General features: G+C 63.2%; 55 protein-coding genes, 1 tRNA gene and 1 pseudogene (1 of these 57 cut by a window edge). 36 read left to right on the top strand and 21 right to left on the bottom strand.

Annotated features, from left to right (window positions below):
* Positions 1-558, top strand: the end of a protein-coding gene (locus FFS45_RS30780) for a penicillin-binding protein 1A (RefSeq protein ID WP_137958415.1). 1,926 nt of this gene lie to the left of the window's left edge; 558 of the gene's 2,484 nt are visible here — the last part of the coding sequence; the start codon falls outside the window, past its left edge; the stop codon is at positions 556-558.
* Between the two features lie 56 nt (positions 559-614).
* Here the strand turns inward: FFS45_RS30780 and FFS45_RS30775 are convergent, their stop codons facing one another.
* The 3 genes from FFS45_RS30775 to FFS45_RS30765 are packed head-to-tail and all read right to left on the bottom strand — an operon-like array spanning position 615 to position 6,369.
* On the bottom strand, positions 615-2,099 hold the full coding sequence (locus FFS45_RS30775; protein WP_249363000.1) for an efflux transporter outer membrane subunit: 1,485 nt from the start codon (positions 2,097-2,099) through the stop codon (positions 615-617).
* A gap of 47 nt (positions 2,100-2,146) precedes the next feature.
* Positions 2,147-5,278 (bottom strand): efflux RND transporter permease subunit, encoded by a 3,132-nt coding sequence (locus FFS45_RS30770; RefSeq protein WP_137958413.1) that lies wholly within the window; start codon positions 5,276-5,278, stop codon positions 2,147-2,149.
* Positions 5,275-6,369 carry an efflux RND transporter periplasmic adaptor subunit gene (locus FFS45_RS30765; RefSeq protein ID WP_137958412.1) on the bottom strand — a complete coding sequence of 365 codons (1,095 nt, stop codon included), beginning with the start codon at positions 6,367-6,369 and terminating at the stop codon, positions 5,275-5,277. The genes FFS45_RS30770 and FFS45_RS30765 overlap by 4 nt, the downstream gene beginning before the upstream one ends.
* A 261-nt stretch (positions 6,370-6,630) precedes the next feature.
* On the opposite strand from FFS45_RS30765, the gene FFS45_RS30760 reads away from it, so the two are divergent.
* A complete protein-coding gene (locus FFS45_RS30760) occupies positions 6,631-7,254 on the top strand; it encodes a TetR/AcrR family transcriptional regulator (protein WP_137958411.1) in 624 nt (207 codons plus the stop codon).
* A gap of 118 nt (positions 7,255-7,372) precedes the next feature.
* Here FFS45_RS30760 and FFS45_RS30755 read toward each other — a convergent pair whose 3' ends face one another.
* Entirely contained in the window at positions 7,373-7,585 is a 213-nt protein-coding gene (locus FFS45_RS30755; RefSeq protein WP_137958410.1) for a hypothetical protein, read from the bottom strand.
* Positions 7,586-7,858: 273 nt separating this feature from the next.
* On the opposite strand from FFS45_RS30755, the gene FFS45_RS30750 reads away from it, so the two are divergent.
* Positions 7,859-8,956 (top strand): LysR family transcriptional regulator, encoded by a 1,098-nt coding sequence (locus FFS45_RS30750; protein WP_137958409.1) that lies wholly within the window; start codon positions 7,859-7,861, stop codon positions 8,954-8,956.
* A 111-nt stretch (positions 8,957-9,067) separates the two neighbouring features.
* On the opposite strand, the gene FFS45_RS30745 is transcribed toward FFS45_RS30750, so the two are convergent.
* Positions 9,068-9,574: a hypothetical protein gene (locus FFS45_RS30745; RefSeq protein ID WP_137958408.1), complete on the bottom strand. Its 507-nt coding sequence runs from the start codon at positions 9,572-9,574 to the stop codon at positions 9,068-9,070.
* A gap of 219 nt (positions 9,575-9,793) precedes the next feature.
* On the bottom strand, positions 9,794-10,021 hold the full coding sequence (locus FFS45_RS30740; RefSeq protein WP_137958407.1) for a hypothetical protein: 228 nt from the start codon (positions 10,019-10,021) through the stop codon (positions 9,794-9,796).
* A gap of 725 nt (positions 10,022-10,746) precedes the next feature.
* Between FFS45_RS30740 and FFS45_RS30735 the strand changes: the two genes are divergently transcribed.
* The 4 genes from FFS45_RS30735 to FFS45_RS30720 all read left to right on the top strand — a co-directional run bounded on the left by FFS45_RS30735 (position 10,747) and on the right by FFS45_RS30720 (position 14,029).
* A complete protein-coding gene (locus FFS45_RS30735) occupies positions 10,747-11,442 on the top strand; it encodes a sigma factor-like helix-turn-helix DNA-binding protein (protein ID WP_137958406.1) in 696 nt (231 codons plus the stop codon).
* Entirely contained in the window at positions 11,415-12,728 is a 1,314-nt protein-coding gene (locus FFS45_RS30730) for an MFS transporter (protein WP_249362999.1), read from the top strand. The genes FFS45_RS30735 and FFS45_RS30730 overlap by 28 nt, the downstream gene beginning before the upstream one ends.
* Positions 12,729-12,782: 54 nt before the next feature.
* Positions 12,783-13,382: a thiamine phosphate synthase gene (locus FFS45_RS30725; protein ID WP_137958405.1), complete on the top strand. Its 600-nt coding sequence runs from the start codon at positions 12,783-12,785 to the stop codon at positions 13,380-13,382.
* A 191-nt stretch (positions 13,383-13,573) separates the two neighbouring features.
* Complete coding sequence (locus tag FFS45_RS30720) at positions 13,574-14,029, top strand: GNAT family N-acetyltransferase (protein WP_137958404.1); 456 nt, start codon at positions 13,574-13,576, stop codon at positions 14,027-14,029.
* Positions 14,030-14,086: 57 nt separating this feature from the next.
* On the opposite strand, the gene FFS45_RS30715 is transcribed toward FFS45_RS30720, so the two are convergent.
* The 7 genes from FFS45_RS30715 to FFS45_RS30685 form a co-directional block, all read right to left on the bottom strand.
* Complete coding sequence (locus tag FFS45_RS30715; RefSeq protein ID WP_137958403.1) at positions 14,087-14,485, bottom strand: cupin domain-containing protein; 399 nt, start codon at positions 14,483-14,485, stop codon at positions 14,087-14,089.
* A gap of 203 nt (positions 14,486-14,688) precedes the next feature.
* Positions 14,689-15,573, bottom strand: a complete 885-nt coding sequence (locus FFS45_RS30710) for an AraC family transcriptional regulator (RefSeq protein ID WP_137958402.1) — start codon at positions 15,571-15,573, stop codon at positions 14,689-14,691.
* 16 nt (positions 15,574-15,589) lie between these two features.
* On the bottom strand, positions 15,590-15,838 hold the full coding sequence (locus FFS45_RS30705; RefSeq protein ID WP_137958401.1) for a DUF2795 domain-containing protein: 249 nt from the start codon (positions 15,836-15,838) through the stop codon (positions 15,590-15,592).
* Positions 15,839-15,955: 117 nt separating this feature from the next.
* Entirely contained in the window at positions 15,956-16,207 is a 252-nt protein-coding gene (locus FFS45_RS30700) for a hypothetical protein (protein ID WP_137958400.1), read from the bottom strand.
* 312 nt (positions 16,208-16,519) lie between these two features.
* Complete coding sequence (locus FFS45_RS30695; RefSeq protein ID WP_137958399.1) at positions 16,520-18,253, bottom strand: ClcB-like voltage-gated chloride channel protein; 1,734 nt, start codon at positions 18,251-18,253, stop codon at positions 16,520-16,522.
* Between the two features lie 163 nt (positions 18,254-18,416).
* Complete coding sequence (locus FFS45_RS30690; RefSeq protein ID WP_137958398.1) at positions 18,417-19,154, bottom strand: glutathione S-transferase; 738 nt, start codon at positions 19,152-19,154, stop codon at positions 18,417-18,419.
* A 163-nt stretch (positions 19,155-19,317) separates the two neighbouring features.
* Positions 19,318-20,403: a YeiH family protein gene (locus tag FFS45_RS30685; protein ID WP_137958397.1), complete on the bottom strand. Its 1,086-nt coding sequence runs from the start codon at positions 20,401-20,403 to the stop codon at positions 19,318-19,320.
* A gap of 116 nt (positions 20,404-20,519) precedes the next feature.
* Between FFS45_RS30685 and FFS45_RS30680 the strand changes: the two genes are divergently transcribed.
* The 8 genes from FFS45_RS30680 (at position 20,520) to FFS45_RS30645 (ending at position 28,726) form a co-directional block, all read left to right on the top strand.
* A complete protein-coding gene (locus FFS45_RS30680) occupies positions 20,520-21,476 on the top strand; it encodes a LysR family transcriptional regulator (RefSeq protein ID WP_137958396.1) in 957 nt (318 codons plus the stop codon).
* A 231-nt stretch (positions 21,477-21,707) separates the two neighbouring features.
* The gene (locus tag FFS45_RS42160; RefSeq protein WP_137958395.1) at positions 21,708-22,640 is read left to right on the top strand and encodes a TIM barrel protein; all 933 of its coding nucleotides are present in this window, start codon (positions 21,708-21,710) and stop codon (positions 22,638-22,640) included.
* A 48-nt stretch (positions 22,641-22,688) separates the two neighbouring features.
* Positions 22,689-23,690, top strand: a complete 1,002-nt coding sequence (locus tag FFS45_RS30670; RefSeq protein WP_137958394.1) for a sugar kinase — start codon at positions 22,689-22,691, stop codon at positions 23,688-23,690.
* A 159-nt stretch (positions 23,691-23,849) separates the two neighbouring features.
* Positions 23,850-25,133, top strand: coding sequence for an MFS transporter (locus FFS45_RS30665; protein WP_137958393.1), 1,284 nt, complete (start codon positions 23,850-23,852; stop codon positions 25,131-25,133).
* Between the two features lie 4 nt (positions 25,134-25,137).
* Positions 25,138-26,103 carry a D-glycerate dehydrogenase gene (locus FFS45_RS30660; protein ID WP_137958392.1) on the top strand — a complete coding sequence of 322 codons (966 nt, stop codon included), beginning with the start codon at positions 25,138-25,140 and terminating at the stop codon, positions 26,101-26,103.
* Between the two features lie 7 nt (positions 26,104-26,110).
* Positions 26,111-27,319, top strand: coding sequence for a LacI family DNA-binding transcriptional regulator (locus FFS45_RS30655; RefSeq protein WP_137958391.1), 1,209 nt, complete (start codon positions 26,111-26,113; stop codon positions 27,317-27,319).
* A 60-nt stretch (positions 27,320-27,379) separates the two neighbouring features.
* Positions 27,380-28,312, top strand: a complete 933-nt coding sequence (locus FFS45_RS30650) for a YhfC family intramembrane metalloprotease (RefSeq protein ID WP_137958390.1) — start codon at positions 27,380-27,382, stop codon at positions 28,310-28,312.
* A 48-nt stretch (positions 28,313-28,360) separates the two neighbouring features.
* Positions 28,361-28,726: a DUF3022 domain-containing protein gene (locus FFS45_RS30645; RefSeq protein ID WP_137958389.1), complete on the top strand. Its 366-nt coding sequence runs from the start codon at positions 28,361-28,363 to the stop codon at positions 28,724-28,726.
* A 15-nt stretch (positions 28,727-28,741) separates the two neighbouring features.
* Here the strand turns inward: FFS45_RS30645 and FFS45_RS30640 are convergent, their stop codons facing one another.
* A complete protein-coding gene (locus tag FFS45_RS30640; protein WP_137958388.1) occupies positions 28,742-29,179 on the bottom strand; it encodes a PGDYG domain-containing protein in 438 nt (145 codons plus the stop codon).
* A 152-nt stretch (positions 29,180-29,331) separates the two neighbouring features.
* On the bottom strand, positions 29,332-29,790 hold the full coding sequence (locus FFS45_RS30635; protein ID WP_137958387.1) for a Spy/CpxP family protein refolding chaperone: 459 nt from the start codon (positions 29,788-29,790) through the stop codon (positions 29,332-29,334).
* A 189-nt stretch (positions 29,791-29,979) separates the two neighbouring features.
* On the opposite strand from FFS45_RS30635, the gene FFS45_RS30630 reads away from it, so the two are divergent.
* Together FFS45_RS30630 and FFS45_RS30625 are read left to right on the top strand one after the other, a co-directional pair.
* The gene (locus FFS45_RS30630; protein ID WP_137958386.1) at positions 29,980-30,864 is read left to right on the top strand and encodes a LysR substrate-binding domain-containing protein; all 885 of its coding nucleotides are present in this window, start codon (positions 29,980-29,982) and stop codon (positions 30,862-30,864) included.
* Position 30,865: 1 nt separating this feature from the next.
* Positions 30,866-30,932: transfer RNA gene (locus FFS45_RS30625), tRNA-His, on the top strand.
* Positions 30,933-31,132: 200 nt separating this feature from the next.
* Here FFS45_RS30625 and FFS45_RS30620 read toward each other — a convergent pair.
* Together FFS45_RS30620 and FFS45_RS30615 are read right to left on the bottom strand one after the other, a co-directional pair.
* Entirely contained in the window at positions 31,133-31,402 is a 270-nt protein-coding gene (locus tag FFS45_RS30620) for a hypothetical protein (RefSeq protein WP_137958385.1), read from the bottom strand.
* Entirely contained in the window at positions 31,392-32,165 is a 774-nt protein-coding gene (locus FFS45_RS30615) for a hypothetical protein (protein WP_137958384.1), read from the bottom strand. Before FFS45_RS30615 ends, FFS45_RS30620 begins: the two co-directional genes overlap by 11 nt.
* A 242-nt stretch (positions 32,166-32,407) precedes the next feature.
* Here FFS45_RS30615 and FFS45_RS30610 point away from each other — a divergent pair, with 242 nt between their 5' ends.
* From FFS45_RS30610 to FFS45_RS30595, 4 genes are all read left to right on the top strand, one after another.
* Positions 32,408-32,872, top strand: a complete 465-nt coding sequence (locus tag FFS45_RS30610; protein WP_137958383.1) for an Lrp/AsnC family transcriptional regulator — start codon at positions 32,408-32,410, stop codon at positions 32,870-32,872.
* 89 nt (positions 32,873-32,961) lie between these two features.
* Positions 32,962-33,159, top strand: coding sequence for a type II toxin-antitoxin system VapB family antitoxin (locus tag FFS45_RS30605; RefSeq protein ID WP_137958382.1), 198 nt, complete (start codon positions 32,962-32,964; stop codon positions 33,157-33,159).
* Positions 33,156-33,527 (top strand): type II toxin-antitoxin system VapC family toxin, encoded by a 372-nt coding sequence (locus FFS45_RS30600; RefSeq protein ID WP_137958381.1) that lies wholly within the window; start codon positions 33,156-33,158, stop codon positions 33,525-33,527. Before FFS45_RS30605 ends, FFS45_RS30600 begins: the two co-directional genes overlap by 4 nt.
* Before the next feature lie 239 nt (positions 33,528-33,766).
* Positions 33,767-34,864 carry a saccharopine dehydrogenase C-terminal domain-containing protein gene (locus tag FFS45_RS30595; RefSeq protein ID WP_137958380.1) on the top strand — a complete coding sequence of 366 codons (1,098 nt, stop codon included), beginning with the start codon at positions 33,767-33,769 and terminating at the stop codon, positions 34,862-34,864.
* A 228-nt stretch (positions 34,865-35,092) separates the two neighbouring features.
* Here the strand turns inward: FFS45_RS30595 and FFS45_RS30590 are convergent.
* Positions 35,093-35,670: pseudogene (locus FFS45_RS30590) on the bottom strand (ATP-binding protein).
* A gap of 5 nt (positions 35,671-35,675) precedes the next feature.
* The gene (cydX, locus tag FFS45_RS30585; protein ID WP_137958379.1) at positions 35,676-35,843 is read right to left on the bottom strand and encodes a cytochrome bd-I oxidase subunit CydX; all 168 of its coding nucleotides are present in this window, start codon (positions 35,841-35,843) and stop codon (positions 35,676-35,678) included.
* Positions 35,844-36,089: 246 nt separating this feature from the next.
* On the opposite strand from cydX, the gene FFS45_RS30580 reads away from it, so the two are divergent.
* The 15 genes from FFS45_RS30580 (at position 36,090) to FFS45_RS30510 (ending at position 55,452) form a co-directional block, all read left to right on the top strand.
* Entirely contained in the window at positions 36,090-36,326 is a 237-nt protein-coding gene (locus FFS45_RS30580) for a DNA-binding protein (protein ID WP_137958378.1), read from the top strand.
* A complete protein-coding gene (locus FFS45_RS30575; protein WP_137958377.1) occupies positions 36,313-36,729 on the top strand; it encodes a type II toxin-antitoxin system VapC family toxin in 417 nt (138 codons plus the stop codon). The genes FFS45_RS30580 and FFS45_RS30575 overlap by 14 nt, the downstream gene beginning before the upstream one ends.
* 66 nt (positions 36,730-36,795) lie before the next feature.
* On the top strand, positions 36,796-37,236 hold the full coding sequence (locus FFS45_RS30570) for a hypothetical protein (RefSeq protein WP_137958376.1): 441 nt from the start codon (positions 36,796-36,798) through the stop codon (positions 37,234-37,236).
* 244 nt (positions 37,237-37,480) lie between these two features.
* Positions 37,481-38,458, top strand: a complete 978-nt coding sequence (gene corA / locus FFS45_RS30565) for a magnesium/cobalt transporter CorA (protein WP_137958375.1) — start codon at positions 37,481-37,483, stop codon at positions 38,456-38,458.
* A gap of 334 nt (positions 38,459-38,792) precedes the next feature.
* Entirely contained in the window at positions 38,793-39,749 is a 957-nt protein-coding gene (locus FFS45_RS30560; protein WP_137958374.1) for a sugar ABC transporter substrate-binding protein, read from the top strand.
* A gap of 293 nt (positions 39,750-40,042) precedes the next feature.
* Positions 40,043-41,638 (top strand): sugar ABC transporter ATP-binding protein, encoded by a 1,596-nt coding sequence (locus tag FFS45_RS30555; protein WP_137958373.1) that lies wholly within the window; start codon positions 40,043-40,045, stop codon positions 41,636-41,638.
* Complete coding sequence (locus tag FFS45_RS30550; RefSeq protein ID WP_137958372.1) at positions 41,635-42,666, top strand: ABC transporter permease; 1,032 nt, start codon at positions 41,635-41,637, stop codon at positions 42,664-42,666. The genes FFS45_RS30555 and FFS45_RS30550 overlap by 4 nt, the downstream gene beginning before the upstream one ends.
* A 158-nt stretch (positions 42,667-42,824) precedes the next feature.
* Positions 42,825-43,877: a LacI family DNA-binding transcriptional regulator gene (locus FFS45_RS30545; protein ID WP_137958371.1), complete on the top strand. Its 1,053-nt coding sequence runs from the start codon at positions 42,825-42,827 to the stop codon at positions 43,875-43,877.
* 70 nt (positions 43,878-43,947) lie between these two features.
* Positions 43,948-44,874, top strand: coding sequence for a ribokinase (gene rbsK, locus FFS45_RS30540; RefSeq protein ID WP_137958370.1), 927 nt, complete (start codon positions 43,948-43,950; stop codon positions 44,872-44,874).
* A gap of 417 nt (positions 44,875-45,291) precedes the next feature.
* Complete coding sequence (locus FFS45_RS30535) at positions 45,292-47,100, top strand: methyl-accepting chemotaxis protein (RefSeq protein WP_137958369.1); 1,809 nt, start codon at positions 45,292-45,294, stop codon at positions 47,098-47,100.
* A gap of 309 nt (positions 47,101-47,409) precedes the next feature.
* Positions 47,410-48,171 carry a hydratase gene (locus tag FFS45_RS30530; protein WP_137958368.1) on the top strand — a complete coding sequence of 254 codons (762 nt, stop codon included), beginning with the start codon at positions 47,410-47,412 and terminating at the stop codon, positions 48,169-48,171.
* A gap of 632 nt (positions 48,172-48,803) precedes the next feature.
* Positions 48,804-50,726, top strand: coding sequence for a PrkA family serine protein kinase (locus FFS45_RS30525; RefSeq protein ID WP_137958367.1), 1,923 nt, complete (start codon positions 48,804-48,806; stop codon positions 50,724-50,726).
* Positions 50,727-50,939: 213 nt separating this feature from the next.
* Positions 50,940-52,211, top strand: coding sequence for a YeaH/YhbH family protein (locus tag FFS45_RS30520; protein WP_137958366.1), 1,272 nt, complete (start codon positions 50,940-50,942; stop codon positions 52,209-52,211).
* Positions 52,208-53,929 (top strand): SpoVR family protein, encoded by a 1,722-nt coding sequence (locus tag FFS45_RS30515; RefSeq protein WP_137958365.1) that lies wholly within the window; start codon positions 52,208-52,210, stop codon positions 53,927-53,929. The genes FFS45_RS30520 and FFS45_RS30515 overlap by 4 nt, the downstream gene beginning before the upstream one ends.
* 218 nt (positions 53,930-54,147) lie before the next feature.
* Positions 54,148-55,452: an MFS family transporter gene (locus tag FFS45_RS30510; RefSeq protein WP_137958364.1), complete on the top strand. Its 1,305-nt coding sequence runs from the start codon at positions 54,148-54,150 to the stop codon at positions 55,450-55,452.
* Between the two features lie 214 nt (positions 55,453-55,666).
* On the opposite strand, the gene FFS45_RS30505 is transcribed toward FFS45_RS30510, so the two are convergent.
* Both FFS45_RS30505 and FFS45_RS30500 read right to left on the bottom strand, forming a co-directional pair.
* A complete protein-coding gene (locus FFS45_RS30505; protein WP_137958363.1) occupies positions 55,667-55,996 on the bottom strand; it encodes a DUF4148 domain-containing protein in 330 nt (109 codons plus the stop codon).
* 70 nt (positions 55,997-56,066) lie between these two features.
* Positions 56,067-56,336 (bottom strand): hypothetical protein, encoded by a 270-nt coding sequence (locus FFS45_RS30500; protein ID WP_137958362.1) that lies wholly within the window; start codon positions 56,334-56,336, stop codon positions 56,067-56,069.
* Positions 56,337-56,557: the final 221 nt, after the last annotated feature.

Here is a 56,557-nt window from a genome sequence, read left to right as displayed (position 1 = left end):
GCGCAGCCGCTCACCGCGGGGCGCGACGCGCCGCGTTCGATCGATCCGCGTAATGCCTACATCATGAACAGCTTGCTGCATTCGGTGGCCACGGCCGGCACCGGCGCGGGCACCAACGTGCTGAAGCGTTCGGACCTGCAGGGCAAGACCGGGACGACGAACGACGCCAAGGACGGCTGGTTTGCCGGCTATCAGCAATCGCTGGTGGCGGTGGCGTGGATGGGCTACGACCAGCCAAAGAGCCTGGGCAGCCGTGAATTCGGCGCGCAGCTTGCGTTGCCAATCTGGGTCGACTACATGGGCCGTGCATTGCGTGGCGTGCCGCAGGCCGAGCCCGCGATGCCGGATACGGTCACGAGCGTCGACGGCGAACTGTTCTACAAGGATGTCACGCCGGGCAATGGCTTCGTCGCCAGCATCGGCCTCGATTCGGCCAATCCGCTCGCGGGTGCGAGCGACGCTGTGGGCGGTGTCGGTCCGGCGGGCATGACGCCGCCAACTGTCACGACCAACGAGAAGCAGCAGATCATGGACCTGTTCGAATCGAACAAGCCGTGATGTATTGATGAAGCAGCGGGCCAGGGCGCGAGCGCGCCCTGGCCCGTGCACCGCGCTCAGCCGGGCGCGGCTCCTGCGGTTCCCGCCGTTCCCGCAGTTCCCTTAGCCGCCGAGGCAGCCGCCTCATCCACCGGCGGCGTCCCCATCGCCTGAAACAGCGCCGCCGTATCGGTCAGGCGCGCACCCGTATAACGGATCTCATCGAGCCGTGCATTGCGGAACTGCTGCTCGCTCGAACGCGCCGCCGATACCGGCACGGCGCCGAGCCCATAGCGCGCCGCAGTCTCATCCGAAATCCCTTGCGCCGCGCGCGCCGCAACGTTCGCGGCATCGAGCGCCTGGGCGTCGTGTTCGAGCTCGGCAAGCGTATCGGCCACATTCTGGAACGCCGTCAGCACCGTCTGCCTGTATTGATCGACGGCAGCCTCGTAGGCGGCTTGCGCCGCCTTGCGCTGTGCGAACAATGCTCCACCGTGGAAGATCGGCTGCGACAGCGAACCGGCCACCGCCCAGATCGCACCGGCGCCGGAGAGGGCCGATGGCCAGCTAAAGCCGCCCTGGCCCATCGAAGCCGTTAGCGACAGGCTCGGGTACATCTTTGCCGTCGCGACGCCTACGTCCGCTGCCGCGGCCTTGAGTGCAGCGTCGGCAGCCTGGATGTCCGGGCGCGCGCGCAGCAGTTCCGACGGCACGACCACCGGCACTTGCTCCGGCACATGCAATTGAGCCAGATCGAGATCGGCTGGGGCGGCGTCGGGCGTACGGCCGAGCAGCACCGCGAGCGCATGCCGCGTCGTAGTCCACTGCTGTTTCAAACCCGGCAAGCTGGCCGACAGCGACGCCGCGCTCTGCTGCGCGTTCAGCATGTCGGCATGCGATACCGCGCCGAGTGCATAGCGCCGCGCCATGTCGCGCGCGTCTTCATTGGCCAGCGTGACAAGCCGTTCGGTGGTGTCGACCTGCGCATGCAGCGCGGCCGAAGTGATCGCCGCGGTGACGATATTGGCCGCCAGCGCACGGCGCGCCGACTCCAGTTGATAGACCTGCACGTTCACGCGCGACGCGAGCGCGGCATTGGCAAGCCGTGAGGCGCCGAACAGGTCGATCGTGTACTGCGCCTGCAACTGACCGACGAAGGTGTTGTAGAGGAAGGTGTTCGGCCCCTCTTCGGGAATCGCCAGCGCGCGTTGGCGGGCGGCCTGGCCGACGGCATCGATCGTGGGCAGCATCGAACTGCCGATCTGTGCACGCAACTGCTCGCGCGCGGACGTCAGGCTCTTGTCGGTGGCGGCGAGCGTGGGGCTGTTGCGCAGACCTTCATCGACCAGCGCGTTCAGGTCGTCCGATTGATAAAGACGCCACCACGTCGGCACCGGCTTTGCGCCCACCACGAACTGCTGGGTCACGCCCTGCGCGGGCACGGTTTCGGTGGGCTGCGGCTCGGCGCCGTAGTGGGCCGGTTGCGGCATGACCGGCGGGTTGCCGTTCGGTCCGAACGAGCACGCCGCGAGGGACAGGGTGAGGGCGCTGCTGCCCAGCATCAGCGCCCGGGCAGGTCCAGCACGTTTGAAAACAGGATTAGCCATGATCAGTTTCCTGAGTGCGCCGCATGCGTCGCGGCTTCCGGCGGCTCGCGTTCGTCGCCGCGCACCCTGAATGAGGCCGCATACAGCGCGGGCAGATAGAACAGCGTGAGCACGGTGGCGCTCGTGATGCCGCCCATCAGCGCGGTCGCCATCGGCCCGAAGAAGTTCGAGCGCAACAGCGGAATCAGCGCCAGCACGGCGGCAGCGGCCGTCAGCGTAATTGGCCGGAAACGCCGCACGGTTGCACCCACGATAGCGTCGAAGCGTTTATGGCCGGCGGCGATGTCCTGCTCGATCTGGTCGACCAGAATCACCGAGTTGCGCATGATGATGCCGAACATGGCAATCACCCCAAGCATGGCGACGAAGCCGAACGGCTGGCCGAACAGCAGCAGCGTGGCGACCACGCCGATCAGACCGAGCGGCGCGGTCAGCACCACCATCAGCACGCGTGCAAAGCTCTGCAACTGGATCATCAGGAGCACCAGCACGGCGACGATCATGATCGGCATCTGCGCATTGATCGAGGTCTGTCCTTTGCCGCTTTCCTCGACCGAGCCGCCTATTTCGATCCGATAGCCGACCGGCAGCGTCGCGCGGATCTGGCTCAGGGCCTTGTCGACGCTATGCGTCACGTCGATGCCCTGGGCGTTGGCCGTGACGTCCGACTGCACGGTGATGGTGGGTTGACGGTCGCGTTCCCAGATCACGCCGTACTCCAGGTCGTAGCGCATGTGGCCGAGCGTGCCGAGCGGCACCGGGCCGTTCGGCGTCGGCATGGCCAGCGTGACGAGCTGCTCCGGATCGACGCGTTCGGTCTTCGGCGCGCGCAGGTCGACGCTGATCAGCTTGTCGCGTTCGCGGTACTGTGTGACCGTATAGCCCGACAACGTCATGGCGAGGAAGCTCGACACGTCGTCCGAGGTGACGCCCAGCTCACGCGCCTTCTTCTGGTCGATCTCGAAGCGCACCGAGCGCTCGGCCGGCTCGTCCCAGTCGAACTGCACGTTGGTCGTGCGATGGTCGTCGCGCATCGTCGCGGCAACGCGTTCGGCAATCGAGCGTACGGTGGCGATGTCGTCGCCGCTCACGCGGAACTGCACCGGATAGCCGACCGGCGGGCCGTTTTCAAGCCGCGACAGACGCGTGCGAATCGCCGGGAACTGATTGCGCAATTCCGTCTCGAGCCATTGCGCGAGCTTCTCGCGGTCCTTGACCGACTTCGCGGTGATCACAAACTGGGCGAAATTCGGCTGCTGCAATTGCTGGTCGAGCGGCAGGTAGAAGCGCGGCGCGCCGCTGCCCACGAAGTCGACCGAGTGATCGATTTCCGGACGGCCCACCAGTACCTTTTCGAGCCGCTGCGCCTGGCGCAAGGTCGCCTCGAACGAGGCGCCCTCGGGCAGCCGCACGTCGACCAGCAGTTCAGGGCGGTCCGAGCTCGGGAAGAACTGCTGCGGCACGAGTGTGAAGCCGGCCAGCGAGACCACGAACAGACCGACGGTGATCGCCAGTACAACGAAACGCCGCTCGACGCACCAGCTAATCCAGCCGCGCAGGCGGGAGTAGAAGCGGGTGTCGTAGATGTCGTGCTCGTAGTCGTGCGCTTCGTGTGCCTGGCGCTTCCTCTCCGGCAGCATGTGATAGCCGAGCAACGGAATCAGCACCACGGCGGCGAGCCACGAGGCGATCAGCGCGATCGCCGACACTTCGAAAATGGAGCGCGTATATTCGCCGGTGCTCGATTTGGCCAGCGCGATAGGCAGGAAGCCCGAGACCGTGACGAGCGTGCCCGTGAGCATCGGGAACGCGGTGCTGGTATAGGCAAACGCCGCGGCGCGGGCGCGGCTCCAGCCCTGTTCGAGCTTCACCGACATCATCTCGACCGCGATGATCGCATCGTCCACCAGCAGCCCGAGCGCCAGCACGAGGGTGCCGAGCGAGACCTTGTGCAGGCCGATATCGAACAGATACATGCACAGGGCCGTGACCGCGAGCACGATCGGAATCGAGATCACCACCACCATGCCGGTGCGCACGCCCAGTGATACCAGACTCACGACCAGCACGATCGCAATTGCCTCGGCTACTGCTTCGAGAAAGTCGTCCACCGACTTGGCGACCGCGTGCGGCATGCTCGACACTTCGACGAGCTTGAGGCCGGCCGGCAGATACGAGCGCAGGACGGTCGATTCCTTGTCCAACGCCTTGCCGAGTTCGATCACGTCGCCGCCGGGCTGCATCGTCACCCCGATACCGAGCACCGCCTTGCCGTCGTAACGCATCTGTGTGGAAACCGGATCGTCATAGCCGCGCTTGATGGTGGCGATATCGCCGAGGCGGAACGAACGGTTGTTGATGCGGATCAGCGTATCGGCGAGCGCATTGACGTCCTTGAACTGGCCGGTCGGGCGTACGAACACGCGGTCGTCGAACGTGGTCAGGGTGCCGGCCGCCGAGACGCTGTTTTGCGAGTTGATGGCCTGGGCGAGCTGTTGCGGCGAGACGTTCAGGCGCGTCAACTGCGTGTTGGAGACCTCGATGTAGATATGCTGGTCGGGGTCGCCGAAATAGTCGACTTTAGCCACACCCGGCACACGCAGCAGTACGGTGCGCAGTTCATCCGCGTAGTCATGCAGTTGTGCGGGTGAAAAGCCGTCGCCTTCGAGCGTGTAGATGTTGGTGTAGACGTCGCCGAACTCGTCGTTGAAGAACGGCCCCTGAATGCCTGGCGGCAAGGTGGAGGCAATATCGCCGACCTTCTTGCGCACCTGGTACCAGGTTTCCGGTACGTCCTTGACCGGCGCGGAGTCCTTCATCGAGAAGAACATCAGCGATTCGCCGGGGCGCGAATAGCTGCGCACAAAGTCTATATACGGCGTCTCCTGCAGTTTGCGGCCAATGCGGTCAGTGACTTCTTCCTGCACCTGACGGGCGGTCGCGCCCGGCCAGAAGGTGCGGATCACCATCACGCGGAACGTGAACGGCGGATCTTCCGACTGTGCGAGTTTCGTATAGGCGAGCATCCCGAACGCGGTAGCCAGTGCGATCAGGAACACCACCAGCGCCTGGTGGCGCAGGGCCCACGCGGACAGGTTGAAGCGTCCCTCTTCGTGTTCATGGGTTGTGCTCATGAAGCGAAGTCCTCGGGATGCAAGGGGGCGATCGGATGCACTTTCTCGCCGGCCGAAACGGTGTGCACGCCTTGCAGCACGACGCGCTCGCCGTCCTTGAGGCCGCCGGCAATGGCGACGGTCCGCTCGGTATAGCGTGTGACCTGCACGCGGCGCAGTTCGAGCACGTTGTCGTTGCCGCTTACCACCCACACCGCGGGCGTGTTGCCGTCGTGGAACAGCGCGGTGGACGGCAGCGTGAAGGAGGGCGAATCGCCGGCTGCCGTGCTGGAGTTCAGCGCGACATCTGCCGTCATGCCGAGCCGCACGTCGGGGCCCGGATTGAGCAGTGTGAGGTTCGCACGGTACGTGCGGCTCTGCGGATCGGCCGCAGGCGAAAGCTCGCGCACGCGAGCATTGAAGGTGCGCCCCGGCAGCGCCGACATCGTAACCGTGGCGGTCTGGCCGGGCGCGAGCGCGGCGAGCGTGCTTTCCGGCACGTTGACCACCACGTCAACATCGCCGCTCCACGCCAGGTTGTAGACCGCTTGCCCGGCCGACACGTTCTGGCCGGTCTGCGCTTCTTCGCTGGTGATGACCCCGGCGTGATCGGCGGGCAGGTCGGTGTACTGCAACTGGTTCTTTTGCAGCGCGGCTTGCTGTGCCGCCTGGTCGCGCTGGGCCAGCGCCGAGGCGTAGGCGTTGGTGGTCTGTTCGAGCTGCGCGGCCGAAATCAGGTTCTCGCGCGCCTGCGCCTGGTCGCGATCCAGTTGCTGCTTTGCGTAGACGAGGCTGTGCTGGGCAGCGTCGAGTTGCGCCTGCGTACTCGCGGCGCTTTTTTGCGCATCGGCCGGATCGAGGCGGGCGACGACCTCGCCGATCTTCACGGTATCGCCAAGGCGCACGTGCCGCTCGATGATCTTGCCGGCAATCCGGAACGACAGCGGTGTCGAGTAGCGCGCCTGCACTTCGCCTGGTAGCGACGCGGACAGCGGACTGCCGTCCGGATGCACGGCCACGGCCACGACCGGGCGCGGCGCGGGAGCGGCCGCCTGCTGTTGATGACATGCACCCAACGTGAGCAGACCGGCCAGCGCGAGGGCGTAGGCCATGCGGCGTGTGGGGGCGGAACGGGGATGCGGATGAGAGTGCTTGCGCGTCGGATGCGACGCGCTACAACCGGGACGATTCACAATTACCCCAATCAGGAGACAGCGAACGAACACGGCAAGCCGCAGTGGCTGGCCAGCGAGGCACGTTTGATACAGCGCGTGCAAGAGACTGTTGCTTCAGATGACGTGATGCATTCTAATACACACCTGTATCTGGATGTATAGTCGTATGTGAATTCTTTTCGGGCTAAACTCGCCAGCATGAAACGACAACGACTTACACGCGAACAGAGCAAAGACCAGACGCGCCTGCGCCTGCTCGATGCCGCGCAAGCTATTTTTATGAAGAAAGGGTTCGTCGCCACCAGTGTCGAAGACATTGCCGAGGCGGCGGGGTACACGCGTGGGGCGTTCTATTCGAATTTCGGCAGCAAGCCTGAGCTGTTCCTTGAACTGCTCAGGCGTGATCACGAGGAGATGCAGGCCGCGCTGGAGAGCATCTTCGAAGAAGGGGCGACGCGCGAAACGATGGAAGCGCGCGTGCTGGAGTACTACAGCAACCTGCCGCGCGACGACAAATGCTTCCTGCTATGGATGGAAGCGAAGCTGCTGGCGGCGCGCGACAGCCGCTTCCGGGCCAACTTCAACGCCTTTCTGCACGAGAAGCTGGGGCAGATGAGCGAATACATCCGCGCGTTTTCGGCACGCGCGGGCACGCCGTTGCTGCTGCCGGCGGAAACGCTGGCGATGGGCTTGATGGGCTTGTGCGAAGGCGTGCAGTTCTTCCACACGATCGATCCACGCAATGTTCCTGCCGAGACGGCGGAGGCGGTGCTGGCGGGGTTCTTTTCGCGCGTGGTGTTTGGGCGCGACGTGGGGCAGTGAGGTGAGGTAGTGAGCCGGCGGGCGCGATGCGCGTCCGGCCTGGCGGCCCGGGTATGCTGCCGTGCAATTGGCCGCGCACACCCGGAGCGTTTATCTGAATGAAGTCTGGCGCGCCGGCTCAGTCGACCGGCAGATTCGCGCAGGCGTCCGTGACCGGCGACGCGCAGATGAACGAATACTGGCCGCTCCACTGCAGCGCGGTCTTGCCGGCGTGCAGGACCTGGCGGACGTCGGGGTCGGTTTCGTAGGCGATGTAGGCGGAGCACGCCACTGCGGACAACACGACCAGCGAAAATGCAATTCTTTCGAAAACCTGAAAACGGTGTGGCATGGCGATATCTTCCTTTCGCTCTCCATCATACCGCAGATTAGGGTTTTCACCTAGTTGATCAGGCATCAAATCAATCCGTGCTGGCACGTATCTTTTCGGGCCAGAACCATAGCCGTCCGTGCCGCCTTCGCCCCCCGAACTGCGCGCAACTCCGTTTAATTCCGTTTGCATCGCCAAGCTGACCGTTTTGCCATCTTCAGGTCAGGGTTGGGCCATGAGCGCTCGATACAATCAATCACATAGCGTGGCTTTAACAGCGGCAGGAGTGGCTCCATGAATCATTTGCAGTCGATGCGCGTTTTCGTCAAAGTGGCCGACCTCGGCAGCTTTGCCCGTACTGCCGGCGTAATGGGCATTTCCACGGCCGTCGTCACGCGGCACGTGGCCGACCTTGAAGAGCGCCTCGGCACGCGACTGCTCAACCGCACGACCCGCAGCCAGTCGCTGACGGAGTCGGGCCGGGTCTACCTCGAACGGGTCCGGCCGATCCTCGACGATCTCGAAGGGGTCGAGCAGATGGTGGTGGCGCGCAATCACGAGCCGGTCGGTACCTTGCGCATCGTTGCACCGGTGGTGTTCGGACTGCATAACTTCGCGCCGGTGCTGCAGTCATATGCCCAGCGTTATCCGGACGTGATTCCCGATGTCACGCTGGTGGACCGCCATGTCGACCTGGTGGAAGAGGGTTTCGACGTGGGCGTGCTGATTGCCCGGCAGATGCGCGGCGCGAGCATCGTCACGCGGCGTCTCACGACCGGTCACATGACGGTATGCGCGACTCCCGATTACCTGCAGAAGCACGGCAGGCCGAATCGTCCCGAAGATCTGCAGGATCACCCGAGCCTCTCGCTGCCGGCCGAATACGGTGGCGACGAGCGTGTGTTTACCTGTACGGACGGCAGCGAGGTGCGGGTGCGGCCGACCAATGCGATCGTGGCGAACAATACCGAGATGCTCAGGCAGTTCGCACTGCTTGGCATGGGCATCGCCATCCTGCCGAGTTATCTGATTGGCCGCGACCTCGAGCGCGGCCGGCTGGTGCGTCTGCTGGACGACTACCGCCTGCCGCAGGTCGAGGTCACGATTGCCTATCCGAGCCGCCATCACTTGCCGGCCAAGGTGCGGACCTTCATCGACCATCTGGTCGAGCATTTCAGCCAGATGTCGCCGTACCTGCCGGGCGACGCGGCCGCGGCGCCGGCAGCTGCGCCGCGCGTGGTGCAGCCGCAGCGCGCGGTACCTGAGCGCGTAGCGGTGCTGCCGGAGTTCGACGACCTCGACGATGCCGCGTCGGAGGCGACAGCGGCAAACGGAGCGGCGACGGTCTCGCGCAAGGTTGCCCGGACTACCCGGTCCGCGATCAGAATGTAACAGCAGGCCCGACGCGGGCTTGCGCCGCGCAGTGCCTGACTTTGCGGATTGATTCAGATATCCCTCATACGGCTTCCGCGAGGGCTACGTCTGGCCCTCGCGGATCAGGCGTTAGAGGCTTGCCTGATAGTTCTTGAGATTCTTGATGTCCGTATCGTATGCGCTCGGCGATCCGAGCTCGACACCGCCGCTACGCACGTAGTATTCGAAGGGGATGCCGCGAGTGCCGAAGAAGGGCAGGAAATTGTCCGGCTGCAGGGTGCTGCCGTTCAGGCCGATTGCCCAGTTTCGGGCCTTGTAAACCTCAAGGTCTGCGACCACGCTGTTGACTGCAACGTTTTCAGCCGAACGGATGTTGTTGACATACTGTGTCAGCACGTCGATGTTCGCCTGATAGGCCGTGGGTTCGCCTACCGAGACACCCTTGGAACGGACGTAATATCTGAACGGCAGGTTCCGTTCCGTAAAAAAGGTTAGAAACCCGTCAGGGGCGAGGGTGTCGCCGTTCAGGCCGATCGCCCATCCCTTGTTCTGGTAATCCTTGAGGCCGGCAATCGTATCGTTGGCAGCCTTGATTTCGGTTTTTGCCGTAATGCTAACGGAAGTGATGTTGCTCATAGCGTTCTCTCAGGTTCGTGTGAAGTTCGACTGCTACCGTGGCCCTGCATCAGACCAGGACTGATTAAATTCCTGCCTGACAGTTCGGGTAACTGTCATTGTTATCAGTGCCGCTAAGTTGAGGTCTGGTCTGCTGGAGCGCCTGCGCATGTTCAATAATCCACTCCCGAAGAGGGGCAAGCGCCACTTGCCTCGACGCCTTGACTGCGTTCCTGCCCGCTAGCGCGACATACCCGCTACCGTGGTCCAGTCGGACACCACGTAGACGAGCAGGCACACGCATGCAATGACGGAAAGACCAAGGGAGAGCCATGCAATCCTGTTTGTCCATTTCATCGGCTTGCACCCCAGCTCCAGTTCAGTTGTGGTGATAGCTGTTGCCTCGCGATACGGCAGCCGGAGTACAATCGGTGAGGACGGCGAATCTTGATCATCGGTCTTGCTCATCAGGATCGGGTCCCGTAAAAAAGCGGGTGCTGTACAAGCCACCCGCCAGAAAACGCCGCGCGATTGCGAGGGCCTGTGCGCGACGCTGAGAGAAACCACACCCGGGCGCTGCTGTCCTCGATACGCAATCGAGGCGCGGCAGCCGCCCGGTCCGACTCGTTGCGCAAGGTGTAACCGCGTAGTGCGATCAATGCTGCTGCGGCCTTCCGGGCGTAGTCGCGCGAGTTGCTGCTCCACGTTGCGATCTACCCGGGCACGCGGGTCCGCACGTGATATCTCTTCCACGATTGCACCGTCGTCGCCAGCATGCATCGCTGCGCTTCATTATTCCCGGCCTATAGTCAGCCATCTGACTTGACATTGGGTATTCGCCAGTACGCTGAAAATGCGTTTTGAGTAATTCGAAAAGAAGCGTGGCGATTTTCAATAGATGCGGAACGCATTTCTCTTCCGATATGCCCGAAGTCATTTTCCTTGTTGTATAAAAGCTTGGCATCCGTGAAGACTACGGATTCTGGATGCATATCGGACTAATATCCCAATCTGTGTAGATGTGGATAATGCATCGAAAATTGACCGGATCTACTTCCGCGGTGTACGCTTCATAGCCCTGTATTGATTGCTTGAGCAGGTGTTGTTCCTTGTATTTTGCTCTCGATTCATATTCATTCTGGATAATAAAAATCCAGTCGAAAAATCTGAAATGCATAGGATGGACAAGCATCGTGAAATCCGACAGCGCGATCCTTAGCTTCATAGAAAATTTTCCAGTTTCAGCCAGCCTCAAGGAAGCTGATACCGGAAAATATATTGTGAATAATCGCTATAATTCGATGCAATTTGGCGTCAAAAATCCAAAGGATCTCGTTGGCCTGACGATAAATGATCTGAAATTTCGTCAACCGGAATGGGGCGCACGGTATGCCAATATGATCGAAAAACTTGATTTCCGTGCCCGGACCACGAAGTCTCATGTGCTAGGCAGGCATCAATTCCTGGATGACAACGGGGATGCGCAACTGGAGGAAATGGTCAAGTTTCCTGTGCTGGGTTCCCGGCAGAACATTCTGGGTATTGTGACCTATCGGCACGACCTTACACCGACCCTCCCGCCTGGCAATCTCTATCAGCTCTACAGGAAATTTTATGATGTCACGAACGCAATCAGGCGGGTGTTGATCAGCCTCGGTATCGATCAGTGTTTTTCCGTGCTACCGACAGATGCACAGTTCCGGGTCCTGTTGTTAAAAACCGAACGCCTCTCGAACAAGGAAATCGCGAAGCTCATCGGGATCTCCGACAGAACGGTGGAATGCCATCTGGACGCATTGCGCCAGAAGGTGATCGACGGCAATTTGCCTCGAGTGCTCTCCCTCGTGAAATGGAACACATTGTGCGCCGACGATTCAATCCCCTTCTGAAAATCGCGCTCACGGCGAATCTTTTTGAGTGGTACGAGTTCTCGCTCACCGCTTTCATGGCCCTGGAGATCGGTCGGCTGTTCTTTCCCGCTACCACGGAAAAGACCGCGCTGATGCTGAGTTTTTCGGTGTTCGCGAGCAGCTATCTGGTGCGCCCTTTGGGTAGCGTGGCCTTTGGCATTCTCGGCAACCGGCATGGCCCAGGTTTGGCGCTGAAGCTCAGCATGATCGGCATGGCAGTCCCGGCGTCATTGATTGCGTTTTTGCCGACTTATCAGACCGCCGGCTATCTCGCGCCTGGCCTGCTGATCGGCCTGAAGATGCTTCAGGGGTTCTCCGCAGGCGGCGAGATGCCGTTGAGCGGCTATTTCGTGTCGCTCAACGCCGCAGACAAGGATCGTGGTCCGTACTGCGCGTGGGTCGTTGTCAGCGGCTTCCTGGGTATGTTGCTGGCCTCGGGGATCGTTTTCGTGTTGCCGTATGGCGCCACGCTTGTGTCGCGGCTGCTGGGTACGGCAGCCGCGGGGCATTGGGCAGAGTCATGGCGATGGCCTTTCGTGCTCTGCATTCCCATGTCGCTGTGGATTTACTCGCTCAGGTCCTCGATTTCCGGTACCGTGGATCATGAGGCGCATCGCGCAATACGGGCAAGGCCGGTGCGGCCGCTGATCCAGGCCGTGATCCTGGTTGCCTTTATGGAAGTGCTCATCTATACGGCGTTTGTCTGGCTGCCAGGCTATCTGCACAGCTATCTCGGCGTATCCGCGTTCGACGCCCGCCTGACGAATGTGCTTACACTGGTGATTTTTTCGATATCGATGGTACTCGCGGGCTATGCCACACGTTGGATCGATGCGTCGAATCTCGTGCTGCTCGGAATTGTGTCGCTGGTCTGTAGCACTTACGGGCTGTTCGTGATGTTGCAACACGGTGATTTTTCAACGTTGTTGCTGGCGCAGGCCGCGTTCGCCGTAATGGGTGGATGTTTGGTCGGCGTTATTTTCGTTGTGCTGCCGGACCTGTTTCGGGACAATTGGCGTAGTTTCGGCATGGCGAGCACCTATTCATTTGCCACCGCGATTTTCGGCGGGACCGCGCCGGTGGTTTGCGCCGGTCTGATCAAGGTCACGCATCTGTTGACCGCGCCGGCGCTCTACATCGTGATAATGGGTGTGCTGGCCGCGCCCGTTGCATATCGCGTTTGCGTGGAACGGCGCGACCAGCGTCGTGCTTCTTTCGATGCGATCGGACTGAAGCGGCAACACGAGCCGTCCTCGACTCTCTAACGCTGACCGCTGACCGCTGACCGCTGACCGCTGACCGCTGACCGCTGAACCTCCATGACCGATTCGACGAACCTGCCGCCAACCTGCCTCGTTACGCCAGAACCGCCTGCCGGCAAGCCCTTCGCTGATTTTGTCGCGGACCTGGAACGCTCGCTCGAAGCGGGAGTCCGCCTGGTGCAGTTGCGGGCCAAGAGCCTGACAGCGCCGGAATATGTTGTCCTCGCCACGCAGGTCCTCGCTTGTTGCCGGCGCCATCACGCGAAGTTGCTGTTGAATGCCCCCATCGATGTCGTGCACGCCGTACAGGCTGACGGTGTGCACCTCACCAGCACTCGCCTGATGGTGTGCGTCAGCAGACCGTTGCCTCCCGGGCTGCTGGTGTCGGCCGCCTGTCACGACGCGCACCAGGTACTGCAGGCGAACCGTATTGGTGCCGATCTGTTGACTGTCTCCCCCGTGTTGCCCACGGCGACGCATACCACGGCGGAGCCCCTTGGCTGGCTACGCTTTCGTGAGCTCGTGAAACTGACCTCGATCCCGGTCTATGCCCTTGGCGGGATGACGACCGGTTGCCTGGCCGATGCCCGCGAGGCGGGTGCCCATGGTATCGCGGCGATCCGCTCGCTTTGGGCTGGCACGGTTGAATCCAGTTGATCAGGGAACCATTCGCGCCGGCAAGATTGATTACGCTGTCGCACGTTTGCCTCGTGCGTCACCCTTGAGCGTGTTGCGGCAATCAGGCGATACTGCGGGTCAGCGGCGATGCGATGCACGCACGCCGGCTATCCGCGGCACGTCCGCCTACGCTATCCGGGGAGCATGACGAATTGAGCGCGATTAACGCGATGAACGTAACCTTCGCCAGCACCACCAGCCACGACGCAGACACACTGGTACAGATCCGAATCGAAGCCATGCGCGAGAGTCTGGAGCGGATCGGCCGTTTCGATCCCGTGCGTGCGCGTGAGCGGTTTCTCGCTTCGTTCGATCCCGCCTGCTGCCGCTACATTCTGGTCGACGGAGAGAAGGCCGGCTTCGTGGTGGTCAGGCCCGAGTCGGCTCATCTGCTGCTCGATCATCTGTACATTGTTCCCGCGCATCAGGGCAAGGGTGTCGGCGCTGCGGTGCTCGACGCCGTGCTGGCTGATGCCGATGCCCAGCGCCTGCCGATCAGGGTGGGGGCGTTGCGCGAGAGCGCTTCGAACCGTTTCTATCAGCGGCACGGTTTCGTCAAGATCGCCGAGAGCGAGTGGGATATCTACTACCTTCGCGAGCCGAAGGCGGTGCTGGCGCAGGTCTGACGCGGGCAGGGCGGCGCAGGCATGTGGCGCCAGCCCGCCTCTGTCCGCCTCGACCGCTCAGATCCACAAGTCGTTAGCCGCCGTCCGCTCGTTCTCCTGCTCGCCGGTATTGCGCACGCCGCGCGGCTCGATCACCAGCATCTGCACCTCTTTTTCCGCATACGGCTTGTGCTCCTTGCCGCGCGGCACGACGAACATCTCGCCCGCGCCCAGGTGCACGGCGCCGTCCCGGAAGTCGATCCTCAAGCGACCGTCCAGCACGATAAACGTCTCGTCCGTATCCGTGTGCACGTGCCAGATGAAGTCACCCTCGATTTTCACGAGCTTGAACTGATAGTCGTTCATTTCGGCCACCACACGCTGTTGCCACTGATCGGGAATCAGCGAGAGTTTGTCCGCAAAGTTAATGGCGCGGTACGGCGCCTGAATGGCCGTGCTGGCCGGCGTGCTCGACATGGCTGTACTCCCGGGTGGTTGTAAAGAATGCCGACGAGCGTACGGCGTTGGTGCGGCATCGTCTTGTACGAATGTGCGCGGGGGCGATGGCGACCCGGCGCCGCGCCGTGATGACCCGGCGGTCCGGCGGCCCAGCGAGTCCAGCGAGTCCAGCGAGTCCAGCGAGTCCAGCGAGTCCAGCGAGTCCAGCGACGCCAGGCCCGCTAGCGCCTCGCGCTAAAACCCGAACTCTGGCCCGACACCGCCCCCGTATTCGCCGCGAGCTTCAGCATGTTCAGCCAGCGCGACGGCGAGATGCCCCACGTCTTCGTAAAGTGCCGCGTCATATGGCTTTGATCGGCGAAGCCGGCGGCGGCCGAGGCGTCGGCCAGCGGCCGGCCTTCGGTGGCGAGCCGGCGCACCAGGTCGAGCCGTCGCATGGTCAGATAGCGGTGTGGGCTGGTGCCGAACAGCAGCCGGAAATCGCGCGACAGGCTCCATTTGTCGCGGCCGCTCGCCATCGCCAGAACGTCGAGCGTCACGGGCTGGTCGAGCGCATCGTGGATGTACTGGCGCGCCCGTTCGGCCGCGTGATAGTCGGCGCTTCGCTTGCCCGGCTGCGGTTCGGAGCCGGCCACTGCGTCGAGCGCCATCGCCAGTTCGAAAATCGCGTCGTCCTGTTCGAGCGGGTCGAGCGCGCAGTCGATTGCCTGCAATAGCCCTTCGGTCGCCGCGAACAGGCGCGGGTCGTGCGACATTCCGCCCTCGACGAAGGGCAACGCCTTGCCCCCCAGCGCCTGCTGAAACAGCGCCGGTTCGATATACACCATGCGATAGCGAAAGCCCTCGTCGGTACCGGCATGGCCGTCGTGCGCTTCGTCCGGATGCAGCACCATGGTGGTGCCGGGCACGCTGTTGCGCAGACTGCGGCGGTAATGGAAGCTCTGCACGCCCGCGAGCGTGCGGCCGATTGCATAGGTGTCGTGGCGGTGCAGGTCGTAGGCGTTGTGATGAAAGAACGCCTCGATGCGTTCGATGCCGCCTGCCTGCGGCGCACGATCGATCCAGTCCGCGCCCGCGCCGTGGCGCGCCTTCAATATCACGCTCATGGTTCGCTTGATGGGTTCAGGCGCCGAGTCCGGGGCCGAAGTTGCTGCCGATCAGCCGGGTGACGGCTGCGACATCGGCATAGTCCTGCTCGGGCAGGCCGTCGAGCATGGCCAGCACTTCATTGCTGACGCCGGCTTCGCGCGCGGCATCGACCAGACCGTCCTTGTTGATCGGATAGCTGACCTCGCGCAACACGTCGCTGATCTGCAGATCGATCGCTTCGCCGGATTCGCCAGACTCGTCAGATGAAGCCGGATTGGCCATGCACGCGCTCCTTGTTTGATGTGACGATTATGCAGTTGCGTGGCGCACCCGGTACAGCACGACGTGACATCTTTCGGACCGCGCATACCCGCGTATAGCGCCATCGCGAAACGGCGCTCAGGTTTGCAGATGCTCGTTCTGTGCGTTCAGGCCGCGTTCCAGATGGCGCGACTTCGGCAGCGCGATATGCTCCCACTGCTGCGGCCGGTTGCCGTCGGTGACGGCCACATTGGGAGCGGCAGGCGCCACGGGCGCTGCGTTGGCGCGTTCCGCCGCGCTATTGACGGTGCTGTCGAGCGCGGTATGAACCGGCGCCGCGAAGCACGAAGCAGACAGCGTGACCATCACCATCAGTGTCGAGGTTTTCATCGCCCGACCTCCTTTGCTCATGCAGCGCAGAGGCTGCAGCAAGCACTGTGCCACTCCTGCGGCCGCAGGGCAGACACGCGCCTCGTGCAGCCTCGCTCGCGACGCGCCGCACTTCTTCCATCTTAGACGGCAAATCTTGCAACTAGCTCAAAAAAGTGCCACAAAAACAACCACAAAGCCAGGCAAGACCGCGAGGGCTTATGCCGCCTAGATGAATCATCGCAGAAAAATCGTACTCGCGTTGGAAACACGGCCGCGCTTGCCTAACGGAGCATTTCAAAACGTCTACAGCGCCGCGGCGGGCGCTCCCGTTCAGCGGGTCGGATTCATGCGGAAATACGCGTCGAGCAGCGAGGTCTTGTAGACCACCCCCGCCAGTTTCGGATGCGCAAGGCTCTCGATGACCGGCAGCCGCTCACCCTGGAACGCCATGAAGTGCTGCAGCGCGACGCCTAGCGGCATATCGGGCGTCAACACGTCGAAGTGCGGCTGCAGATAATCGGCGGCGGTTTTCGTCGCGGTATCGCGTTTTTCCAGCAGGTCGGAGGTGATGTCTTTCAATGCGACCACGCCGAGGAACGAGCCGTGCTCGTCGGCCACGTACAGATACTTCACCGGATATTCGAGGAACACCCGCGTCATCTCCTGCACCGTTGCGGCCGGCGCCACGACCGTTTCGGCCGGGCGGATCAGCTCGCGCATCTGGGTCGCGCGCAGGCGCACGCGTTCCTGTTCCTCGCGGTTGCGGTGCAGGGTGATCTCGTACATCGAGGTCTTGCCGATGGCGCGCGCCACGAAGTACGCGACCACGCACGACAGCATCAGCGGCAGCACCACCTGATAGCTGAGCGTCATCTCGAAGATCATCAGGATCGCCATCAGCGGCGCCTGGGTGGCGCCGGCGAGAAATGCACCCATGCCGACCATGGCGTACGCGTAGGGCGCCGAGGTGGCGTTCGGCCACAGCGCATGCATTCCCAGGCCGAACAGCGAGCCGACCACCGCGCCGACGAACAGCGTCGGCGTGAAAACCCCGCCTACCGCACCCGAACCGGCGGTGGCGGCGGTCGCCACCAGCTTGAACACGAGCACGAAGACGAGCGCCGTCCAGGTCCACGGCGAATGAAGGATCGAGTTGACGACGCTGTAGCCATTACCCCATACATCGGGCGACCATACCGACAGAATGCCCACGACAAGGCCACCCAACGCCAGTCTCACGGGCAACGGCAGCGGCAGCTTGCGAAACCCCGCTTTCGAGATGTCGAGCATGCGCAGGAACTGTGGCGCCGCTGCGCCGCATAGCACGCCTAGCGCGACGAACAGCAGGACTTCGAGGCCGGCTATGGGCGGAAACGCTGGCATCTCGTAGGGCGGACTGTAGCTGGTGAACTCGCGCATGGTGATGTTCGCGACCACCGCGGCGACCACGACCGGCCCGAAGCTTTCCATCGCCATTGAGCCGAGCACGATCTCGGTCACGAAGAAGGCGCCGGCAATCGGCGCGCTATACGCCGCGGTAATGCCGGCCGCGGCGCCGCAGGCTACCAGCAGACGCAGGCGCGGCGGGTCGAAATGCACCCAGCGGCCAATCAGCGATGCGGCGAGCGCCGCCAGCTGCACCATTGGACCTTCGCGGCCGATCGAGCCGCCGCTCGAGATCGTGAACAGCGACGACACGCTGCGCCAGAAGCTCAGCCGCACCGGCACCACGCCGTCGCCGATGGCCACGGCTTCCATGTAGTCGATGTGGCTGTTCTTGTCCACATGGCGCTGCGCGACCAGCAGCAGGAACCCGGCTATCAGGCCGCCCGCGGCGGGCAGCCAGATGCGCTCGGTCCACGGCAGGCTGAGCGCCATTCCGACGAGGCTGCCCGAGCGGCCCACAAATGCCAGTTGCAGCAGCGAGATGGCTTCGCGAAAGGCGATGGTCGCAAACGCGCCCGCGACGCCCACCACCACCGACCAGACCAGCATCGTGTGGGCGTCCGAGAGCCGGAACATCTCTTGCGCGCGGGTGCGCAGCTTCAGCAGGAATGAAAGCACGACGGCAGCGGGCCAGGTGATGAGTGAAGAGAAACCGCGCGCAAGAATAGCATTGCGCGGCGCGCGTGGGAGTGGCCCGACGGGGCGTTTTTGGAAGGGCGCAACACGTTTTTGCCGCGCCGCCGGCCATGTCCCGTCAGGGCTGTCAGAGCTGCCGCGAGGGTCACTGGGCGGCCTTGTCGAGTTCCGGATAGTGCCGGAAGATGCACGACTCGTTGTAGCCGAGGCGCCGCTCTGAAGCCAGGTAGGCGGCAACGTTAGGGCGTGCGGCGACCGCATCGTGCAGCGCGGCGAGGCGCGGGTAGTGCTCGCCGAAATGCCGGGTCGCCTTGGGAAAGGCGTAATGCAGGGCGTCGATCAACTGGAACATCGAGAGATCGACGTAGGTCAGCGCGGCGCCGACCAGGTGCGCGTCGCCCGCCGGATTCTGCTGCAGCACGCGCTCGAAGTAGCGCATGAACTTCGGCAGCCGATGATCGATGAAATCATGCGCGCGCAGCTTCGCGGCGTCCTTCTGCTCCTCATAGTAGAGGCCGCTTGCGATCGGATGGTGGGTGTCGTGAACTTCGGTGACGACATCGGCGATCGTCAGTTGCAGGCCGTTTGCCACATACCGTAGGTTCTCGTCGGCGGGCGCGAGGCCGAGCTTCGGGCCGAGGTAGAAAAGGATATTGGCGGTCTGCGAGATCAGCAGATCGCCGTCGCGCAGAAACGGCGGCGCAAACGGCGGGCAGGACACGCTGCGGCTGCGCATCGCGGCCAGCATCGCGCCGGTGCCTTGCCCGGAAGCTTCGTCGCCGCGCGCCACTTCGATGTAGTCCGCACGTGCTTCCTCCAGCGCGAGCCGCACGAATTCGCCGCGACCCTGCAAGCCGTCCCAATAGTAGAGTTCAAAGCTCATCGATCGATCCTCATTCGGCTGGTTCAGATGGCGCGCCCGCCGATCGACGTGACGCGCACGGCCAGTATGCCGCCGGTGCGCGCCGCGGTGTGCGCCGGGATGCGCAAAACCCCGCACGCGGCGGGGTTCGTGGCAAGGCGCATAACGGTGTCAGTGCGGCGCATCAGCCCAGCAGGCGCTGCACGGCCCAGGTGATGCCGAGCCCGCCGCCGATCAGCCACACGTACAGGATCAGCCCGGTGGTCAGCGCGCGCGGGCCGGCTTCGCGGATCTGCGAGATACGGGTTTCGATTCCAAGCGCGGTCATGGCCATGGTGAGCGCGAAGGTGTCGAGCGTGTTCAGCGTCTGGGTGGCCGCTTCCGGCAGGATATGCAGCGAATTCACCACCACGAAGCCGAGGAAACCGAGCGCGAACCAGGGAATCGCCAGCTTGCGCGGCGTGTGCTGCGCCGTGGACTTTGCGCCTGCTGCCGCACCGCGCGCCGGGCGGTTGATCCACACGCCGATTACGAGCAGCACCGGCACCAGCAGCATGACCCGTGTCATCTTGACGATGGTGGCAATGTGGGTGGCTTCCGGGCTGACGTTGCTGGCGGCGCCCACGACCTGGGCCACTTCGTGAATCGTGCCGCCGAAAAACAGCCCCGCGCCGACCGTATCCAGATGCAGCCAGCCGGCCTTGAACAGGATCGGGTAAAGGAACATCGAGAGGGTGCCGAACAGCACCACGCTGCCCACTGCCATGGCGCTCTTGTGCGGCTTCGATTGCAGTGTCGATTCGAAGGCGAGCACCGCAGCGGCGCCGCAGATGGCGCTGCCCGCGGCGGTCAGGAGGGCCGTGTCGCGGTCGAGCTTCATCAGCTTCATGCCGGCCCAGGTACCGATAGCGAGCGTGCTCACCACCACCAGCACCGATTCCGCGAGGCCCGGCAGGCCTACCTGGGCGATTTCCTGCAGGCTCACACGCAGGCCGAAGAACGCCACGGCGATGCGCAACAGCTTGCGCGCGGAAAAGTTGACGCCGGCCGCCCAACTGGCAGGCATCCCGTCGCGCAGCGCATTGCCGTAAAGGGCACCGGCGACAATACCGACGATCAGCGGGCTCAAACCGAGACCGGCAATGGCCGGCAGCGCGGCGATGCGCGTCACGGCGGCGGCGAACAGGGCGACGAACAGGATGCCGTTGAGCTGGCCTCGGGTGGAGGAGACGGCGTGGTTGTGAGTGGCGTGAATCTGGGCGGTGGACATGGCAGTCGCCTTGGAGGCGGTTCTGTTTGGATGTGCTAATCCTAATTTGAATATATCGATATGAAAAATCGTCATTTGTGACGTAAAGTATCGGTTGAACCGATATTTACTGCCCCATGACCCCCGATCAGCTTATAACTTTCGCGGCCGTCGCCGAGCATCGCAACATCAGCCGGGCCGCGCTCGCCTTGCATCTGTCGCAGCCGGCGGTGTCGGGCCAGTTGCGCCAGTTGCAGGACGAGTTCGGCGAGCCCCTCTATCAGCGCGACGGCCGTGGAGTGCGGCTGACCCCGGCGGGCGAACAGCTCGCCAGCTACGCCAGCCGCTTGCGCGATACCTGGCGGCAGGCGCACGCCTATCGCGACGCCTTGCGCGGCTTGGAAAGCGGCACGCTGCGGGTCGGCGCCAGCACCACGCCGGCCAGCTATCTGTTGCCGTATCTGATTGCCGGGTTTCACCGGCGCTATCCGGAGGTCGCGCTGCATACCGTCGACGGCAATACCGCCGAGATTGTCGGGGCGCTGGCTTCGCTCGATATCGCGATGGTCGAAGGGCCGGTTGGGGCCGATCTGCCGCCCGATACCGCTGTGCATCCGTGGCGCGAGGATGAGATCGTGGCGATCATGCCGCGCTCGCATCCGCTTGCGCAGGGTTTGGCAACGGGGTGTGAGGTTGCGTCGGGCGTCGCTACGTCGGGCGTCGCCACCCCGGGCGTCGCCGCACCGGCCGCGCGGATCGAACTGGAGGCGCTCGGGGCGCACCCGCTGGTGCTGCGCGAGGCCGGATCGGGCGTGCGGCAGATGGTCGAGCGGGCGTTCGCCCGCGCCGGGGTGCCGATGCGGGTCGCCCTGGAGATTGCCGGTGTCGAGGGTGTCAAGGAGGCCGTGCGCGCGGGCATGGGCATTGGCTTCGTGTCGGCCATGTCGATGCGCCATGAGGGCGGGGCGTTATGCCTGTTCTCGCTCAGCCCCGAACCATTAACCCGGCGTTTCTCGATCCTGATCCCGCACGCCAGCGCGCCCTCGCGGGTGGTGGAGCGGTTTCTGGCCTTGACCGCCGAGAGCGCGGACTGACCGCGTCCGGCCCGTGGGCGCGTGCGGCACGGTGCGAAAGCCTGCCTCGGCGCAGGGTGCGCCGCTTGCCCCGACTTGCCCGTCTGTGTGCTTCAGGGATTTCCACTATGGCGCCTGGACTCGCACCGGGCGCATTATCTCGTTATGGAAGCGCATGGGCGCTTTTTTTAAATGATCTCATGGAACCGGTTCCATCAGCGCGGAATCGAGAGAAAGCAGGGTGATTTCGACATGTCCGAGGTAGCGATTGTCGCGAGCGCTTTTGGCGCCGATGCGATTCGACGCGATGGCCACGCGGCCTGGGTGGAAGTCGCGGCACGTGCCGGTGCGGCGGCCTTCGAGGTGCGCCGCGAACTGTTTGCCTCGGAGGCGCAGACCGGTTTGTCAGCCTTGCGTGCGCTCGGCGAAGCGATTGGGGCGCACGGCATGTGGCCGATCTACTCGACGCCTGCGACGCTCTACACGGCAAGCGGCGCACTCGACGAAGCCGCCTTGCGGCTGGCCGCAGTGGAGGCGGACGCGCTCGGCGCACGCTTCGTGAAGCTGCAGCTTGGCGGCTTCGCTGCCCACGCGGCACAGACGGCACAGACGGCACAGACGGCACAGACGGCACAGACGGCACAGACGGCACAGACGGCACAGACGGCACAGACGGCACAGACTGGCAGCCCGGTCGGCGATGCGGGCTCTGCGCCCGAGCATCCCTTCACGGGCGCTCCGGCCCAGGCGCACGGCGCCCGGATTGCCGCCTGCCTGCAAGGCGTCCGCGCGCGCCTCGTGGTCGAGAACGGTCAACTGCGCGAAGGCGGCCTGATCGTTCAGTTCGCCGGACTCGTCGACGCGCTCCGCCGCGAAGGGTACGCAGACGTCCTCGGCATCACCTTCGACATCGGCAACTGGCAGTGGCCGGGCGAAGCGCCTCTCGAAGCAGCGCGGCAACTCGCGCCACACGTCGAATATATCCACTGCAAGGCGGTCGCAGGCGAGGGCGCACGACGCTTCGCCGTGGCGCCGGCCGCGGACGATCCGTTATTTACCGCAGCGTTGCGGCTTTTGCCCCGTGAAGTGCCGCGCGGCATTGAATTCCCGTTCGGCACGGGCATGAGCCGGCACGCTGTCGCAGCGGACGCGTCGCGCCATGTCGCGTGGCTGGCTAGCGCGTGATTAAGACGCGATGCCCCGAAACAGAACTCTGAATGGTCAGGATACCGTATGAACCCAGCTCTCGATGTCATCACCTACGGCGAAGCAATGGCAATGTTCGTCGCGGCCGAAACCGGCCCGCTTGCCGGCGTTAGCCAGTTCACCAAACGCGTCGCGGGCGCCGACCTGAACGTGGCAATCGGTCTCGCCCGGCTCGGTTTCAAGGTGGGCTGGATGAGCCGGGTCGGCAACGATTCGTTCGGCCAGTTTGTGCGCGACACCCTGAGCCGCGAAGGCGTCAACCAGCAACGCGTGACGACCGATGAGCGCTATCCGACGGGCTTTCAGCTCAAGTCAAAAAGCGACGACGGCAGTGACCCGGCGATCGAATACTTTCGCAAGGGATCGGCGGCGAGCCATCTGTCGCCGGACGACTACGCGCCGTTCTATGTGCTGGCGGCGCGCCATTTGCACCTGACCGGTGTGGCGCCCGCCATTTCCGCGTCGTCGCGCGAGCTGGCCTTCCTGCTGGCGCGGGAAATGCGTGCAGCAGGCAAGACGATCTCGTTCGATCCGAACCTGCGACCCACGCTGTGGCCGTCGCGCGCGGCAATGGTCGAAGGATTGAATGCGCTGGCTGAACTGGCGGATTGGGTGTTGCCAGGCATCGGCGAAGGCGAGATCCTGACCGGATATACGAAGCCCGAGGACATTGCGCGCTTCTATCTGGAGCGGGGCGCGCGCGGCGTCATCATCAAGCTCGGCGCGCATGGCGCGTATTACCGCACGGCGGACGATGCGGGCGTGGTGGCTGCCCAGCCGGTCGCGAAGGTGGTCGACACCGTGGGGGCGGGGGATGGTTTCGCGGTCGGCGTGGTCAGCGCCTTGCTGGAAGGGCGGCCGTTGCCGCAGGCCGTGGCGCGCGGCAACCGGATCGGCGCGCTGGCGATTCAGGTGATCGGCGATTCCGAGGGCTTGCCGACGCGCGCCGAACTCGATCTGCTGGAGCAGGCCGACGGCGGCGCCGCGGAGGCCGGCTTTGACGCACGGCGGTTGACGGACCCGGTTTGAAGTAGAAAAACTCGACGCATAACAACAAGATGCCGCAGAGGCTGATATAAGCAACCAGCAACTGAAGGCGCACCGATCCAACGGACTCAGGACCGCAATTAAATTGCATGGGATGGAAGCAGGAGCGAAAGCGCTTACTTCCATCGACAGGAGACATCCATGACCTCATCGCTTGCGATTCGCCGCTGGTGGACGATCATGCCGATCGTGTTCATCACCTACAGCCTCGCGTATCTCGACCGCGCGAATTTCGGCTTCGCGTCGGCCGCCGGGATCAATCAGGATCTCGGCATCAGCAAGGGGCTGGCGTCGCTGATCGGGGCGCTGTTTTTCCTCGGCTACTTCTTCTTCCAGATTCCCGGCGCGATCTATGCGGAACGCCGCAGCGTCAAGAAGCTGGTGTTCTGGAGCCTGATCCTGTGGGGTGGCTGCGCGGCGCTCACGGGTATCGTCAGCAATATCCCGTCGCTGATGGTGATCCGTTTTCTGCTCGGTGTGGTTGAAGCCGCCGTGATGCCGGCCATGCTGATCTTTATCAGCAACTGGTTCACCAAACGCGAGCGTTCGCGCGCCAACACCTTCCTGATCCTCGGCAATCCCGTGACGGTGCTGTGGATGTCGGTGGTATCCGGCTATCTGGTGCACTCGTTCGGCTGGCGCCATATGTTCATCGCGGAAGGGGCGCCCGCCATCCTCTGGGCCGTCTGCTGGTGGTTTATCGTGCAGGACAAGCCGGCCCAGGTGTCGTGGCTTACGCAGCAGCAGAAAGACGACCTCGCCGAAACCTTGCGTGCCGAACAGGCCGCCATCAAGCCGGTGCGCAACTACGGCGAAGCGTTCCGCTCGGCCGCGGTGATCAAGCTGTGCGCGCAGTATTTCTGCTGGAGCATTGGCGTGTACGGTTTCGTGCTGTGGCTGCCGTCGATCCTGAAGAACGGCTCGACGCTTGGCATGGTGGAAACAGGCTGGCTTTCTGCGCTGCCGTATCTGGCCGCGACCATCGCCATGTTGGGCGCCTCGTGGGCATCGGATAAACTGAATCGTCGCAAGGTGTTCGTCTGGCCGTTCCTGCTGATCGGCGCGGTCGCGTTCGCGGCTTCCTATGCGATAGGCTCGACGCATTTCTGGACCTCGTACGCCTTGCTGGTCGTCGCGGGCGCCGCGATGTACGCGCCGTATGGGCCGTTCTTCGCCATCGTGCCCGAACTGCTGCCGAAGAACGTCGCCGGTGGCGCGATGGCCCTGATCAACAGCATGGGCGCGCTGGGCTCGTTCGTCGGCTCGTACGTGGTCGGCTATCTGAACGGCGCCACCGGTTCACCGGCCGCATCGTATGCATTCATGAGCGTGGCGCTGGTCGCCGCGGTGATTCTGACGCTCGCCGTGAAGCCACAGCCGGCGGGCACCGCGCCGCTCGTCGCCACCCCACTGCAAGGAAAATAAGCTGATGAAAAAGATAGTCGCCTACAAGCCGCTGCCCGACGACGTGCTGGCGTATCTGCGCGAGCATGCCGAGGTCGTGCAGGTGGATGCCGCGCAACATGATGCATTCGTCGCGGCGCTCAGGGACGCGGACGGCGCGATCGGTGCGAGTGTGAAGATCACGCCGGCCATGCTCGACGGCGCGACACGACTCAAGGCGCTGTCCACCATCTCGGTCGGCTTCGACAACTTCGATGTCGACGATCTCACGCGGCGCGGCATCGTGCTTGCGCATACGCCGGATGTGCTGACCGAATCGACCGCCGACACGGTGTTTTCGCTGATCCTCGCGACGGCCCGCCGCGTGGTCGAACTGGCCGGCTGGGTCAAGGCCGGGCAGTGGCAGAAGAGTATCGGCCCGGCGCAATTCGGCGTCGATGTGCAGGGCAAGACGCTTGGCATCGTCGGCCTGGGCCGTATCGGCGGCGCCGTGGCGCGGCGCGCGGCGCTCGGTTTCAACATGCCGGTGCTGTACACCAACCGTAGTCCGAATCCGCAAGCGGAAGAGGCTTATGGTGCACGCCGCGTGGAGCTGGCCGAACTGCTGGCGACGGCCGATTTCGTCTGCCTGCAGGTGCCGCTCACGCCCGAGACGCAGCACCTGATCGGCGCGGCCGAGCTGCGCGCGATGAAGAAGAGCGCAATCCTGATCAACGCCTCGCGCGGCGCGACTGTCGACGAGGCCGCGCTGATCGAGGCATTGCGCGCCGGCACGATTCACGCGGCGGGGCTCGACGTGTTCGAGACCGAGCCGCTGCCCGCCGCTTCGCCGCTGCTGTCGCTGCCTAACGTGGTGGCGCTGCCGCATATCGGTTCGGCGACTCACGAGACGCGCCACGCCATGGCGTTGAACGCGGCCGAAAATCTGGTCGCCGCGCTCGACGGCACACTGACCCGCAACATCGTGAACCGCGACGTCCTGCGCAAGTGAGCACACCGTGAACACCCCACATACCCCTGCGGCGCGCCGCGCCACCATCAGCGACGTAGCCCGCGAAGCCGGCACCGGCAAGACCAGTATTTCGCGCTATCTGAACGGCGAGCTGAGCGTGCTGTCGCCGGAGTTGCGCGCGCGTATCGAAGCGGCAATCGAGCGGCTCGACTATCAGCCCAATCAGATGGCGCGCGGTCTGAAGCGTGGCCGCAACCGGCTGATCGGCATGCTGGTCGCGGACCTGACCAATCCGTATTCGGTCGAGGTGCTGCAGGGCGTCGAAGCGGCTTGCCATGCGCTCGGCTATATGCCCTTGATCTGCCACGCCGCCAACGAAGTGGAGATGGAGCGCCGCTACCTGCAACTGCTCACCACGTACCGGGTGGAGGGCGTGATCGTCAACGCGCTCGGCGTGCGTGAAGAGACCTTGCGGCCGGTTGGCGAAGGCGGGATTCCAGCCGTGCTGGTGGACCGTATGGTGGACGGCCTCACCGCCGACTTGGTCGGGCTCGACAACACGGCTGCGACCGAACTGGGCACGCGTCATCTGCTCGAGCACGGCTTCGACGACATCTGGTTCGTCGTGCAACCGTTCGAGCACGTCAGTTCGCGGCGCTTGCGCGAGGCCGCGTTTCGTGCGGTGATCGACGCTCAGTCGCATGCGCGAGGCCGTACCGTCGTGCTGGAACTGGGCGATGCGGCGGCAGTGGAGGGCGCGCTGGCCGAACTGGATCGCGCTCTCGACGCCGTGCATGGGGACGCCTCAGGCGTCACCCTCGATTTCACAACCGCGGTCACCCTCGATCTCGTGCCAGGTGGGCACGACGATCCCACACTTGCTGCTACGCCCGGCGCCGCGCCCGACGCGCCGCCTCACACGAGCTCCGGCCATGCGCATGGCGCTGCAACTGCCGCCGCCAGGGGCGCCCGCCGCCTTGCGCTGTTCGCCGCCAACGCCCCCGTCGCGCTGTGTCTCGCCCGCCATCTGAACGCACGCTACGGCGCGCGCTGGCAGGAGCGCATCGCGCTGCTCGCCATCGACGATCCCGAATGGGCCGAATTCGCCGGCATCACGACGATCCGCCAGCCGACCTATCAGATCGGCTACCGCGCGGTGGAGTTTCTGCATGAGCGTATCGACGGGGCTCAGACGGCCGTGCGCGACTGTCTGCTACCGGGGGAATTGATCGTGCGCGGGTCAACTTCGCGCTGATCTGCGATGATTCGGGCTGCGGCGCGCAGCGGGTGCGCGCCGGACATCCCAAGGAAACCCATGGTCGTTGCACCGCTCACGCTTACCTGTCTCGCGCTCGCGACACTGTTCGTCGCCGTTTTACCGATTGCCTTGTACCGGCGCCTGCGCCGTCCGCTCGGGCTGAGCGCCCGCGATTCGATTGCCGGCATTGCCGTGTTCGCGGCGTTCGCGATGGTGATCGAGCGCGCATTGAACAGCTATGTCCTGCATCAGAATGAGACCACCGCAGCGTTGCTGTCGAATCCGCTTTCGTTTGTGATCTACGGCGCGCTGGCGGCGGGCGTGTGCGAGGAAGTGGGACGCTTCATCGCCATGAGGTTGATGTGGCGCAAGGCCGTGGCTGCCAGAGATACGGCGCCGGATGCGCCGCTGGCGAATACGAACACGCTAACGGACGCGACCGGCGCGAGCGCCACCGCCACGCCCACGCGTCCCTCACTGGAAGCGCGGCTGGCCATGCGCAGGAAGACCGCCGCACCGCCTTCGACAGGCGATAGCACGGCGCTTGGCTATGGCATCGGCCATGGCGGCGCCGAGGCGTGGATGGTCGGCGTGCTGGTGCAGGTACAGTGGATTGTCTTCGCAGTCATGGCAAACCGCGGCGATCTCGACACCTATCTGGGCAATCTGCCGGATGAATCGCTGATGCGCATCCATCTGGTCCTTGCGAGCCTGTCGCCGCAGATGGCGGGAATTTTTGTGCTCGAACGGGCGGCGGCACTGGTGTTCCAGATCGGCCTGTCCGTGCTGATGTGGCGCGGCGTGCGAGCCGGCTGGCGCGGCATCCTGCCGCTCGCGATCGTCGTGCACGCGCTCGTCGACCTGCCTGCGGTGCTGTACCAGGTGCGGGTGCTGCCGCTCTACGCAGTCGACGGCCTGTATGCCCTGCTGGCGGTGATCGTGGCTGCGGTGCTCATCAAGCTGTTCCGGCCCATGGCGCGCAGCGCTTGAGCGCGCGCGACAATCCTGCAGCGTTTTTCCAACCTTCGGCCTGTAAAAATGGAAGCCTACCAATACGACTGCGCGAGCCCCGATGTGGAAGAGCTGGCGCGGGTCATCAGCGACCTGTTCCCCGAGCAGACGCAGTTCATCGAACGCCCCGCCGAGGACGGCACGCCGACCCTCGCGGTCCACTGGGTGGCGATGCGCTTCGGCGCCGCGGCACGCCGGATCACGGTGAGCGTGGTGGGCGCGCCCGCGGTGTGGGCGCGCTACCGGGCGTTGCCGCCGCGGCATCGTGCGCGCAGCTTTGCGGTGCTGCGCGCGTATGCCGAAGCGACCATCGGTTCGCTCGAAGAGCAGTATGCGAACGGCGAGCCGGTGCCGCGCGAAGTGACGATCGAACTGGACGAGCAGTTCGCCTGAAGGTACCGCCTCGTGCTAGTCGGCGCGACGGTACACCTTGGCAAAGCGCGCCGCCTGCACGACGCCATAGTCGCCCGGCGCGTACTGCATGACCCAGTCACCCGCGGCGCCATGCAGGATGTCGCCGCCGGCCGCCGAGCGCGCCAGCGAGAACGGCTCGTTCATCTGCCGCGCCAGCACGATCGCCGGCCGGTTGCGGTACGCACCCGGCTCGCCGTGGGCGAGTCCCGCGGCAGCAGGGAGATATTTCGCATCGAAGCGCTCGCGCGAGACCACCCAGCGGTCTCCGGTGGAGCCGGTGATCAACGCGTCGCCGGGCGCGTAGCGGTTCGGGCCTTCGAGGCTCATCAACTCGCCGCTCGCCGCGGCAAAATCGACGTTGACGGTTTCGTCCTTGACGACACGTTGAGCGGCCGCGTCGGAGCGCAGGTCGAGATTCTTGAGTTCGATCATGAAGCAGATTGACGGTAAGGTAAGACGCCAGGTAGCGGAATAATGCCAGAAGCATAAAGCACAACGCCCGCCGGTGAGGGCAGGCGTTGTGTCAAGGGTTCGGCAGGCGGCTCAATCCAGCGCCGCATCCTGCTCAGCTCAGCGTTGCATTCTTACTGCGGAGCCTTGCCGTGCTTCTTGCCGCCTGGGTGCGGATGCTGACGGAAGGTTTCATCGGCCAGTTTCTTCTGGTCCGGCGAGAAGCTGTTGTACAGCGGCTCGAATGCGTCGACCAGCTTCTTCATGCCGTCGGCGTGCGCCTGGGCGATGGTCGCGTATTGCTTCATGTCGTCGAGCGCGGACAGGTCGGTGGCCGCCTGGCGTTGCTTGTACAGATCGCTCATGGTCTCGCCGTTGCTGCGCATGACATCGGCAAACGTACCCCACTGCGGGTCTTGCGCTGGCGTGATCTTGAGCTGCGAGTGCAGATACGCGATGCGGTCTTCAACGTTGCGCTCGTGCTTGCCCGCCGGTGCGGAGGCTGCGGCGGGTGCCGAGGCCGGTGCGGCGGTCTGTGCGAAGGCGCCGCTCATGGCGAGCGCTGAAGCCAGGATTACCAGTGCTTTTTTCATCGAAACTCCTGATGTTCGTTCGTATTCGGATACAGCGCGCGGTCAAGGCGCGGGTCATGCATACGGCGTGCTGCTGACGAGCCGCTCGGAATGCCCGCTGTGCCAAGCTCGGTATTAGTAACACGATATCCCTACAATGCGTCTACGTTGCGACAAACGCTTACAACCGAAACGAACAGGAAACAGCGGGTGGACAAACTCGTCAGCATGGAAATTTTCGTGGCCGTGGTCGAGGCGGGCAGCCTGACGGCGGCGGCCGAGCGCTTCGACATTTCGTCGGCGATGGTCGGCAAGCATATCCGTTCGCTGGAGACCCGCCTCGCTACCCGGCTGCTGACACGCACGACGCGCCGTCAAAGCCTGACTGAGATCGGCCGTCAGTACTACGAGCAGTGCCGGCGGATTCTGGCCGATGTGAAGGCGGCGGAGTCGCTTGCTGAAGCGATGACAGCGACGCCGCGCGGCGTGCTGAAGGTGACGGTGCCGCTCACGTTCGGCGTCGAAGTGTTTGCGCCGGCGATGACCGATTACCTTACGGCGTGGCCGGACGTGAGTCTCGAACTCGATCTGTCCAACCGTGTGATCGACCTCGTTGAAGAGAGCTTCGATGCGGCCGTGCGGATTGGCCGGTTGCCGGATTCGAGTTTTGTCGCGCGGCCGCTCAAGCCTTACCGGATGCGGGCATGCGCCTCGCCCGAGTATCTCGCGCGGGCCGGCACGCCGCGCACGCCGGCCGATCTGGCGCAGCACGAGTGCCTCGGCTTTCTGCATTGGGGCCGCGAGGGAATCTGGCGGCTTAACGGCGAGCCAGAAGGCGAGAGTCCGTTGCGCGCGGGACGGTTTCGCGCCAACAACGGCCAGGCGCTGAAGGTGGCTGCGTTGCGTGGTTTCGGTTTGGTGTTGCAGCCGGAGGCGCTGCTTGCGAGAGAGATTGCCCGCGGCGAGCTGGTGCCGGTGCTCGACGAATTCTTGCCGCCAGGCTCGCCGGTGCATCTGATCTATCCGCGTGACCGGCGCGCGACGCCGAAGCTGACGAGCTTTATCGACTTTGTGATGGAGCGGCTTGGTGCGTGACGGGCGTGCTCGGTAGAGTCCAGGATTGTGATTCCTGTGGCCGTGGGTTCGAGTCCTATCGGCCGCCAAATCCAGACGTGGATCTCGGCCGCGAATCTAACGAGCAGCGGCCGTTGAAGCAACGCTATGCCGCCTCAGTTTGATTGAAGCGCTCTCTCGCGCGCCGGATGTGGTCCAGGACGAAACGGCAGTCGTTGACACATGATGCGGCGGCACGCTCGTCCATGGCGGCGCCGATTTCATAATCGGCCTTCTTTCTCGCTTTTTTTTAATAGGAAAGCCTGCGTGCTGCCTGCTGTGCATCAGTCCTACCCGGCACAAGATCTTTTCCCCATCTGGCGACAGCATCGATTACAGCCTTGTGCGATTCGGACGACTGGAATTCCGAGTTGGCCGGCGTGTACCCGTCTGGCAAACTCTCGATGCTGCCGTGATAGGCGCCATAGTAGGAGCGGGAGATAGCACTTCGCTTGTCGCCCTCGTTGCACGGATCGGCGAGCAGCTTTTCGGCGGTACTGATGAAGTCGTCAGGCGTCATTCGGAGCGATCTCCGGACCAAGCTCAATCGAAAAGGCACCCAACGGGAATTCTTCCACTGCGTCAAACAGCACGCTCGTGAGTTCCTCGTCGAGTTTGCGAACTTCGTTGGCGTCACCCGGGACCAACGCAGTTACATAGATAGCCTCTTCTCCCGGCGCTGAGTCGATAAACGCCTGCGCCCCGAGCCAACGCACATGCCTCTCGCTGAGAAATCTGAACAAGGCTGTGTGAAGCTGCTCGATTGCCTCGAACTTCACGCCGTTGCGCTCCGCGGTCCTGAAGGCGCGTTCGTGATAGCTGAATTCGAGCGGCATTTCATCCATTTTGCGCTTGCGATATTGCTCTTGCAGCTCCAGGGCGCGCGCCCAGCGACCCGCATTCCAGTTTGAATCTATGGCGATGCGCAAATACGCCAGGTTAGTTGGTTCGCGCTGCGCTGCCGCTTCAGCCTGTTCCGCTCCTTCCAGGAGACGGGCTGTGCAGTTCAGGCTGGTGGCGTAATTGACGTATATCGCACCATTTGATGCGTATCTCGTGGCGTGTTCGAAGTTGGAGTGCATACCCTCGACGTCCCATTTCGAAGCCGCGACAATGCCCAGCGTCTGGTATGCATGCTCAGGGTCATTGCCGATGCCCGCTCGAGCGGCCCGTTCAAGCCGGGCTGCGGCGAATTGATCGAGCTCTACAAAGCGCCTGTTCATGAGGGCAATGACCTCGTCGAAGGCTGCTTCCGCTGTAGATTTTGGCTGGGATAGCCGCATACCGTTTTTCAGATTTCTCGCTTGTTGTGGCCATCGCGTCCGGGGGCGACAGTACGCGCTGATAGTAACATCTGGCCTATCGCACAATATATCTGTCGCGCAGAACCTACGACCCGACCCGCTACACCAAGGATTGAGATTCCTGCCGTCGTGTCCATATGTGTCTGCGCTGTACGAGGCCGAACCGCGCGGGGATAATCCGCTACTCCCTGCTCAATTCCATGTAAGCGAAACTGCCATCCATGAGACCACCGCGCCTCGACCAACTCGACGACCTCGACCGTAACCTCGTTGCGCTGCTGCAGGCCAACGCGCGCGAAAGTGTCGCGGACCTTGCGCGCCAGCTCGGCGTGGCGCGCACCACTGTGATCGCGCGCATTGCGCGGCTCGAACGCACCAACGTGATTGCGGGCTATAGCGTGCGGCTCGGCCAGGATGTGCTCGATGCGAGCATCTACGCGTATGTCGGCATCATCATCGCGCCGAAGTATGGCCCGGACGTGCAGAAGCGTTTGGGCAAGATGCCCGAGGTGCAACTGCTGTGCGCGGTGAGCGGCGAGTTCGATTACGTCGCCTGGCTGCGCGCGGATTCTCCGGACCGGCTCAACGATCTGCTCGACCAGATCGGTACGCTGGAGGGCGTCGAGCGCACGACCACGTCGATCATTCTGGCCCGCAAGATCGATCGGGGGATGATTGGGGGGTGAGAAGAGATTGGATTCCATCATCTTCTGAAAGCATTGAAAGGCGCATCATTTGATGCGATAATTGATGCTTACCGTGTGGAGGATATATCGTGCGTACAACACTTGCACTCGACGACGACTTGCTCGCCAAGGCTCAGGCTTTCACGGGGCTTCAGGAAAAGTCAGCGCTTATCCGCGAAGCGCTCAAGGCGTTGATCGAACGAGAAAGCGCGCGTCGACTTGCCCGGCTCGGTGGTAGCGAGCCCGATTTGAAACCGGTCCGGCGCCGGCAGACGGACCCAGCATGATTCTCGTCGATACATCCATCTGGATCGACCATCTGCGCAAAGGCGATGCAACCTTGGCCGATCTGCTCGAGCAGCGGCGCGTTCTCGCCCATCCATTTGTTACTGGCGAATTGTCTTTGGGAAGTTTGCGTCAGCGAGAGATTGTCTTGAATAGCTTGCAGGAGTTGCCGCAGGCTGAAATCGCGCATGACGAGGAAGTGCTTCATTTCATCGCAGATGAAGCTTTGTTCGGTCTTGGTATCGGCTATGTCGACGCTCATTTGCTCGCCTCGGTCCGGCTTACGCCGGGCACTTCAATCTGGACGCGCGACAAGCGTTTGCTTGCAGCGGCTACGCGGCTTTCTCTTGCTGCCGGATTGAATCATTAAGTGATTCGCTGAACAGAGCACGCACACGCCGTTTACGGCTTTTTGACGTAATTTCGACATATCGACGCATTCGTTCGTCATATCGTCGAAGTTCATGGTCATAGCGCAGCATTTTGCGTCTATAAACTGTTTTTGCTTCTCCTTAAACTGTGTCGCAAGGGTTCGGCCCGCCGGGCGCAGCGCCAAGCGCAGCGTACTTTCGAAGCTGGAGACAGCATACACAGAACAAGGAGAAGCGCATGAAAGTTGCCATCGTTGGCGCAGGTTTGATCGGTCACACCATTGCTCACATGCTGCGTGAAACCGGCGACTACGAAGTCGTCGCCTTCGACCGCGATCAGCAGGCGCTCGACAAGCTCGCCGAGCAGGGCATTCCGACCCGCCGCGTCGATTCGGCCGACGCCGCCGCGCTTCGCGCAGCCGTACAAGGCTTCGACGCACTGATCAACGCGCTGCCGTATTACCTCGCCGTGAACGTCGCGACCGCCGCCAAGGGCGCGGGTGTCCACTATTTCGACCTGACCGAAGACGTGCGCGCGACCACCGCGATCCGCGCAATCGCCGACGAATCCGCTCACGCTTTCATGCCGCAGTGCGGCCTGGCGCCCGGCTTTATCGGCATCGCTGCGCACGAACTGGCGAACCGCTTCACGGAAATCCGCGACGTCAAGATGCGCGTGGGCGCATTGCCGGAATTCCCGACTAACGCGTTGAAGTACAACCTGACGTGGAGCGTCGACGGCTTGATCAACGAGTACTGTCAGCCGTGCGAAGCGATCCGCGATAGCCGCACGCAATGGGTGCAGCCGCTCGAGGGCCTCGAACATTTCTCGCTCGACGGCACCGAGTACGAAGCCTTCAACACCTCGGGCGGTCTTGGCACGCTGTGCGAAACCCTGGCAGGCCGCGTCGAAACGCTCGACTACAAGTCGGTGCGCTATCCGGGCCATCGCGAACTGATGAAGTTCCTGCTCGAAGACCTGCGCCTCGCAACGGACCGCGACACGCTGAAGTCGATCATGCGCCGTTCGGTGCCCTCGACCGCACAAGACGTCGTGCTGGTCTTCATCACGGTGACGGGCACGCGCAACGGTCAACTGGTCGAAGAAGTGTTTACCCGCAAGATCTTCGCGAAGACCGTCTGCGGCGTGCCGATGAGCGCGATCCAGATCACCACGGCGGGCGCGATGTGCGCCGTGCTCGATCTGTTCCGCGAGAAGAAGTTGCCGCAAAGCGGCTTTGTGCGTCAGGAGCAAGTGTCGCTGCGCGACTTCCTGGCGAACCGCTTCGGTCAACTGTATGAAGGCCAGTCGCTCGACACCATGGCGACGGTTTAAACGGGACGGCAGTCACAGGCCAGTCCGAGGGCCGTGAGCAGTGAGGAGGTAGGCAGCAGGCAGAACGGAACGGCCCCGTAGAGGGCCGCCTGGGCGCCCCCGGTCATTGATTTGGGGGCGCCTTGTTATTTGTAGCGTGCGAGCTGAGCGCATGGTTCGCGCATCTTCAGGGCGTTTCCAGCACATCGTCAGCGGATTTTCAGTGCGTCGTCAGCGCCTGACGGTTGCTTAGCCGACAATCCGCGCCAGCAGCGCGTCGTTGTCGGTCATGCCCGCCGCGGTATTGTCGAACATCAGCAGGTCTATGCAACTCTCGCCCTCCGGCATGAAGCGGCGCTGTCGGTATTCGTCCCAATGGGCCAGTTTGTACGCGTCGTTCGGATCGCCGCGCTCGAGTATCCGTTGACGCGCCGTTGCTTCCGCCGTGTAGACCCAGACGACCCGAATCTCCACGTCATCGCCCACCCCGAGCCACGCCCGATCGAACAGTTTGCGCTCACGCACTTCGCGCGAGAGTGGCGCGACCACCAGCGCACTCACGCCTAGCTCGAGATTGTCCCGTGCGGTGTCGATCAGACCGCGGTATTCCGGGTCACGCAGATGCTGCAGGAAGAGGGGGCTGTCGCGGTCGTTGGGGGCGCCTGTGAGCATGCCCATGGCGGCGGCGCTGTAGCCGCCGTAAGCGTGTCCTTGTCGAGCAGGCAGAAGGCGCCGCCGGTTGCGCTCATCAATGGGCCGATCAGGCGTTTGGCGAGTGTCGTCTTGCCGGTGCCGGCATGTCCACAGATAAAAACCAGATACGTCACTCAGGCTAGTCCTTTGTCGAACCGGGCGGGTTGGCGCTGCCGGCGGTGCTCGCAAGCGGATCGCCGGGCGCCGCGTCACGGGCGAACTTGCCGTTGGCCTCCAGCCACATTACGTTGATGATCCCGAAACCCAGCGCCACGCCGATACCGAGAATCCAGCTGAAATACCACATTGCAGTCTCCTTGATCGAAATCCCGTACGGGGGATGCGTGACGCATCTGTTGCGTGGGGTAACGCGAAGCAAACCTGCTGGAAGAGGAGCGGTGTTCACCGGAAGGGCGGCGAGTAGCGCGCCGCCCGTATGACACGATCATGAACAAGAAGCGGGCCGCGCGCAAGAGGGGCTGGCCGTTCGACCAGGGTGGCGGATTGCCGGCACGTTGCTATCATGGGTGGCGATGTGTGAATGGGAGGCGATATGGCAGATCTCTTGGTAAGAGGTGTAGACGAACGGTTGATCAAGGCGCTGGAGCGCGAGGCGGCGGCTCACGGCCGCAGTGCCGAAGCCGAGCACCTGGCTATTATCGAGGATGCATTGCATCGGCTGGAAAACCGCCAGTTCATCAGACTGCTCATGAGCATGCCCGATGTCGGCGAAGACGCTGATTTCGAGCGGATAGACGATACGGGCGAGGCACCAGTTGTATTTGATTGATACCAACGTCATCAGCGAGATCAGGCGCTGGGGGCGGGCTAATCCAGGTGTCCGGCGATTTTTCGAGCGCGCGACCAACGAGGGGCACGCTCTGTTCCTGTCAGTGATTACCGTAGGAGAACTACGACGGGGTGTCGAAGTAGTGCAATATCGAGGCGACAGGCCTCAGGCGATGTTGCTCGAAGCGTGGACGAATTCGGTATTGGAGATGTTCGCTGACCGCATCCTTGCAATCGGTGAGGATGCGGCGCAGGTATGGGGCAGGCTGCGCGTTCCGCGAGCGGAACACCCAATGGACAAACTGATCGCTGCGACGGCGCTTACCCGTAACCTGATGGTCGTCACGCGCAATGTTAAGGATTTTATGGGTACTGGCGTGCGCGTATTGAACCCGTTCGATTAACGCCGTCGCTGGAGGCCCACAGCATGCATCGCACACCACAGCAATAAAAAAGGGGGGAGACGCACCATGTCAAAGCACCCGCTGGCCGCCTGGAAAGCCTTAGTGCTGGCCGTCGTAGTCGCCTTGCTGGCCGCGTGCGCCTCCGAACCGGCCGAGCCGGTGGCCTTCAAGCCCGTGCCCGCCACACGTATCCTCAAGCCCGGCTACACGGACCCCGCCGCAGGACTCGTCGCCGTGGACGTGCGGCGTGAGCGTTCGCGCGACCTGATCGTGCGCTTTCGCGATGCGCTGGTCTACGTGGATGGCGAGCAGGTCACCGATCTGTTCAACGGCGAGCACGTCGTCTTCTATCTCACCCCCGGCACGCACCGGATCGCCGTCTCGACCCAGTTCGATCCGATCGTCGAAATGCATTTCATCGTGACGCCCGACACCCGCTACAGCAACCGCGCATCGGTCACCTTCAATGCGGATCACCGCATCGAGCTGCACCGCGTCGCGCAGTGAAGGCGCGCAGGCGATTCGCCGCGATGACATTTCGCGGACATCGCGGTCCGGCAAAGCCGCTAACATGGTGGCTTTGACAGCTTCAATCGTGCAGGTTTAGCAGCGCTGAGGCAGCCGCTGCCGCGGCATCACAAGCGGCACCACCGAGGGCACCACAAGTGGCACGCCAAGTAGCACCCCAGCGGGCACCCCAGGAAGTGCCGCAGTACCGCAGCCTGCCGCCGCTTTCAAGGTAACCGAAACTATGCTGATCAATTGCGCGGCCTACCAGGACGGCCGCAAGCTCGCCGATATCCCGATCGAAGACATCAGCGAGTATGTGGCGCGGCCGGAATGCTTCGTCTGGGTCGCGCTCAAAGACCCAGACCCCGAAGAACTTGCCGTCATGAAAGAGGAATTCAATCTGCATGATCTGGCGGTCGAAGACGCGCTGCAGGGTCATCAGCGGCCGAAGATCGAGGAGTATGGCGAGTCCGTGTTCGCGGTGATGCATACGGTGGAGATGGACGACGACCACGAACTGCTGATCGGCGAAGTGGATGTGTTCGTCGGCTCGAATTACGTGCTCTCGGTGCGTCATCGCGCCCGCTTTGGCTTTAGCGACGTGCGCGCGCGCTGCGAGCGCGAGCCGAAGCTGCTCAAGGAAGGCTCAGGCTTCGTGCTGTATGCGCTCGCCGACGATATCGTCGATCGCTACTTCCCGATTCTCGAGGCGCTCGGCGCCGAAATCGAGGCGGTCGAAGACCGTATCTTCGAGAAGAACGACGTCAGCGCATCGCGGGCGATCATCGCCGATCTGTACTCGCTCAAGCGCCGGCTCGTCAGCCTGCAGCATCATGTGGCGCCGCTCCAGGAAGCGATCAGCAAGCTGAGCGGCGGCCGCGTGCCGCAGGTGTGCTCAGGCATGGAGGCCTACTTCCGCGATATCTACGACCATCTCGAGCGGATCGTGCGCACCATCGACGGCCGCCGCGAGATGGTCGTGACGGCGATCCAGGTCGACCTCGGCATGATTTCGCTTGCCGAAAGCGAGGTGACCAAGCGCCTCGGTTCGTTCGCCGCACTGTTCGCTGTGCCGACCATGATCGCCGGCATCTACGGCATGAACTTCGAGACCATCCCCGAACTGCATTACAAGTACGGTTATCCGCTATGCCTTGCCGTCATGCTGTCGGTCGACATCTTCCTGTGGTGGCGCTTTCGCAAGGCCGGCTGGCTCTAGTCACCCGCGGCGGCGCCTCATCGCTGCTTGCCCCTTGCATCGGGCGCAATAAAAGTCCAGCATAGGCGGCCCGCCGCACGCGAAGCTTGCAAGTGGCGGGAAACCAGCAAGCGCGGACCAAGCGGGAGACTCATGTCGAAACAAGCTCTTGAAGTATGCGGGATGCAAGCCGTCGTGGCTTGCATTACGGCTAGACATAGGGCGTGGCGCCTGTGCAGTGCAACACTGCAATTCGTTGACACGCTGAACAGGCTACGCTGAGAATGAGCCTCGCAAACGTTTGCGCGGAGTCAAAAACACGGCTCATCCCGAGCCTATAAACCTGGAGATATGCATGGACCACCGCATTCGCCGCCGCGTTCTGGCGGCCGCTGTCGCGCTCACCGCTTCTGTTGCACTGCCGTTTTCCACCGCTCATGCCCAGGCCGCCAGTAAGCCGAAAGTGGCGCTTGTCATGAAGTCCCTCGCCAATGAGTTCTTCCTCACCATGGAAACCGGTGCGAAGGACTATCAGAAGCACAACGCCAGCCAGTTCGACCTGATCACCAACGGCATCAAGAATGAGACCGACACGGCCGCGCAGATCCAGATCGTCGAGCAGATGATCGTCTCGAAGGTCGACGCCATCGTGCTGGCGCCGGCCGATTCGAAGGCGCTGGTGCCGGTGGTCAAGAAGGCGGTCGATGCCGGCATCATCGTCGTGAACATCGACAACCGGCTCGATCCGGACGTGCTCAAGTCGAAAGACCTGAACGTGCCGTTCGTCGGTCCCGACAACGCCAAGGGCGCGGAAAAGGTCGGCGACTATCTGGCCCAGAAGCTGAAGGCGGGCGATGAAGTCGGCATCGTCGAGGGCGTGTCGACGACCACCAACGCACAGCAGCGCACCGCCGGCTTCAAGGCGGCCATGCAGAAGGTCGGCGCGAAGATCGACTCGGTGCAATCGGGTGAATGGGAAATCGACAAGGGCAACGCTGTCGCTTCGGCCATTCTCAATGAATACCCGAATATCAAGGCGCTGTTGTGCGGTAACGACAACATGGCAATCGGCGCAGTCTCGGCCGTGCGCGCCGCAGGTAAGCAGGGCAAGGTCTATGTGGTCGGCTACGACGACATCGACGCCATCAAGCCGATGCTGAAGGACGGCCGCGTGCTCGCGACCGCCAATCAGTACGCGGCCAAACAGGCGGTGTTCGGTATCGATACGGCGCTCAAGGCTCTGAGCGAACACAAGAAGCAATCCGAATTGTCCGGCGTGGTCGAGACGCCGGTCGATCTCGTGACGAAGTAAGTCCAGCCCCGCCGCTGGCTAGCCGGCAAGCCGGCACCGCGCTCGCCCGACCGTTCGGCGCGAGCGCGGCTCACCGGCGCGCTCCTATTCAATAAACGCTCAAGAAAGCTGCGCCGCCGCCGTTATTCCAGAGATAAGCGTCATGTCGGCGGACGCGGCGGGCCGGGGTGCGTTGGAAAGCCCAGCGCAAGACCCGCCTTGAGCCGGCATGACACGTGGTTGCCCGACCCGGGCTCCAGCCGGCTGCCGTCCGTCTGAAGCCCTCGCGAGGCGGCCCCGGAACCAGGATCGCGATGGAATTGACCGCCCACCACGCACTGCCCGCTGTACTGTCCGTGACCGGGATCGGCAAGACGTATGCCGAGCCCGTGCTCGCCGATGTCACGCTCTCGCTGTTTGCCGGCGAGGTGCTGGCGCTCACGGGTGAAAACGGCGCAGGCAAGAGCACACTGTCGAAGATCGTCGGTGGCCTCGTCGAACCGACTGCCGGCTCGATGCGTCTGGCCGACGCGCCGTACGCGCCCGCGAGCCGCACCGAAGCGGAAGCGCTCGGCGTGCGCATGGTGATGCAGGAGCTGAATCTGCTGCCGACCTTGTCGGTGGCGGAAAACCTGTTCCTGAACCGCTTGCCGCAGGCTGGCCCGCTGCGCCTCGGCTGGATCGACCGGCGCCGTCTGCGCGAAGACGCGCGGGCCGCGATGGCGCAGGTCGGGCTCGAAGCGATCGACCCGGACACCCCGGTCGGCGAGCTCGGCATCGGCCATCAGCAGATGGTCGAGATCGCGCGCAACCTGATCGGCGATTGCCGCGTGCTGATTCTCGATGAGCCCACGGCGATGCTGACCGCCCGCGAAGTCGATCTGCTGTTCGAGCAGATCGGGCGCCTGAAGTCGCGCGGCGTCGCGCTGGTCTATATCTCGCACCGCCTCGAAGAGCTGGCCAGGGTGGCCGAGCGCGTCGCGGTGCTGCGCGACGGCCGGCTGGTCAAGGTCGAAGCGATGAGCGCGCTGACCAGCGAGCAGATCGTCACGCTGATGGTCGGGCGCGAGATCGGCGAGCGGATCGATCTGGGCGAGCGCAAGATCGGCGCGCCGCTGCTGAAGGTCGAGGGCCTGACGCGCGGCAAGGTGGTGAACGACGTGTCGTTCGAGGTGCGCGCGGGCGAGATCTTCGGCGTGAGCGGCCTGATCGGCGCGGGCCGCACCGAACTGATGCGGCTTATCTTCGGCGCCGACCAGAAAGACAGCGGCACAGTCTCGCTCGCCGCCACGCCGGGCGCTACGCCCACGCCGGTGCAGATCGGCTCGCCGGTCGACGCGGTGCGCGAGGGCATTGCGCTCATCACCGAGGACCGCAAGGGCGAAGGACTGTTGCTGCCGCAACCGATTGCGGCCAACGTCTCGCTCGGCAATATCGGCAGCGTGGCGCGCCACGGCGTGGTCGACGCGAAGCGCGAAAACGCGCTGGCGCAGAAGCAGATCGAGGCGATGCGGATTCGCAGCTCGGGGCCCGGGCAGATTGTCGGCGAGCTGTCGGGCGGCAACCAGCAGAAGGTCGTGATCGGCCGCTGGCTGGCGCGCGAGTGCCGCGTGCTGTTATTCGACGAACCTACGCGCGGCATCGACGTCGGCGCCAAGTTCGATATCTATGGCTTGATGGGCGCGCTGGCTCGCGAGGGCCGCGCGCTCGTCGTGGTGTCGAGCGACCTGCGCGAACTGATGCTGATCTGCGACCGGATCGGTGTGATGTCGGCAGGACGCTTCACGGGGATTTTCGAGCGCGATAACTGGTCACAGGACGTGTTGCTGGCCGCCGCATTTGCCGGCTACCACGCCCGCGAAACCTTGCTGCACGCCCCCGACACCCATTCAGCAGGGAGTCTGTCATGACGAATCAACCCCAAGGCGGCACACCCGGCGGGGCCAACGCTGCCCCGGTGTCCGATCCGTCGGCGCCGCTCGCGAGCGGCAAGCCGGTGGGCACGCGCCTCGGCTTTTCGAATTACCTCGGTCTGGCCGGCGCCTTGCTGGCGATGGTTGTGCTGTTTTCGCTGCTCAGCTCGCACTTTCTGACTTACGACACGTTCAGCACGATCGCCAACCAGATCCCGGACCTGGTCGTAATGTCGGTGGGCATGACCTTCGTGCTCATCATCGCCGGTATCGACCTGTCGGTCGGCTCGGTGCTGGCACTGGGCGCCTCGGTGGTGAGCGTGGCCGCGCTGAAGTGGCAGTGGGGGCCGTTGCCGGCGGCGCTGCTTGGCGTGGCCGCAGCCGCGCTGACCGGCACAGTGACGGGCGCGGTGACGGTGAGCTGGCGGATTCCGTCGTTCATCGTCTCGCTTGGCGTGCTCGAAGCGGCGCGCGGGGTCGCCTACCAGATGACGAACTCGCGTACGGCCTATATCGGCGACGCCTTCGACGTGCTGTCCAACCCGATCGCCTTCGGCATCTCGCCGGCCTTCCTGATCGCGGTGGCGGTGATGGTGATCGCGCAACTGGTGCTCACGCGCACGGTGTTCGGCCGCTACCTGGTGGGCATCGGCACGAACGAGGAGGCGGTGCGGCTCGCGGGCGTCAATCCGCGCCCCTACAAGGTGATCGTGTTCGCATTGATGGGTGCGCTGGCGGGCCTCGCGGCGCTGTTCCAGATTTCGCGGCTCGAAGCGGCGGACCCGAACGCAGGTGTCGGCATGGAACTGCAGGTGATCGCCGCGGTCGTGATAGGTGGCACCAGCCTGATGGGCGGCCGGGGTTCGGTCATCAGCACCTTTTTCGGGGTGTTGATCATCTCGGTGCTGGCGGCGGGACTCGCGCAGATCGGCGCGAACGAACCGACCAAACGCATCATCACCGGCGCGGTTATTGTGGTGGCGGTCGTGCTGGATACCTACCGGAGCCGGCGCAAGCGCGCCTGACCGGTCAGAGCGGGAAAGCAGGGAAAGCAGGGAAAGCAGGGAAGCGGGACAGCATGCAGGGTGTGGATGCAGCAGGTTGGATCTGTCATTGATGCAAACGCCGGGCCGGTGCACGTCGCACCGGCCGGCGGGAAAAACAGGCAGGAGAGCAACAGGATATGGCGACCATCAAGGATGTAGCGGCCGTGGCAGGCGTGTCGTTCACGACGGTTTCGCACGTCGTGAACAACTCGCGGCCGGTGTCGGCCGATGTGCGCGCAAAGGTCGAGCATGCGATCCGTCAACTGCACTACGTGCCGTCGGCGGTCGCCCGCTCGCTGAAGGCGCGCGCGACCGCAACGATCGGTCTGGTGGTGCCCAACAGCACGAATCCCTATTTCGCGGAAATGGCGCGCGGCATCGAGGACGGTTGTGCGCGCAACGGCTACTGCGTATTCTTCTGCAATTCCGATGACGATCCCGCCAAGCAGCGCAACTATCTGCGCGTGCTGCAGGAAAAGCGCATCGATGGCCTGATCGTTGCTTCGGCCGGCGACGACGCCGTGCTTGCGCAGGCGCTCGCCGATGCGCGCGAGCCGCTGGTGGTGGTCGACCGTAACATCGAGGGACTGAGCGCGGATCTGGTGCAGATCGACCACGAAAAGGGCGCCTATCTGGCGACCCGCCACCTGCTCGAACTGGGCCACGTGAAGATCGGCTGCATTACGGGGCCCGTGGCGACCGCTGTCAGCGCCATGCGCGTGCACGGATTTATCCGCGCCATGGCGGAGCGCGGCATCGAAATTGCGCCGGGCGCGATCGTCGAAAGCGACTTTTCGGGCACCGGCGGCTATCGGGCCGCGAGCCAGTTGTTCGAGGCCGTGATGCCCTCGGCGATTTTCGCCGGCAACGATATGATGGGTATCGGCGCCTTGCGCGCCGCGGCCGAACGCGGGATCAGCGTGCCGCGCGACTGCTCGATCATCGGCTTCGACGACATCGAACTGGGGCGTTTTACTTACCCGGCCCTGTCGACGGTCGGCCAGTCGGTGCGCGCGCTGGGCGAGATGGCGGCACAGACGCTGATCGAACGGATCGCCGGAACCGCAGCCGACACGGCCGGTGCACCGGCGCGCCGGCGTGTGATCGCCCCACGCCTGATCGTGCGCGAGTCGACCACGACGTGGGCGGGCGCAGGGGCAGGGGCGGGGCTGCAGGGAGTGGTTGCTTAGGCCGCGACCTCAGGGCGAGGGCGCGAGGCGCCACGGCTGGCGCACACACAACTATTTGATGGGAGGCGACTTGGCGAGTCAGTCAGCGGGTGGACGGGTAACGGTGGTCGGCAGCCTGAACATGGACCTGGTCGCGCGGGCGCCGCGCCTGCCGCAGCCCGGCGAGACGCTCGCCGGCAGCACGTTCGCCCAGGTGGCGGGCGGCAAGGGCGGCAACCAGGCCGTCGCGGCGGCGCGTCTCGGCGCCCGCGTGGCGATGCTCGGTTGCGTCGGCGCCGATGCGAACGGCGCGCAATTGCGGGCGGGACTCGCCGCCGAGGGGATCGACTGCGCAGCGCTCGAGACCAGCCCATCGGCTCCAACCGGCGTCGCGCTGATCGTGGTCGACGACAGTAGCCAGAACGCGATCGTCATCATTGCCGGCAGCAACGGCGAGGTGACGCCGGAAACCGTTGCTCGCCACGAAGCGGCGCTGGCGAACGCGGACGTGGTGGTCTGCCAGCTCGAAACACCGCCGGCCGCCGTGCATGCGGCTCTCGCGAGCGCCCGGCGGCTCGGCAAGACGGTCATCCTGAACCCGGCGCCGGCGACCGGGCCGCTGACCACCGAGTGGTTCTCGCTGATTGACTACCTGATTCCGAACGAACTGGAAGCGGCCACCCTCACGGATTTGCCGGTCGACTCTCCCGAGGATGCCGCGCGAGCGGCTTTGGCGCTGCGCAGCGCGGGCGCGCGCAACGTGCTGGTGACGCTCGGCGAGCGCGGCGTGCTGGCCGCGCTCGAGGGCGCGGAGCCGACGCTCTACGCCGCACAGAAAGTGGCAGCCGTCGATACGACCGCTGCCGGCGATACCTTTATCGGCGCGCTGGCCGCGCAGCTCTCGCACGGCGAGGCCATCGACACTGCGATCCGCTTCGCCCAACGGGCGGCGGCGCTCTCCGTGACGCGCGCCGGAGCGCAAACTTCCATTCCCACGCTTGCCGAACTGGGCGCCTGACCCGGGTAACGCGGCGCCTGCGTTGCGAAGGCGCCGCGCACTCCACGCCTGACCCTGCGGCAAATGCTTCGCGCTCTCGCGCTGCGAGTGGGCGTTTGCCAGTTCCTTTCTTCGCCAACTCCTTTCCGGTCTCCTGGCGGTCTACCCGCACCCGTGGGCCATCCGCCGTGCGTCCGCCGATCCGTTCCCGACCCGTTGCGCGACCTCGTTCCCGACCCGCTTCCAAGAGAATTGTAATTTATACAGGCTTTGCCTGCGATCAATCCTCATACCATATAAAAGCTTTAAGTATGCTGCTTGGATGCCGTAAACGACTATTAGAGCGCCGTTCCTAGAAAGCGCCGGCCAGGGGGCGCTCAATGCCCATCTGGCACCGTACACGCCTCCTCTCATTCGATACACGTCACAGGAAGAAGCATGCTGAACAAGGGCATCACCATCAAGGCACGGATCGGCCTGACTATGGCTTTTCTCGCCGCATTGCTGCTGATCATCGGCGTTCTCGGGCTCACCGGCATGAGCCGCGCGAACGACGCCCATCATGAAACGTTCGCTAACCAGATGCCGAGTGCGGTCAATATCGGCAACGCCGAGCTCTACGCGGCGCGCGAGCGTCTTGCGCTCGACCGGGCGGCGTTCCTGTTCGGCACCCCGGAGGTTGCGGCCACGGTGGAGCGCGCCCACGTCATGCGCACGATGTCGGACGAATGGTGGAAAAAATATCTCGACTTGCCGCGTGACGCTGAGGAGGACCGCCTCGCGCAGGATGTCTCGGCCAGGCGGGAAACGCTGCAGCAGTCGATGGACGTGTTTGCCGGCATTGTCACCGGGACCGACCAGTCGAAGATTCCCGCCGCCGCGAAGGACCTGCAAGCCAAATACAGCGACCTGTCGACTGCCGACGATGCCCTGCGCAAGCTGCAGTTCACCCAGGCCCAGCAAGGCTTTGACACCGCCCAGGAGAGCTTCGGGACGTTTCGCCTCGTCAGCATCGTCGCGGTGGCCGTCGGGCTGCTGGCGGCGCTGTTTTCGTACCTGACGCTGAGCCGCGCGATTGGGCGCCCGCTCGCCGAGGCACTGGAGCATTTTGACTCGATCGCCGCCGGCGACCTGCGCCGCCCGGTGGTGGTGGGCTCGCGCGACGAAATGGGGCAACTGCTGGACGGCATCGCGAAGATGCAGCGCAGCTTGACCGAGACGGTGCGCTCGGTGCGCGGCGGCAGCGAGTCGATCGCCACCGCGACGCGCCAGATCGCCGCGGGTAACATCGACCTGTCCTCGCGTACGGAAGAGCAGGCGTCCGCGCTGCAGCAGACGGCTTCGAGCATGGACCAGTTGACCGGCACCGTGAAGCAGAACGCCGACAACGCCCGCCAGGCAAGCTCGCTGGCGGCGAATGCTTCCGAGATCGCCAATAAGGGCAATACGGTGGTCGGGCAGGTGGTCGGCACGATGGGCGACATCAACCAGAGCTCCGCCAAAATTGCCGACATTATTTCCATTATTGAGGGCATTGCCTTCCAGACCAACATTCTGGCGCTCAACGCCGCGGTCGAAGCGGCCCGCGCCGGCGAGGAAGGACGTGGCTTTGCCGTGGTGGCGGGCGAAGTGCGCAGCCTCGCACAGCGCTCGTCGGCTGCGGCCAAGGAAATCAAGGAACTGATCGATACCTCGGTGGAGCGCGTGCAGTCCGGCTCGGCACTGGTCGATCAGGCCGGTCGAACCATGACCGAGATCATCAGCGCGGTGCAGCGCGTGACCGACATCATGGGTGAAATCGCCGCAGCCTCCGAGGAGCAAAGCAGCGGGATCGAGCAGGTCGCACGCGCGGTCACGCAGATGGACGAAGTGACGCAGCAGAACGCGGCGCTTGTCGAAGAGGCCGCGGCCGCGGCTCAGTCGCTTGAAGATCAGGCCGGCAAGCTGCGCACTGCGGTCGCGGTGTTCCAGATTGCCGACGGCGATAGCAAAGCGCCGCTTGCCCAGATAGTGCGCAGTCCGGTCCGCAAGCCGGCGGTGGTGCGCAAGGCCGCAGCTGCAAGCCCGCGCCGCGAGCCGGTTGCCGCGCCTGCGCCGGCGGCGACTGCGAATGGGGCCAGCACGGATACGGTGGCAGCGTCCGCTGCCGCGCCGGCTGCAGCTAAAACACCAGCGGCCGGCAAGGCACTGCCCGCGGCCAAAGCGCCGGCCGCCGTCGGCAGCGATAGTGACTGGGAGACGTTCTGACGACCCGCTCGCTGTAGGCGGATTGAGGTGAACTGAGGCGAACTGACGGTGAACTGAGGGCCAGGCAAGGCCGGATTGCGGGTTAGCTAAGCGTTAGCAACGGCCCCGCCACTGAAGCGGCCGCTACTGCTGGCCCCACCAGCCCATCCCCGCTGGCGCAGAATCCGGCAGCACGAACAGGACCACGGTTGCACACGCAACCGTGGTCTTTTTTCATGGCCGATGCACAACGTAACCTGGTTCGCCTTGTGTTCCGGTACATTGTCGGGCGCGATTGCCCATTCCATGCGCCAGCCAGAAAGGACCGACATGACGCCACACGACCTCGCGCAACGCCTCGTACAGGCCCGCAGGCAACACCGCCTGATCGACGCTCCGCCGCCCGACAGCCTGCCTCCTGACGCCGCGACGGCCTATGCGATCCAGCAGGCCGTGCTTGTTGGCCTCGAGCAGACGACCGGTGCCTGGAAGATCGGCGCGAAGACGCCGGGAGGGGCCGCTTCGGGCGCGCCGATTCCAGCCTCGCTCGTGCACGAATCGCCGGCCCGGATTGCCCATGGCGGATTTTTCCGTGTCTTGCTGGAACTGGAGATTGCTTTTCGCTTTAGCGAAGCCATCGAGCCGCGCCGCGAGGCCTATGCGCGCGACGAGGTGCTGGCGCGGGTCGGCACGGTGCTGCCGGCCATTGAGATTGTCGATAGCCGCTTTAGCGAGTGGCCCAATATTGCACCGCTCGCACAATTGGCCGACGCGCAGAACAACGGTGCGCTCGTCACCGGACACCCGGTCGCTTACGCGGGATTTGCGCGCGCGTTCGATTTTGTCTCGCCGGATCTGGAATTAACATTTGACGGCGCCTCGCTGGTGCCCGAAGCAACCGGCAACCCGGCCGGCGATCCGCGCGAGCTGCTGGTCTGGTTTGTTAACCATTGCGCGGCAATGGGTATCACCATCGAGCCGGAGTGGACCATTACAACGGGTTCGTATGTCGGCGCGCACAGGGTGGACCGGGCGGGAACCGTGCATGGCCGCATCGACGGTCTGGGTGAACTCGAGATCAAGCTGACCTGACGCCGCGGCGTGACGCATCCGCCCGTCGCGCCTCCCCGTATACACCTATGAAATCGGAACCGCGTCGCGCCGACATACTGTTATGTACGCGGCCGACCATGCCGCCGATGTGGATATCGGTGAACCGGATGCCGATACGCATACCTCGCACGTCCCGTTGCGATCCGACGTGAACGAAAGTGGTGCCGCAGCGGCACATGCTTCAGTAACGAACGTCATGGGGCTCGACATGTAACAGCATCGCTCGCGCACAAACATGTAACACGGCGTCAACGCTGTGCACGGAAATGCTTCGCTGCGCGTTGAGGAAAAAAGTGCAAGGCAGGACGTGACACGCCGTGGTGCACGTGCAGGTCGAAGTACCGACCGAGGTAGCGAAGTTTCGCACATGGGAGCAGAGCAGATTGCCGCGATCCTGGCAGAGGCACACCGTGACCGGCAGTGCGGTCGAAGATTGTAGGTGACCGAATCTGTGTTTCCAAGTGAGGATTGTAGGGAGGGCAACACGGCACGATTTTCATCACGTAGTCCGTGAAAAAAAATTTAAAAGGGTTTAGGATGAATTCGAGCGATGTCGTTTCCGATTAGCGCGCCGCGCACGACATCGGTCTAGACTTTGGCGAGGAGGTAGCATGGATATCTACAGCAGTTTCGCGACCCGCTTCGAGAAAACGCGAGAAGATGAACTCTCGCTCGAGGAGTACCTCGCGCTCTGCAAAGACAATCCCGCCGCGTACGCTACAGCAGGCGAACGCATGTTGACGGCAATCGGAGAACCCGAACAGATCGACACTCGCAACGACCCGCGCCTGTCGCGGATCTTCGCGAACAAGGTCATCAAGGTATACCCCGCATTCCGTGAGTTCTACGGAATGGAAGAAGTGATCGAGCAGGTGGTCGCGTACTTCCGGCATTCGGCCCAGGGGCTCGAAGAAAAGAAACAGATTCTGTATTTGCTGGGGCCGGTCGGCGGCGGCAAATCGTCGATCGCGGAACGTCTGAAGCAACTCATGGAGCGCGTACCGTTCTACGCGATCAAGGGCTCGCCGGTCAACGAGTCGCCGCTAGGTCTGTTCGACTATGACGAAGACGGTCCGATCCTCGAAGAACAGTACGGCATTCCACGCCGCTACCTGAAAAGCATCCTCAGCCCGTGGGCCGTCAAACGGCTGCACGAGTACAACGGTGACATCCGCAAGTTCCGTGTGGTGCGCCGCTATCCTTCCATCCTGCGGCAGATCGGGATTGCCAAGACCGAGCCGGGTGACGAAAACAATCAGGACATTTCGTCGCTGGTCGGTAAGGTCGATATCCGCAAGCTCGAGCAATATGCCCAGGATGACGCTGACGCCTACAGCTACTCCGGTGGCCTGTGCCTCGCGAATCAGGGCTTGCTCGAATTCGTCGAAATGTTCAAGGCGCCGATCAAGGTCCTGCACCCGTTGCTGACCGCGACCCAGGAAGGCAACTTCAAGGGCACGGAAGGTTTCGGTGCGATTCCGTTCGACGGCGTGATTCTCGCCCACTCGAACGAATCTGAATGGAAAGCATTCCGCAATAACCGCAACAACGAGGCACTGCTCGACCGGATCTTCGTCGTCAAGGTGCCTTACTGCCTGCGCTATTCGGAAGAGATCAAGATCTACGAGAAGCTGTTGCGCAACTCTTCGCTGGCAAGCGCCGTGTGCGCGCCCGGCACGCTGAAGATGATGGCGCAGATGTCGGTGTTGACCCGCTTGCAGGAGCCGGAAAACTCCAGCCTGTTCTCGAAGATGCAGGTCTATGACGGCGAGAATCTCAAGGACACCGATCCGAAAGCCAAGTCGTATCAGGAGTATCGCGACTTCGCCGGCGTCGACGAAGGCATGACCGGTGTGTCGACGCGCTTCGCGTTCAAGATTCTCTCGCGCGTGTTCAACTTCGACTCGACCGAGGTTGCAGCGAATCCGGTGCATCTGATGTACGTGCTCGAACAGCAGATCGAGCGCGAGCAGTTCCCGCCGGAAACCGAGCAGAAGTACCTGTCTTTTATCAAGGACGTGTTGGCCTCGCGCTACGCAGAGTTTATCGGCAAGGAGATTCAGACCGCTTATCTGGAATCGTATTCGGAGTACGGGCAGAACATCTTCGATCGCTATGTCACTTACGCCGACTTCTGGATTCAGGACCAGGAGTTCCGCGATCACGACACCGGCGAGAGTTTCGACCGCGCCTCGCTGAATGCGGAACTGGAGAAGATCGAGAAACCGGCGGGCATTAGCAATCCGAAGGACTTCCGCAACGAGATCGTCAACTTCGTGCTGCGCGCGCGTGCTGCGAACGCAGGCAAGAACCCGGCGTGGATCAGCTATGAGAAGCTGCGCGTCGTGATCGAAAAGAAGATGTTCTCGAACACGGAAGAACTTTTGCCGGTGATTTCGTTCAACGCTAAAGGGTCGGCGGAGGAACAGCGCAAGCACGAAGACTTCGTCAACCGGATGGTCGCGAAGGGCTACACGCCCAAGCAGGTGCGACTGTTGTGCGACTGGTATCTGCGCGTGCGCAAGTCATCGTGACCTGCTCATGAAACTTGTGGCGTGCCGCCCGCGCAAGGAGACTGCGCGGGCACCTTGCGAGGCGCAAGTGGCATGGACATAGCGTTGCTGTTGCGCACGTGCAATTGCTGCGTGTGTTTGCAACCTGCGTCTCGCGCACCCGAAATTGAAGGCGCTGCATGAGACCGGAGTAAGCACTAAAGCGCTGACTCCGGTCGACACGGGAGACCGGATGTGCTTCATCAAATCATCGACCGCAGGTTAGCTGGCAAGAACAAAAGTATTGCAAACCGCGAACGCTTCTTGCGTCGTGTCAAAAACTATATTCGCCGTGCCGTCTCGGAAGCGGTGCGCGACCGTAGCATCAAGGATATCCAGAACACCCAGAGCATCACGATTCCGCGCAAGGACATTGCGGAGCCGTCCTTCCGCCATGGTCCTGGCGGCAAGCGTGAGATGGTGCACCCGGGCAACGCCGACTATATCCGCGGCGACAAGATTCCGCGCCCTCAAGGCGGGGGCGGCGGAGGCGGCGGCAACCAGGCCAGCAACGAAGGCGAGGGTCAGGACGACTTCGTGTTCGAACTGAGCCGCGAAGAATTCATGCAGTACTTCTTCGACGACCTCGAACTGCCGCGCCTCGTAAAAACCCATCTGCTGGCGGTTCCTACCTGGAAGAGTATTCGAGCCGGCTGGGCAGCCGAAGGCACCCCCAACAACATCGACGTGGTCCGTTCGCTGCGTAGCGCGCTCGGTCGGCGCATTGCGCTCGGCGCGCCGCTTGTCAACGAGCTGCATGAACTCGAGCGCCAGCTCGAAGTGATGAAGGCCGACCCTGCCGACCGGCGCGACGAGATCAAGGCGCTCGAGGAGGAAATCCATCATCTGCGCGGGCGCATCTGGCGCATCCCGTTCATCGATCCGTTCGACCTGCGTTACGTGAACCGCGTCAAGCAGCCGCAGCCGTCGAGCCAGGCGGTCATGTTCTGCCTGATGGACGTCTCGGGTTCGATGGACGAGCAGCGCAAGGATCTCGCCAAGCGCTTCTTCATCCTGCTGTACCTGTTCCTCAAGCGCAATTACGAACGTATCGAGGTGGTTTTCATTCGCCACCACACGCGTGCCGAGGAGGTCGATGAAGACACCTTTTTCCATTCGACGGAAAGCGGCGGCACGGTGGTGTCGAGCGCGCTGGAGCTGATGAAAAAGGTCATGGAGGAGCGTTATTCGCCCACCGAGTGGAACATTTACGGCGCCCAGGCCTCGGACGGGGACAACTGGACCGACGATTCGCCCAAATGCCGCAAAATCCTCGCAGATGACATTCTCGAGAAGGTGCGCTATTTTGCGTATATTCAGGTAACGCCCGAAGAGCAGAACCTGTGGCTCGAATACGCGCAACTCGCGCTATCCCAGCCGCATATGGCGATGAAGAAGGTCGAAACGGCCGCCGACATCTATCCAGTGTTCCGGGAGTTGTTTGAAAAGCAGGTGGCGTCATCATGAGCACCAAACATCTGCATAATGAGGCGCGCGGCTATCAGCCGGAGCGCAACAAAGGCGTGCCGAAGCAGCAATCCGGGCATGCCGAAGCCGCAGCGGCTGAAATTGGGGCCGTTGACGCGGGAGCGGGTCTTGATGATGCTGCAGCAGCACGGGGACACACCGGAACGCCCGCAGAAGGGCAAAGGGAAGTCCGTATGAACGTAGCCGACAGGCGGCCATTGCCGTGCCCGTCCGACTGGACCTTTGAGCTGATCGAGGAATACGACACGCATATTGCCCGTGTTGCGGAGCAATATGAGCTTGACGTCTATCCGATCCAGCTCGAACTCATCAGCGCCGAACAGATGATGGATGCCTATGCGTCCGTCGGCATGCCGGTCAACTACCGGCACTGGTCGTTCGGCAAACATTTTCTATCTACCGAGAAAAGCTACCGTCGCGGGCAAATGGGCCTCGCGTACGAGATCGTCATCAACTCGAACCCTTGCATCGCGTATCTGATGGAAGAGAACACGATGACGATGCAGGCGCTCGTCATCGCGCATGCGGCCTACGGCCACAACTCGTTTTTCAAGGGCAACTATCTGTTCAAGCTGTGGACGGATGCGCACGCCATCATCGATTACCTCGTCTACGCCAAGAACTACATTGCGGAGTGCGAGGAGCGCTTCGGCCTCGACCGGGTGGAGGAACTGCTCGACTCGTGCCACGCGCTGATGAATTACGGTGTGGACCGTTACAAGCGGCCGCAAAAACTTTCGCTGGAAAAGGAGTCCGCGGCGCGCCGCGAGCGCGAGGCGTATCTGCAGTCACAGGTGAACGAATTGTGGCGCACCTTGCCGACGAGGCAGACGCCGCTGCCGGAAGAAACCGACGACCGCTATCCGCCCGAGCCGCAGGAGAACCTGCTGTACTTCGCGGAAAAGAACGCGCCATTGCTGGAGCCGTGGGAGCGCGAGGTGATCCGCATCGTGCGCAAGATCGGCCAGTATTTCTATCCGCAGCGTCAGACCCAGGTGATGAACGAAGGCTGGGCAACCTTCTGGCACTACACGCTGCTCAACACGCTGTATAACCAGGGCAAGCTGGAAGACGGCTTCATGATGGAGTTTCTCCATTCGCACAGCAACGTCGTCTATCAGCCGCCCGTCACCAAGCCGTATTACAGCGGTATCAATCCCTACGCGCTGGGCTTTTCGATGATGAGCGATATTCGCCGCATCTGCGAGAACCCAACCGACGAGGACCGCAGGTGGTTCCCGGAACTGGCCGGCAGCTCCTGGCTGCAGTCGCTGCACTACGCGATGAGGAATTTCAAGGACGAGAGCTTTGTGGCGCAGTATCTGTCCCCGCATCTGATCCGCGAAATGCGGCTTTTCTCGGTGCTGGACGACGATATGCGCGATGCGCTCGAAGTCTCCGCGATTCACGACGACAGCGGCTATCAGTACGTGCGCCAGGCGCTGTCGCGGCAGTACGACATGCATCATCGCGAGCCGAACATCCAGGTATGGTCGGTCAATACGCGCGGCGACCGCAGTCTGACGCTGCGGCATTTCATGAGCGACAACCGCCACCTGTCCAACGACAGCGACGAGGTGCTCAAGCATATGGCGCGGCTATGGCAGTTCGACGTGTATCTGGAGAGCGTCGATGAAAACGGCACGGTCAGAAAGCGCTACGAGTGCCGCTATGTCCCGCCGGCGGTGCGTCTCTGATCCGGCCCGCGTCGCGAGCGACCTCAAAAGCCAGCCTTCGGGCTGGCTTTTTTATTGGGCGCGTTGAGCACGGCCGGCCACGTCTAACCTAACGTTTACCCGACAAATACCATCACAAAAGCTTTCATTTATGTAGAATTCGGCACGCGCGAAGAGAGCGCAACGTGAAGGCGGCGCCACGACCGCTATTTTCTGTCCACGTCAAGGAACGACACTGCATGACCGACCAAACTGACCAGGCCATCGTCACCGCGCACGACACGCGGCGCCGCATCTTCGCGATTGTCGGCGCCTCTTCGGGCAATCTCGTCGAGTGGTTCGACTTCTACGTCTATTCGTTCTGCGCGCTGTATTTCGCGCCGGCTTTTTTCCCGAGCGGCAATCCGACCACGCAACTGCTCAACACCGCCGGCGTGTTTGCCGCCGGCTTTCTGATGCGCCCGATCGGCGGCTGGTTCTTCGGCCGGCTCGCCGACAAGCACGGCCGGCGCACGGCGATGCTGGTGTCCGTGTTCATGATGTGCGGCGGTTCGCTCGTGATCGCGGTGCTGCCCACCTACGCGCAGATCGGTGCGCTCGCGCCGGCGTTGCTGCTGGTGGCGCGGCTGTTTCAGGGCTTGTCGGTGGGAGGCGAGTACGGCACCAGCGCGACCTATATGAGCGAAGTTGCGCTCAAAGGGCGGCGCGGCTTTTTCGCCTCGTTCCAGTACGTGACGCTGATCGGCGGGCAACTGTGCGCCTTGCTGGTGCTCGTGATCCTGCAACAGGCGCTGAGCACCGAGGAACTGAAGGCATGGGGCTGGCGGATTCCGTTCGTGGTCGGCGCGGTGGCGGCGCTGGTGGCGTTGTACCTGCGCAAGTCGCTGGAAGAAACCACCACCGCCGAGATGCGCAAAAGCCAGGAAGCCGGCACGATTCGCGGCTTGTGGGCGCATAAGGGCGCGTTTCTGACCGTGCTCGGCTTCACCGCGGGTGGCTCGCTGATCTTCTATACGTTCACGACCTATATGCAGAAGTATCTGGTCAACACGGCGGGCATGCACGCGAAGACCGCCAGCAACGTGATGACGGCGGCGCTGTTCGTCTACATGTTGATGCAGCCACTGTTCGGTGCGCTGTCCGACAGGATCGGGCGCCGGCAGTCGATGATCTTCTTCGGCCTGTTCGCGACCGTTGGCACCGTGCCGCTGCTGCATGCGCTCAAGGACGTGGCGAGTCCTTATGCGGCCTTTGGCCTCGTCGTGCTGGCGCTGGCGATTGTCAGCTTTTATACCTCGATCAGCGGCCTGATCAAGGCCGAGATGTTCCCGCCGCAAGTGCGCGCCTTGGGCGTGGGTTTGTCGTATGCGGTTGCCAACGCGATCTTCGGCGGCTCGGCCGAGTATGTGGCGTTGTGGCTCAAGTCGGTGGGCAGCGAATCGATGTTCTACTGGTACGTGACGGCGCTGTGTGCGATTGCCGGTCTGGTGTCGCTGCGAATGCGCGATCCGGCGAAGGTGGGGTATCTGCGCAACGAGCCTTGATAGGCGCGGAGTGGGGGCGATCCGCGTACGTACGTCCCCGCTTGACAACGAAACACAACAAAAAATGCCCAGCTATCGAGTGCTGGGCAAAGTCACCAGGCATCTGGTGACGGAGGAGTTCGGTATAGGCAAACAGGCCCGCGTGTACGGTGAGCGCGGGCCTGTTTCGTTATGGCGAGCCGTTAAACCGGCCCTGACTCAAGCAGCGATCCGATTAATGGCCGACGTAGACAGGCGCCGAGTACGAGCTGACGCTGACTTCCGCACGTTGACCGGACTGCGAGCTACCGTTTGTCGCGGCACCGTAGCCGGTGGTTTCGGCTTGCGCGGCGCCGTTTTGCGCAGCAACGCGTGCTTCGGCAGCCTGGATGTCGGTCGGGTAGTACGGGTCACGGCCGCGGGCGGGCGAATAACCGGCCTGCTCGATCTGCACCAGTTGTGCACGCACTTCCGCGCGCGTCAGCGGCTGGTTCGACTGGGCAAACGAAGCTACCGGGGTAGCGAGAACAGCGGCAATAGCAACAGCTTGAATGAGCGATTTCATGATATTTGACCTCCGAAGATTATTTTTTGGGGCTTGCTAACAGCACGTTTCTTAAACTGGTGAGCGCGGCTTAGTGACCGAAGAACACCGAACGCGGGCCGCTAGCCGGTTCACGCGAACCCGATTGCGAAGTTTGGTCCGCTACGCCGCCATACGAGCTGTTGGCATTCGCATTGGCACGTTCCGCGGCAACCGTCTGTGCGCTCTGGCCTTGTTGCGATGCAGGGGCGCCGACTGCCGGGCGATAGAACGGCGCCGGACCATAGCCGCTCGCGAAAGCAGGGACAGCGAAGGTGGCGGAAGCGGCAACCAGCAGAGCAGCAACGAACTTGGTCTTCATGATGGACTCCATATACGTTTCGACTTCAACTCAGGGAGGCGTCGCGACAGGGGCCGGTGAGGTTTCTCTGGTGTGTCTGCAACGTCGATGGAGGCAGTGTATACCCCAACTATCGAAACTTTGTATCGATAGTGCGAAATGACTATTTCGGATTGGCGGCTAATCCGCTCAGGGCCGCCAGATAAGGCGGAGCGGGGGGCGTAGAGGGAGATGGAGCGGGG

The organism is Burkholderia sp. 4M9327F10, assembly GCF_005503145.1.
In the GTDB taxonomy this organism is placed as follows: domain Bacteria; phylum Pseudomonadota; class Gammaproteobacteria; order Burkholderiales; family Burkholderiaceae; genus Paraburkholderia.
This window is presented reverse-complemented; position numbering and strand designations above follow the sequence as displayed.

Excerpts from the sequence above, each read along its gene's own strand:
- FFS45_RS30545 (WP_137958371.1), top strand. The coding sequence starts at position 42,825 with ATGGCGACCATCAAGGATGTAGCGGCCGTGGCAGGCGTGTCGTTCACG.
- FFS45_RS30500 (WP_137958362.1), bottom strand. The coding sequence starts at position 56,336 with ATGAAGACCAAGTTCGTTGCTGCTCTGCTGGTTGCCGCTTCCGCCACC.
- FFS45_RS30620 (WP_137958385.1), bottom strand. The coding sequence starts at position 31,402 with ATGACGCCTGACGACTTCATCAGTACCGCCGAAAAGCTGCTCGCCGAT.
- FFS45_RS30705 (WP_137958401.1), bottom strand. The coding sequence starts at position 15,838 with ATGGCCAATCCGGCTTCATCTGACGAGTCTGGCGAATCCGGCGAAGCG.
- FFS45_RS30665 (WP_137958393.1), top strand. The coding sequence starts at position 23,850 with ATGACCTCATCGCTTGCGATTCGCCGCTGGTGGACGATCATGCCGATC.
- FFS45_RS30770 (WP_137958413.1), bottom strand. The coding sequence starts at position 5,278 with ATGAGCACAACCCATGAACACGAAGAGGGACGCTTCAACCTGTCCGCG.
- FFS45_RS30745 (WP_137958408.1), bottom strand. The coding sequence starts at position 9,574 with ATGAGCAACATCACTTCCGTTAGCATTACGGCAAAAACCGAAATCAAG.
- FFS45_RS30550 (WP_137958372.1), top strand. The coding sequence starts at position 41,635 with ATGACGAATCAACCCCAAGGCGGCACACCCGGCGGGGCCAACGCTGCC.
- corA (WP_137958375.1), top strand. The coding sequence starts at position 37,481 with ATGCTGATCAATTGCGCGGCCTACCAGGACGGCCGCAAGCTCGCCGAT.
- cydX (WP_137958379.1), bottom strand. The coding sequence starts at position 35,843 with ATGTGGTATTTCAGCTGGATTCTCGGTATCGGCGTGGCGCTGGGTTTC.
- FFS45_RS30570 (WP_137958376.1), top strand. The coding sequence starts at position 36,796 with ATGTCAAAGCACCCGCTGGCCGCCTGGAAAGCCTTAGTGCTGGCCGTC.
- FFS45_RS30755 (WP_137958410.1), bottom strand. The coding sequence starts at position 7,585 with ATGCCACACCGTTTTCAGGTTTTCGAAAGAATTGCATTTTCGCTGGTC.
- FFS45_RS30505 (WP_137958363.1), bottom strand. The coding sequence starts at position 55,996 with ATGAAATCGCTCATTCAAGCTGTTGCTATTGCCGCTGTTCTCGCTACC.
- FFS45_RS30765 (WP_137958412.1), bottom strand. The coding sequence starts at position 6,369 with ATGGCCTACGCCCTCGCGCTGGCCGGTCTGCTCACGTTGGGTGCATGT.
- FFS45_RS30645 (WP_137958389.1), top strand. The coding sequence starts at position 28,361 with ATGGAAGCCTACCAATACGACTGCGCGAGCCCCGATGTGGAAGAGCTG.
- FFS45_RS30580 (WP_137958378.1), top strand. The coding sequence starts at position 36,090 with ATGGCAGATCTCTTGGTAAGAGGTGTAGACGAACGGTTGATCAAGGCG.
- FFS45_RS42160 (WP_137958395.1), top strand. The coding sequence starts at position 21,708 with ATGTCCGAGGTAGCGATTGTCGCGAGCGCTTTTGGCGCCGATGCGATT.
- FFS45_RS30750 (WP_137958409.1), top strand. The coding sequence starts at position 7,859 with ATGAATCATTTGCAGTCGATGCGCGTTTTCGTCAAAGTGGCCGACCTC.
- FFS45_RS30670 (WP_137958394.1), top strand. The coding sequence starts at position 22,689 with ATGAACCCAGCTCTCGATGTCATCACCTACGGCGAAGCAATGGCAATG.
- FFS45_RS30680 (WP_137958396.1), top strand. The coding sequence starts at position 20,520 with ATGACCCCCGATCAGCTTATAACTTTCGCGGCCGTCGCCGAGCATCGC.
- FFS45_RS30515 (WP_137958365.1), top strand. The coding sequence starts at position 52,208 with ATGAGCACCAAACATCTGCATAATGAGGCGCGCGGCTATCAGCCGGAG.
- FFS45_RS30715 (WP_137958403.1), bottom strand. The coding sequence starts at position 14,485 with ATGTCGAGCACGCCGGCCAGCACGGCCATTCAGGCGCCGTACCGCGCC.
- FFS45_RS30660 (WP_137958392.1), top strand. The coding sequence starts at position 25,138 with ATGAAAAAGATAGTCGCCTACAAGCCGCTGCCCGACGACGTGCTGGCG.
- FFS45_RS30740 (WP_137958407.1), bottom strand. The coding sequence starts at position 10,021 with ATGAGCAAGACCGATGATCAAGATTCGCCGTCCTCACCGATTGTACTC.
- FFS45_RS30725 (WP_137958405.1), top strand. The coding sequence starts at position 12,783 with ATGACCGATTCGACGAACCTGCCGCCAACCTGCCTCGTTACGCCAGAA.
- FFS45_RS30720 (WP_137958404.1), top strand. The coding sequence starts at position 13,574 with ATGAACGTAACCTTCGCCAGCACCACCAGCCACGACGCAGACACACTG.
- FFS45_RS30775 (WP_249363000.1), bottom strand. The coding sequence starts at position 2,099 with ATGCTGGGCAGCAGCGCCCTCACCCTGTCCCTCGCGGCGTGCTCGTTC.
- FFS45_RS30640 (WP_137958388.1), bottom strand. The coding sequence starts at position 29,179 with ATGATCGAACTCAAGAATCTCGACCTGCGCTCCGACGCGGCCGCTCAA.
- FFS45_RS30510 (WP_137958364.1), top strand. The coding sequence starts at position 54,148 with ATGACCGACCAAACTGACCAGGCCATCGTCACCGCGCACGACACGCGG.
- FFS45_RS30595 (WP_137958380.1), top strand. The coding sequence starts at position 33,767 with ATGAAAGTTGCCATCGTTGGCGCAGGTTTGATCGGTCACACCATTGCT.
- FFS45_RS30635 (WP_137958387.1), bottom strand. The coding sequence starts at position 29,790 with ATGAAAAAAGCACTGGTAATCCTGGCTTCAGCGCTCGCCATGAGCGGC.
- FFS45_RS30700 (WP_137958400.1), bottom strand. The coding sequence starts at position 16,207 with ATGAAAACCTCGACACTGATGGTGATGGTCACGCTGTCTGCTTCGTGC.
- FFS45_RS30535 (WP_137958369.1), top strand. The coding sequence starts at position 45,292 with ATGCTGAACAAGGGCATCACCATCAAGGCACGGATCGGCCTGACTATG.
- FFS45_RS30710 (WP_137958402.1), bottom strand. The coding sequence starts at position 15,573 with ATGAGCGTGATATTGAAGGCGCGCCACGGCGCGGGCGCGGACTGGATC.
- FFS45_RS30650 (WP_137958390.1), top strand. The coding sequence starts at position 27,380 with ATGGTCGTTGCACCGCTCACGCTTACCTGTCTCGCGCTCGCGACACTG.
- FFS45_RS30525 (WP_137958367.1), top strand. The coding sequence starts at position 48,804 with ATGGATATCTACAGCAGTTTCGCGACCCGCTTCGAGAAAACGCGAGAA.
- FFS45_RS30690 (WP_137958398.1), bottom strand. The coding sequence starts at position 19,154 with ATGAGCTTTGAACTCTACTATTGGGACGGCTTGCAGGGTCGCGGCGAA.
- FFS45_RS30615 (WP_137958384.1), bottom strand. The coding sequence starts at position 32,165 with ATGCGGCTATCCCAGCCAAAATCTACAGCGGAAGCAGCCTTCGACGAG.
- FFS45_RS30555 (WP_137958373.1), top strand. The coding sequence starts at position 40,043 with ATGGAATTGACCGCCCACCACGCACTGCCCGCTGTACTGTCCGTGACC.
- FFS45_RS30600 (WP_137958381.1), top strand. The coding sequence starts at position 33,156 with ATGATTCTCGTCGATACATCCATCTGGATCGACCATCTGCGCAAAGGC.
- FFS45_RS30530 (WP_137958368.1), top strand. The coding sequence starts at position 47,410 with ATGACGCCACACGACCTCGCGCAACGCCTCGTACAGGCCCGCAGGCAA.
- FFS45_RS30560 (WP_137958374.1), top strand. The coding sequence starts at position 38,793 with ATGGACCACCGCATTCGCCGCCGCGTTCTGGCGGCCGCTGTCGCGCTC.
- FFS45_RS30610 (WP_137958383.1), top strand. The coding sequence starts at position 32,408 with ATGAGACCACCGCGCCTCGACCAACTCGACGACCTCGACCGTAACCTC.
- FFS45_RS30760 (WP_137958411.1), top strand. The coding sequence starts at position 6,631 with ATGAAACGACAACGACTTACACGCGAACAGAGCAAAGACCAGACGCGC.
- FFS45_RS30685 (WP_137958397.1), bottom strand. The coding sequence starts at position 20,403 with ATGTCCACCGCCCAGATTCACGCCACTCACAACCACGCCGTCTCCTCC.